This window comes from Nostoc sp. KVJ20 (assembly GCF_001712795.1).
Lineage (GTDB): Bacteria > Cyanobacteriota > Cyanobacteriia > Cyanobacteriales > Nostocaceae > Nostoc.
This window is the reverse complement of record NZ_KV757747.1, coordinates 1-47,955: the sequence shown is the minus strand read 5'-3', so window position 1 is coordinate 47,955 and position 47,955 is coordinate 1. Positions and strand designations below refer to the sequence as shown.

General features: G+C 41.7%; 21 protein-coding genes and 1 pseudogene. 11 read left to right on the top strand and 11 right to left on the bottom strand.

Annotated elements, in window-relative coordinates; genetic code table 11:
• Positions 1-181: pseudogene (locus A4S05_RS39680) on the top strand (RNA-guided endonuclease TnpB family protein); the annotation flags it as partial.
• Positions 182-216: 35 nt separating this feature from the next.
• Here A4S05_RS39680 and A4S05_RS34250 read toward each other — a convergent pair.
• From A4S05_RS34250 to A4S05_RS34220, 8 genes are all read right to left on the bottom strand, one after another.
• A complete protein-coding gene (locus tag A4S05_RS34250) occupies positions 217-2,235 on the bottom strand; it encodes an ABC transporter ATP-binding protein/permease (RefSeq protein ID WP_069074223.1) in 2,019 nt (672 codons plus the stop codon).
• Between the two features lie 236 nt (positions 2,236-2,471).
• Positions 2,472-2,876 carry a hypothetical protein gene (locus tag A4S05_RS34245; RefSeq protein WP_069074222.1) on the bottom strand — a complete coding sequence of 135 codons (405 nt, stop codon included), beginning with the start codon at positions 2,874-2,876 and terminating at the stop codon, positions 2,472-2,474.
• Positions 2,877-3,004: 128 nt separating this feature from the next.
• Positions 3,005-3,238: a patatin-like phospholipase domain-containing protein gene (locus A4S05_RS34240; RefSeq protein WP_069074221.1), complete on the bottom strand. Its 234-nt coding sequence runs from the start codon at positions 3,236-3,238 to the stop codon at positions 3,005-3,007.
• A gap of 49 nt (positions 3,239-3,287) precedes the next feature.
• Complete coding sequence (locus A4S05_RS34235) at positions 3,288-4,265, bottom strand: MvdD family ATP-grasp ribosomal peptide maturase (protein ID WP_069074220.1); 978 nt, start codon at positions 4,263-4,265, stop codon at positions 3,288-3,290.
• Between the two features lie 45 nt (positions 4,266-4,310).
• Entirely contained in the window at positions 4,311-5,303 is a 993-nt protein-coding gene (locus tag A4S05_RS34230; RefSeq protein WP_069074219.1) for an MvdC family ATP-grasp ribosomal peptide maturase, read from the bottom strand.
• Between the two features lie 288 nt (positions 5,304-5,591).
• Complete coding sequence (locus A4S05_RS39675; RefSeq protein ID WP_084227369.1) at positions 5,592-5,732, bottom strand: microviridin/marinostatin family tricyclic proteinase inhibitor; 141 nt, start codon at positions 5,730-5,732, stop codon at positions 5,592-5,594.
• A gap of 471 nt (positions 5,733-6,203) precedes the next feature.
• Entirely contained in the window at positions 6,204-7,808 is a 1,605-nt protein-coding gene (locus A4S05_RS34225) for a serine hydrolase domain-containing protein (RefSeq protein ID WP_069074218.1), read from the bottom strand.
• Positions 7,809-7,906: 98 nt separating this feature from the next.
• On the bottom strand, positions 7,907-9,925 hold the full coding sequence (locus A4S05_RS34220) for an ABC transporter ATP-binding protein/permease (RefSeq protein ID WP_069074217.1): 2,019 nt from the start codon (positions 9,923-9,925) through the stop codon (positions 7,907-7,909).
• A gap of 724 nt (positions 9,926-10,649) precedes the next feature.
• Here A4S05_RS34220 and A4S05_RS34215 point away from each other — a divergent pair.
• The 6 genes from A4S05_RS34215 (at position 10,650) to A4S05_RS42315 (ending at position 39,548) form a co-directional block, all read left to right on the top strand.
• Positions 10,650-22,097, top strand: coding sequence for a non-ribosomal peptide synthetase (locus A4S05_RS34215; protein WP_069074216.1), 11,448 nt, complete (start codon positions 10,650-10,652; stop codon positions 22,095-22,097).
• The gene (locus A4S05_RS34210) at positions 22,094-36,367 is read left to right on the top strand and encodes a non-ribosomal peptide synthetase (protein WP_069074215.1); all 14,274 of its coding nucleotides are present in this window, start codon (positions 22,094-22,096) and stop codon (positions 36,365-36,367) included. The genes A4S05_RS34215 and A4S05_RS34210 overlap by 4 nt, the downstream gene beginning before the upstream one ends.
• 221 nt (positions 36,368-36,588) lie before the next feature.
• Positions 36,589-37,383 carry a 2OG-Fe(II)-dependent halogenase WelO5 family protein gene (locus A4S05_RS34205; protein ID WP_069074214.1) on the top strand — a complete coding sequence of 265 codons (795 nt, stop codon included), beginning with the start codon at positions 36,589-36,591 and terminating at the stop codon, positions 37,381-37,383.
• Between the two features lie 48 nt (positions 37,384-37,431).
• Complete coding sequence (locus A4S05_RS34200; protein WP_069074213.1) at positions 37,432-38,538, top strand: zinc-binding dehydrogenase; 1,107 nt, start codon at positions 37,432-37,434, stop codon at positions 38,536-38,538.
• A gap of 39 nt (positions 38,539-38,577) precedes the next feature.
• On the top strand, positions 38,578-39,399 hold the full coding sequence (gene proC / locus A4S05_RS34195) for a pyrroline-5-carboxylate reductase (RefSeq protein WP_069074212.1): 822 nt from the start codon (positions 38,578-38,580) through the stop codon (positions 39,397-39,399).
• Entirely contained in the window at positions 39,396-39,548 is a 153-nt protein-coding gene (locus A4S05_RS42315; protein ID WP_176727191.1) for a hypothetical protein, read from the top strand. Before proC ends, A4S05_RS42315 begins: the two co-directional genes overlap by 4 nt.
• 492 nt (positions 39,549-40,040) lie before the next feature.
• Here the strand turns inward: A4S05_RS42315 and ilvB are convergent, their stop codons facing one another.
• The 3 genes from ilvB to A4S05_RS34180 form a co-directional block, all read right to left on the bottom strand.
• On the bottom strand, positions 40,041-41,930 hold the full coding sequence (ilvB, locus tag A4S05_RS34190; protein ID WP_084227368.1) for a biosynthetic-type acetolactate synthase large subunit: 1,890 nt from the start codon (positions 41,928-41,930) through the stop codon (positions 40,041-40,043).
• 132 nt (positions 41,931-42,062) lie between these two features.
• Positions 42,063-43,325 (bottom strand): MFS transporter, encoded by a 1,263-nt coding sequence (locus A4S05_RS34185; RefSeq protein ID WP_069074210.1) that lies wholly within the window; start codon positions 43,323-43,325, stop codon positions 42,063-42,065.
• Between the two features lie 157 nt (positions 43,326-43,482).
• Positions 43,483-44,100 (bottom strand): hypothetical protein, encoded by a 618-nt coding sequence (locus A4S05_RS34180; RefSeq protein ID WP_069074209.1) that lies wholly within the window; start codon positions 44,098-44,100, stop codon positions 43,483-43,485.
• A gap of 285 nt (positions 44,101-44,385) precedes the next feature.
• Here A4S05_RS34180 and A4S05_RS40945 point away from each other — a divergent pair, with 285 nt between their 5' ends.
• The 4 genes from A4S05_RS40945 (at position 44,386) to A4S05_RS34165 (ending at position 47,733) form a co-directional block, all read left to right on the top strand.
• Positions 44,386-44,721: a hypothetical protein gene (locus A4S05_RS40945; RefSeq protein ID WP_141699889.1), complete on the top strand. Its 336-nt coding sequence runs from the start codon at positions 44,386-44,388 to the stop codon at positions 44,719-44,721.
• 116 nt (positions 44,722-44,837) lie between these two features.
• A complete protein-coding gene (locus A4S05_RS34175) occupies positions 44,838-45,953 on the top strand; it encodes a ferrochelatase (protein WP_069074208.1) in 1,116 nt (371 codons plus the stop codon).
• Positions 45,954-46,165: 212 nt separating this feature from the next.
• Positions 46,166-46,417, top strand: a complete 252-nt coding sequence (locus A4S05_RS34170; RefSeq protein WP_069074207.1) for a hypothetical protein — start codon at positions 46,166-46,168, stop codon at positions 46,415-46,417.
• 206 nt (positions 46,418-46,623) lie between these two features.
• Positions 46,624-47,733 carry a hypothetical protein gene (locus A4S05_RS34165; protein ID WP_256091357.1) on the top strand — a complete coding sequence of 370 codons (1,110 nt, stop codon included), beginning with the start codon at positions 46,624-46,626 and terminating at the stop codon, positions 47,731-47,733.
• Positions 47,734-47,955: the final 222 nt, after the last annotated feature.

Below are 47,955 nucleotides of genomic sequence, written 5' to 3'. Positions count from 1 at the left end.
GCACGTATGTTCATGTGGCTGTTTAATGGATAGAGATGAAAACGCAGCTAGAATTATCCTTAGTCGAGGATTGAGTACCGTAGGGCATACGGGAACTTTTGCGCTAGACGCAAGCAACGCTTGGGGAGATGAAACCGCTACTCATGTTGGTGAAAACCTGCATGAGCAAGTTATGTCTTAGATTCAAGAATCCCCGTCTCTTTAGAGCGGCGAGTGTCAATAAACTCTTACCCATTTTAATACCTCTGGGTTTTTGTTATAGCGGTAGGTTACACCATCCTTAGTAGTCACAGACTTTTCTTGACTAGCCTTGCTTCTGATCGTAGTAACAGAATAGTCTGTTAATGTCTGAAGCTCTTTATGAGAAAGTCCTATAATTGTAGAACTTACTGCTGATTCTAGCTTTATTTTAAGTTCATTTTTCGGGTAAATATTTATTTTAATTTGCTCCTTTTCAACTGGTTTAATAATTCCTTTTTGCAATTGATAATCTGGCATAGAAACAAGTTGCCAATTAGATTCTTGTGAAAGTTCTAACACCCATTGATGATAATTAAATAAGCTTTCTCTATGACCAACGCTGATAAAAGTTGTTTTCGTTGATTGTAACTGTTGATATAGATTACCTTCGTTATTTAAATCTAAAGCACTCGTTGCTTCATCTAAGATGGTGAAACTAGGATGTGTAATTAATAGCCGTGCAAAAGCGAGGCGTTGTTGTTCTCCTAACGACAATATATTTTCCCAAGGAACTTCTGTATCAAGGCCATCGACGCGGGTAAGTAAGTGTTGCAGGTTAACTTGTTGCAAAATGTGTTCAAGTTCGCGATCGCTCATTTTCCTGTCTGTGTGAGGATAGAGCAACTGTTCGCGCAAAGACCCTAAAATGATATAAGGGCGCTGGGGTAAGAATAATACTTCTTTTAAGGGAGGACGCACTAGACGACCAGTTCCCGCATTCCACAAACCTGCGATCGCTCTCAATAAAGAACTTTTACCCCTACCACTTGGCCCAACAATCAATAACCCTTCGCCTGGCCCAACAGTAAATGACAAATTTTCAACAATCACCTGTTCATAATTTGGTGTTTGTAAAGTGACATTCTCAAAAGCTAAACGTTCTTCTTCTAGAATTTGAATAGTACTGACGTTCTCTGGTTGTTTACTAGCAGCCTGTAGTGCATCTGAAAACTCTGCTAAACGCTTTACATAGCTAGAAAATCGTCCAGAAATCCCAAATTCTGATATTAGTTCTCCTAGAGCATTAGAAAACATAAAGCAAGCAAAACTAGCTTGGTTTATTTGTCCATAATCAATTTGATCCTGAAGAAATAAAGGTGTAAGAATAAACATCGAGAATACGCTAATGGCAGACTGATATGCTCTACCAAAAGCGTCTTGTCCCCTCTCTAAATTCAACCTGCGTTCAGCAGTGATTAAAACATTATTAAATCGGCGCTTAATTATATTGAATTCTTCATCTTCTCCCTGAAAAAAAGCGATTGATTCAGCGTGATTACGAACATGAGTTAAGCAATATGCAAAATCTGCTTTAAATACAAGTTCTTCTTGGTTAACTTTATTTATTCCTTGATTCAAGTAAACAGCTATTAAATTACCTACAATTGTATAAATAACTAAATAAAGTGCGATTTGTGAAGAAACTATCCATATAATTATCAAAGCGCTTCCCATTTCTAAAGATTTTTCTAGTAAAGAAGAAGAGAATCTCAAGCCAATACTAGTAATGGGTTCTATTTCTTGGGATAAGCGTTGGTCTGGATTATCTATATCAGATTTAAAATTGATTTTATAATAAGCTTGATTGCTTAAATATTTTTCTAAAATATGAAGATTGAGCCATTTATACCAATCAAGAATTACTTTTTTTTTGACATATCTCAAAAGAGTTACTAACAAAACCATCCCAACAATAATGAAACTGGACAGCCATAAAGTACTATTATATTTATCAATGTCTCTTTGTTCAATAACGATATCAATTACATAACGATTCCAGTAACTATTTGCAGCATTTGCACCTACAATTATGACTATTAATAATACTAAGAGAATGAGCATTACCCATGAGCGAATCACATCTGAAAATGCTCTTCCTTCTGCTTTTGTTGGATACCAATAAGGCCCGGCAACTACTTTCACATCCTGCCAAAATTGAATTAAGGCTGAAAAAGGATTTGTTGTATTTTGCTCACGCACAGATGGAGTTTGCATATTCTAAAAATGTAGACCTTACTAATTACACTAGGAATTTTGAAATGGCCTTTGAAAATCAAGTTAGACTCAGAGACCATTTTTTCTTTTAGAGAATATCTGAAAAGTTTTATGGTGTTGTATTCGAGATTTGTAGATCCCCCTAAATTCCTCCTTTTTAAAGGGGAGCCTGCTTTAACGCTGTCAGCGTTAAGGCAGGTTAGCGACATGAGCTAGGGGGGATCAAATCGAATGCACTAGGTCAATGGTTCCTCATCAACAATTTCAACTGTTCTCGGAAAAGGGCCTTGGTCAGGTTCAGTAACGACTACTGGGCTAATATGATGTTTCAGTTTGAGTTTTAACTCATCTGAAATGGGCAATTCTTGAATTTCTTTGAGAAGAAATCTGACAGATTCAGTTTTGCTACGTTCTGTATAGACAAGCTTGAGAATGTTTTCAATTCCAAATCCCGCTATATATTCCCCTAGAATGGCTGTCAGCCCAAGCAAGCCTAAACCTCCTAAGAGACCGAAAGGCCCGCCCAGCGTTGAAAGCATAGCGACAACGGCAGCGACATTACCCCCTGATGCACCCGTTGCGATCACGAAAAGTATGCCAGGAAGGCCTAAACCAGAAATTTTTTTGACGAGTTCATCCATTGTACTTACCTACAATCCTTATAAAGTGAAAACATGACTAAGAGAGTCATTACTAATTTCTTTTGGGAAGAAATTAAAAATCTTACATCTTGCACCAGTTAGTTGGTGCAAGATATAAGAAATCTGATTTAGCTCAACAAAAAACTACACAGTTCATCGATTTGTTGACTTTTGTTAGATATTAGTCGATGGGCTATAGCTTGTAGCTGACGAGTATTTTGGAGTTTGGTATTATCTATTTCTTCTAGTTCACTATCTAACAATGTTTGAAAGCGATAATAAAAACTTTGAGCTTCTTTATCAGTAGGTTCAAACAACTGTTCTAATTTTCCAGCTACCACTTCACTACTACCGTCAAACATAATATTTAAAAGTGGTCTTCCCCATTAAAAATCTATAAGGCTCAATACCTTAATCTTTATTAGTCAGTAATACTTCTGCGATCGCCTGCGAAATGGGATAGTGTGGTGAATATATCTCCAGCCAAAAAAATTCCCCGACTGGGTTAACTTCGAGGAATACATGGCGACCATCGGGTGTGACAATAATATCAATTGCTCCATAGTTTAAGCCAAAATAAGCCATCAGTTTAAGCAGTTTTTTCTCAATATCTTCTGGCAAGTCGTAGGGTTGCCAATTTTTAACTAAGGCTCTCCCCTCTTTGCGCCAGTCATAAGTAGATCCTTCTAAGCTTTGGGAATCTACTGCGGCAGTAAATACGCGGTGTCCGACAATCGTTGTCCGCAACTCTAGCGCCTTGGGCACATTTTCTTGAAAGGTCATCGGACAAAAACGCAGTCCTTCCATATTCTCCAGATCATCACTTGTAACTGGAGTGGTAAATACAACGTTTTCTCGCCCCTGCTGATCGTAAATAGCAAAGGAAGAAAGCATCTTGGTAACTATACCTTGGCTACACTCTTGAGCAAATTGCTTGACTGCTTCTGGATTGTTTGAAGTCAGAGTGCGTGGAGTTACAAGACCAACTTTGCGTGCAACTTGCAATTGTAGTTGCTTATTATTAGCCCGATCTACATTGGACATTTTATCAAAGTGAAATCCCTGAAGACTGGCGATCATACCCCTGACTGTGGCGCGACATTCGTTAATAGATGCATCTCTGTATTGCTTGTCCATTGAGTCGGGGATTTTTTGTCCGTAGCGCATCCGCCGATACCAAACTGAGGAGACTTCACTCAAATCTAGCTTCTGTTCGCCATCAGTAATAAGTACGCGTTCAGTATCGCCCCAGTAAATATCTAGCTTGACTTCGGTAGGATATCTGTCTGTATCAAACCGAAATGCTTTTTCTCCTCTAGCCTCAATTTCTTTGATGACTAGAGGAATGCTTTCGTTATCTTTGCTAAACGTGACTATTAATACAGTCATAATTGAGTTGCGCCTAAGATACCCTACAGTAATTGACTTTCTTAATTACGAATTACGAATTGGTACAAGAGCATCTGCGATCGCACTCGCAATAGGCAACTCTAAATCCTTTTCTAGCATTCCCCACTCCCCCACAGGGTTGATTTCCAAAAAGACGTATTCGCCTGATGGTGTGACAATGAAATCTAACGCTCCAAATAACAGCCCAAATTTCCCCATAAAGGCTTTGAGACGACTAACTACTTCATCAGGAAGCTGGTGATGTTGCCATGCGCCAACCTCAACACCAGGTTTGCGCCAATCAACTTTGTCTGCTGCATACACATCTGCATTTAGCGCCCCCACAAATACATTACCATTCACATACACCACTCGTAATTCCTGTTGCTTTGGAATTTGCTCTTGAAAAACCATTGGGCAATAGCGCAGTGACTCGGCATCTTTTAAGTCTTCTTCTTTGACGATGCTGGTGTACAGAAAAAACGAAGAGTTAGCTTCCATACTGCGAGAAAGAGCAGTTAAAAGCTTACTGACCATTTTGCCGTTGACTTGCTCAAAAAATTCTCGTGCTGCTTGGGCTTTGTTGGTGACAAGAGTCTGGGGAATAACAAAACCTACTTCAGACGCAATCCGTAGTTGGCGCAACTTGTTACTTGCATAATCTATCCGCTCTAAATTATCTACCCACGTAGCCTCCTTTAGGCTGTCCCAAAAACCATCTAAAGTTGCAAGTGATTCTCTAAAGCAAGCTTCTCTGAACTTTGGCGCTAATTCTTGACTTAGTTGTGGTTCCCAAATCCGACGCATCCATACAGCTTGCACCTGCTCTGTGCTAATAGAGTGGTTGTTACATTCTATAGTGTGGTAGCTTTTAAACTTATCAAAATGTGCTGTTAATTGCACTTCTAGAGGAAATTTATCAGTATCTAGACGAAATGGTTGCACCCCTTTTTTTGATAAGGCTTCTGCCACTCTATCTATTGTGAAGAAATCACCACTGTGGGTGATTAATAAAATAACATCACGAGATAGATGCATAAATATTTTTTATGATAATTTCATGAGGTAGCTATTAAGTATTAGCAAACAAATTGCTTTTTAGAAGCCAAAATATTTAAAAAACTTAGGTATCTATAAAAAGTAATCACCTCTATCTTATGGAAAAGGTAATATGAGAGCGATCACCTACGGCGGGTGCTCTGTGCCATCGCGTTTCTATAGAGTAGCTTTCAGTTATTTGATAACTGCTACTCTATGAAATTATGATTCAGCCAACTACAAGGTATTTTTCTGAGTAGAAAAGTACTTTCAGATGCAGGGACTAAATTATTTATCTTCTAAGTCTGAAGGAAACTTGTAAGTCCAAGGAACATCTGTTCCTTCACCTTCAGTAGCTTGCTCTTCCAAAAAACGCGCAAAGAATGGTAATGCTCCAACATCCACTGTTTTGGCTGTGTTTGTAGACATGGTATTTTTTTGAGGTAAATTATTTTGACAATCAAAAATATATCAGCAATTAAATATATGTGCAAGGACAGTTAAGACAGTTAAGCAAAAATTAGTTAATCTTTATTAAGATTAAACTATATAGTATTTTCAATACTATATAGCTTTAAAAAATGGTAAGCGTTCAGGGGGTATAAAGAAGACGAAAAACCACCCCAAAATCAAGGAATAAAATTAGGCAGCAGTCAACAAGTCAGAATCATCAGAACAAGTAGTGGCTTCAGGAAGCAAAGAAGGAGTGGCTGTACCACTACGAGTAGCAACAACAGGGATAAAGTACTATTTTTTAGTGATCGCAAAACTTTTCGGTCTACTGAAAAATTGTTCTGGTGCGAATAAGCCTAACATCACTACATAAACAACTAAGTCTTCCATTTTTACTACGTTCTCCATAAATGGCTTTGAGAATGGCTTCTTACTGCTCCTGATTATTTACTGTTTACTAAAATACACTCTTCGTACCCTGTCACAACAACGATATAAACCGATAACTCGACCTTCTCGATCTCGCACCAATTCAAACTTATCTACATATATAAGATATCTCAGAAAAAGATTTTGTCCAGCAACTATGAGATGAGATGGTGGATAGCCTTTGCTCTTATAATATAATTTATTATCTACTAGATTTATTTTAAAGTCATACTCTAATTCAGCAGAATAATAAGTACCAGGATAATCGGCTAATATATCTTTTGGAGAATCTAGTATTTTTTCAAAGGTATAGGTTTTAATAACATTACCAATATCTAATTTTCCTATCAGGCGAATAATATCTTCAGAAAACTCAATATCATAGTCAATTTGATTATCGGCAGATTGAAAATAATTGGTGTCAATTGGAATAAGTTGAAAATACATCCACGCTAGTTTAGCCATTAATTTTCCATTTTTTATCTCTAACTCCAATATGCTTCCAGTCGTGGGGTTATGATAAAATCCAGCTTTAAGCTGTAGCTCCACTACAGGTAAATTAATAGAGCTAATAGAACGCGAAATAGGTTTAGCGATATTTTCAATATAATCATTTTCTAAATATATATCAGCAACTTGAAAAGCTAATTTAGTCGGGTTAAGCGTACTTAAATTAGCCAGACAGATAACAGAAAACTGGCGTTCGGGAAATCGAATAAAATCACTCCGATAACCCGTCCAAGAACCTCCATGACTAATTGTTTTTAAGCCGCCGCGATCGCCAATCCGCAACCCAAATGCACCTGATATGATTTCGCCATTATTGAGTTTGCGTGGAGTAGTTACTTCTTCAATTAAATCTTGTCCATATTCACCTAAGATATTGTGATAGAAATTTCGATCCCAAAGTAGTAAATCTTCAATAGTTGTATAAAGCTGTCCGTCTCCACAGAAATCGTGAAAAGACATATCGATCTGGAAACCCCCTCCATCTTTTGGAGCGTATCCATCGGCTCTATTTTTCACGATTTCTCTGAAGTTATCGTGAAAATGGGTATTTTTCATTCCTAGCGGGGCAAAAATATGTTCTTGGGCAAATACACGTAAAGATTTGCCAGAGACACGTCTCACAATTTCTGCTAGTAAAATATAGCTAGAATTACAGTATAATTGCTCAGTTCCAGGCTCGAAATTTAAGCTTTGTTGTCGAGCAATTAAGGCAATAATTTCTTCGTTTGAATACTTATTTTCAAACCTCATTCCAGCAAATAACATTAAATGTAAATAGTCACGCAAACCACTGGTGTGTTCGATTAAATTGCGGATAGTAATAGAGTGACTGTATTGAGGAATTTCTGGAATATATTTTTGTAATTCATCATCTAAGTTAAGCAATTTTTGTCTGGCTAGTAAGACAATACACATTGCTGTAAATTGCTTGGAGTTAGAAGCGATATCAAAGACAGAATTAGAGGTTATGGGAATGTTGTATTCCAAGTTAGCCATCCCATAACCCCGTTGGTAAATTATCTCCTCATTCTGAATAACAGCAATAGCACAGCCAGGGGAATTAGGTTTATCCCACCGGATGAATAATTCATCTACTTTGGTAATTAGCAACATGATTTCTTGCTGATTGATATATTTCTATCTCACAATATCTTCTACATCACACTGTTACTTTTACCTTTTATAGGAAAAAACTAAATTACCTCCAGCTGCTAAACTCTCACCCATTTCAATATTTTGGGGTCTTTATCATATCCATAGGTAAGGCCATCTCTAGTAGTGATAAACTCCCCTTTGCTTGCCTTACTTCTAATAGTGGAAACAGAATAGTAGGTTAATTCATTCATTTCCTTATGACTGAGCTTTTTAGTTGTGCTGCTCTCTGAATCATTTAGGGACTTATCTTGAGATGAATCATCTATTATTATTTGGACATTTGCGGTGGGTTTAGTAATATTTACTTTTTGACCTTTCTGCTCCCGGTAATCTTGTACTCTCATAAGTTTCCAACTGGAATCTTCTACAAGTTCCAGAACCCATTGATGATAATCAAATAGACTTTCTCGATGCCCAACACTAATAAACGTTGTTTTCGTGGATTGTAACTGTTGGTATAAACCTCCTTCATTTTTTAAATCTAAGGCACTTGTTGCTTCATCTAATATCGTGAACCTTGGATGAGTAACTAATAATCGTGCGAAAGCCAGACGTTGTTGTTCTCCTAGCGATAGTATGTTCTCCCAAGGAACTTCCGTATCGAAGTTATCGACTCGACTTAGCAAGTTTTGTAAGTTGACTTGTTGCAAAACTTTTTTAAGTTCTGCGTCAGTAATGTGACTATTTGTAGTAGGATAAAGCAACTGTTCGCGCAAGGTTCCTAAAATTATGTAAGGACGTTGAGGTAAAAATAAAACTTCTTCTAATGGAGGTCGCACCAAACGACCAGTCCCCGCATTCCACAAACCAGCGATCGCTCTCAGTAGAGAACTTTTACCTCGGCCACTTGGCCCAACAATCAATAAACCTTCTCCTGCTTTGACAGACAGTGACAAATCTTCAACAATTACCTGTTCATAGTTGGGCGTTTGTAAAGTGACATTCTCAAAAGCGATCTGGTTTTCTTCTATTGTTTTAATAGTACTGACATTCTCTGGTTCTCTAATTACTTCTTCTAACGCATCTGAAAATTCAGATAACCGTTCAACATAGCTAGAAAATCTTCCAGAATTCCCAAATTCATTGATTAACTCACCCAAAGCATTAGCGAAAAAATAGCAACATACAGACGCTTGGATAATTTCTCCAAACTCCATTTCACCTCTAATCTGTAAAGGCCCAAATACTATATATGGAAATATTTGAATTACAGATTGATAACCTCTATTAAAAATCTCATTGTTCTTCTCCCAATCAATTTTGCGTTTAGCATTTTTTATCAAATTGCTAAATCGGCGGTTAATAATATTTAATTCTTGGTTCTCTCCTTGAAAGAAAGCTACTGATTCAGCATGAGTGCGAAAATGAGTTAGGCAATAGGTGTAGTCAGCTTTCGCTTCGAGTTCTTGTCGATTAATTTTATTTAATTCTTGGGTCAAGTAGACAGCAATAAAATTGCCTATAACCGTATAACTAACTAAAATCAGTGCAACAGACTGAGAGATTGACCAAAGAACTAATAAAAAAGCTGTCATCTCCAGGATTTTTTCCAGGAAAGTAGCTGAAAAACTTAAAGCATTACTTGCAATGGGTTCGATTTCTTGAGATAAACGTTGATCTGGATTATCAATATTAGATGTAAAGTTAATTTTATAATAAGCTCGACTGTTTAAATATTTTGATAAAATCTGATTATTCAGCCATTGATACCAATCTAGAGCAATTTTTTTTCTCACTAGTCTGGAGAACCCGGCTAAGAGAGTTCCCAATGCTAGGGCTGAACCATAAAGCAGTAAAGCATCATAAAATTTAGCTATTTCCTTCTCTTGAATGATGATATCCGCCAAATAGCGATTAATAAAGCTATTAAAAACATTTGCACCAACAAGGACAATTATTAATAATATTAGGAGAATAAGCATCCCCCATGAGCGAATCACTTCTGAGAATGCTCTATCTCCTGGCTCGTTTGGATACCAGTAAGGTTGGGCGACTGCTTTTACGTCTTTCCAAAATTGAAGAAAACCGAAAAGAGCATTTGTTGAAGGTTGAGCTTGAACAACTTGGGTTGGCATATTCTGAAACTAAACTAAGACTTTAGCTAATAATTAAGCTAGTTATATGAAAGTAGTGTTAAGGCTCAATTCCTTACTAAATAAGCATTATAGCCATAAATAAAAAATCAAGTTGACCTAGTGTAATTGTTGGGCTTTTTGGAGAATTATAGGCTTTTTATCACAAATCGCTAAATATGCTTGTGAAGGTATTATTTAGCCCAATATTTCTACAAACTGACGCATTCATTAAATCTGCTGCAAGCTCCTTGGTGTCAAGAGTTGGCAGCAGTTAATAAGTTTTCAGCAAATAATTTTTGCACCATGTTTAATATTCTATAACGCAGTATAAACCAATTTACATTTTATTTTTTGTTTTTACCCCAATTTACCGAGTGGATATCTCTTAACTGTCTTAACTGTCTTAACTGTCTTAACTGTCTTAACTGTCCGCTTAACTGTCCGCTTAACTGTCTTAATTGGTATTGTATTTTTTTGAATAAGGTGAGATGATTCATAAATTCAATTAAAAAGTACAGCTTTAAACAAACTCCGCTTATTTAAAAGTAAATTTTTATTGAAAACTAGTTAAGATGTATCGGTAGAAAAGCAAATTTCTGATACTAACTAGTCTCACAAATTATAGTTAATATTAATTTTTCTATTGGCTAAGACTGTAAGAATTTAAGGTAGCTTGAGAGGAAAATATTAGTTTATTAAAATTAGCATCGATTAGAGTAAAACTATGAATTTAACAGGGCTTCTAGAAAATCTTTCAGCAAAGAATGTTGAATTGTGGGTTGATGGAGACAACCTGCGCTATAGATCGCCTGAAAACTCCCTAACCCCTGAGTTATTGCAGGAAATTAAGCAATATGAACCAGAAATTATCCGAATTTTATCCCAGAGTAGCAATCAGGCTGCAAATTATCCCCTATCTCACGGTCAAAAGGCACTCTGGTTCTTATATCAATTAGCACCCAGCAGTACCGCCTACAACGCCACGTATGCAGGAAAATTAGTCACAAATTTAGATATTCCCGCCCTGAAGCAGGCAGCACAAGCTCTAGTTGCAAGGCATCCACTTTTGAGGACTACCTTTGCAACCATTAACGGCGAACCTGTGCAAACAGTTCACGAAAATCAGCAAGTTGACTTTAGCATCGAAGAAGCTTTCGATTTTGACCAAGATGATCTAAACAAGTGGCTTTCAGAAAAAAGCGATCGCCTTTTCAACTTAGAACAGGGGCCAATATTGCGCTTTGATTTATTAATTAACCATATTAAAACTGATACATTAGCAACAAAAGAACATATTCTCTTAATCACGCTACATCAGATAGTCGGGGATTTCTGTTCTTTAGAAATCATAATTGGTGAACTCCGAGCTTTGTATAAAGCGATGTCTACGACGGTCACTGAGCGCAGCCGAAGTGCGGGCTACGCCTACGCCACAGGTGAAGCAGCCCAACTATCACCACAAAACTATCAATATCAAGATTACATCAAGTGGTCAGAGCAAATGCTCGCTAGTTTACAGGGAGAAAGTTTGTGGACTTACTGGCAGCAACAACTATCAGGTGAATTGCCATTGCTAGATTTGCCCACAGATCGACCAAGACCTCAGAGCCAAACCTATAATGGTGCTTCCCGCTTTTTTACTGTTGAAAAAGAACTACGGCAATCACTCACAGAATTGGCGAAGAGAGAGGGTGCGTCTCTTTATATCGTTTTATTAACAGCATTACAAATACTATTACGACGTTATACCAATCAAGAAGATATTTTAATTGGCTCTCCAATGGAGAATCGGAGCCGTTCAGAGTTTGAAAATATTGTCGGTCACTTTGCTAATCCTGTGGTCTTGCGAGGAGACCTTTCAGGAAATCCCACCTTTGAAGAGTTGCTGGAGCGATCGCACTCTTGTGTGTTAAATGCCCAAAACCATCAGGATTATCCCTTTCCCCTGCTGGTGGAGCAACTGCAACCTGTCCGCAACCCCAGTTTTTCGCCGCTCTATCAGGTAGCTTTAGTCTGCGATCGCTCCCGCCAGAGTATGGATATCGATAGTTTGATCTTGGAATCAATGATTGCAGAGTCTAGAGGAGCCGCCTTTGATTTAACCTTAACTATTCTTGAGGAACCTGGCTCACTCAAAGGTACATGGAATTACAACACAGACTTATTTGATGATAGTGCGATCGCTCGGATGATGGGGCATTTTGTAACTTTGCTTGAAGCAATTGTGGCAAATCCCCAGCAACGAATTGACCAATTACCAATACTCACACAATTTGAGGAACAGCAGTTATTAGTTGAGTGGAATGATACTCAAGTAGACTACCCCATCGATAAATGTATCCATCAGTTATTTGAGGAGCAGGTAGAGCGTACACCCAATGCAGTGGCGGTGGTGTTTGAAAATCAACAATTGACGTATCACGAGTTAAATTGTCGTGCTAACCAATTGGCGCATTATTTGCAATCTTTGGGTGTAAAACCAGATGTGCTAGTGGGGATTTGTGTCGAGCGTTCCTTAGAAATGGTGGTCGGATTACTTGGTATTCTCAAGGCGGGTGGGGCTTACGTACCGCTTGACTCAGAATATCCCAAAGACCGTCTGAGCTTCATGCTTGAAGACGCTCAAGTTGCAGTATTACTAACTCAACAGCGACTCCTCGATCGCCTACCTGAGTATCAGGCAAAACTGATTTGTTTAGATGAAGTCTGGTCAGAGATTCTGCAAAACAAACAGAACAACCCGATTCAGGTAGTAACGAGTACCGATCTAGCGAATGTGATTTACACATCCGGCTCCACAGGCAAACCTAAAGGGGTAATGGTTGAGCATAGTGGATTGTGCAATCTAGCTCAAGCTCAAATTCAGGCTTTCGGCGTGCATTCTGATAGTCGAGTTCTCCAGTTTGCCTCCTTCAGTTTTGATGCTTGCATATCAGAAATCTTGATGGCTTTGGGATCAGGGGCAAGACTGTATTTGGGAACAAAAGACTCGATAATGCCGGGTATGCCTTTAATTGAGCGATTAAGGGATGATGGCATAACCCATGTCACCCTACCACCATCAGCCTTGGTAGTTCTGCCAACAGAAGAACTGTCAACATTGCAAGCGATCGTTGTCGCCGGAGAAGCCTGTCCTCTGGAATTGATGCGACAATGGTCAAAAGGCAGAAACTTCTTCAACGCCTACGGCCCGACAGAAGCGAGTGTTTGTGCAACAGTGGCAAAATGCACTCCAGGGGACGAGAAAGTTACCATTGGTCATCCAATTGCCAACAAAACAATCTACATCTTAGACTCGGACTTACAACTAGTTCCCATTGGTGTAGCAGGAGAACTGCACATTGGTGGTGTGGGATTAGCACGAGGTTATCTGAATCGACCAGAATTAACACAAGAAAAATTCATCCCCAATCCCTTTAGTAGAAGCAGGGGAGCAGGGGAGCAGGGGAGCAGGGGGAGAGAACGTCTCTACAAAACTGGGGATTTAGCTCGTTATCTGCCAGATGGCAATATCGAATACTTGGGACGTATTGACCATCAGGTGAAAATCCGGGGATTCCGCATTGAGTTGGGAGAAATCGAAGCAGTACTAAGCCAACATCCTCATGTGCAAGCATCATGTGTCATAGCCCGTGAAGATACTCCTGGTGAGAAGCGCCTAATAGCCTATATCGTACTGCAACTAGAGCAGACAGCCACAGTTAAAGAACTGCGTAGCTTCCTTAAAGAAAAGCTACCAGAATACATGGTACCAAGTGCGATCGCCATCTTAGAATCTTTACCCCTAACCCCCAACGGCAAAATAGATCGTCGCGCTCTACCAGAGCCAAGTAGTGAATTATCAGAGAAATATGTAGCCCCGCGCACTCCTATTGAAGAAATCCTCGCAGTAATTTGGCAACAAGTTCTGAGAGTAGAGCTTGTTGGCAGACATGACAACTTCTTTGAACTAGGGGGACACTCCCTACTAGCAACGCAATTCATCTCCCGTCTGCGTACCAGATTGAAAGTAGAAATACCATTGCGTGAGTTATTTGCTACGCCAACAATTGCCGAGTTAGCACCATCGATTCAGCAGTTACAGCAGCAAGCTATAGAACTCTCAGCACCACCCATCTTAAGGCGGGTAGGGAATACAGAAATACCACTGTCTTATGCTCAACAGCGTTTATGGTTTTTAGACCAGTTAGAGTCGAACAGTGTCTTATACAGCCTACCCATAGGTTTGCGTCTAGTAGGAACTCTTAATGTTGCCGCCTTAGAACAAAGTTTACAAGAACTTATCGATCGCCATGAAGTCCTACGCACTAACTTTGTTACTGTTGATGAAAAGCCAACACAAATAATTCAAACTCAAACAAATTGGACAGTTGCAGTTGTTGACTTGCAGCATTTACCCGTACTTGTACTGAGCGAAGCCGAAGTAACAGAACAACAAACTGCTGCACAGAAATTACTGGAACAAAAAGCAATTGAGCCTTTTGACTTAGCTCATGATGCCTTAATCAGAGCGACATTAATAGTGCTGTCTCCTACAGAACATTGGTTATTAGTATGTATGCACCACGTTGTCAGTGATGGCTGGTCAATAGGTGTATTTGTTCAGGAGTTACAAGCACTCTACAATGCTTATTCAATTAGTCAGCCGTCACCCTTGTTACCACTGCCAATTCAGTACGCGGATTTCGCCTTATGGCAAAGACAATGGTTGCAAGGGGAAGTATTACAAAACCATTTGAGTTACTGGGAAAAACAGTTGGCAAATGCACCCACATTCTTGCCACTACCCACAGATAGACCCAGACCTGCTGTGCAGACTTTCAATGGCTCATATCATGTGCTTACTCTGTCTGTTGAGTTAACTCAACGGTTGTTGGAGCTAAGTCAACAGCAAGGTTGTACCCTGTTCATGACTTTGTTGGCAGCATATAATACCCTGCTTTATCGCTACACCGGACAAGAAGATATTTTGGTGGGGACACCAATTGCCAACCGCGATCGCACCGAGCTAGAAGGGTTAATTGGCTTTTTTGTCAACACTTTAGTGATGCGGACTGATTTAGTAGGGAACCCCAGTTTTAATGAATTACTCCTGCGACTGAGAGAAACGGCTTTCGGAGCCTACGCTCATCAAGATTTGCCCTTTGAAATGTTGGTGGAAGCATTGCAGCCAGAACGGGACTTGAGCCATACACCATTATTCCAGGTGATGTTCGTTCTCCTGAACGCTCCCATGTCTGAAATAGAGTTGACTGAGTTAAGTGTCAGTGGCTTGCCAATAGAAATCACCACATCAAAGTTTGATTTAACTTTATCAATGGAAAATACTCCCAATGGACTCTTTGGGTGGTGGGAGTACAACGCTGACTTGTTTGATAGCAGCACTATCGAACGGATGACTGGTCATTTTCTGACTCTACTTGAAGCGATCGTGGCAAATCCCAGCGAGCGGATTTCCCAATTGCCAATGCTCACGGCATCTGAGCAGCAACAGTTATTAGTGGAGTGGAATGATACAAGCGTAGATTATCCCCAGGATAAATGTATCCATCAGTTATTTGAGGAGCAAGTAGAGCGTACACCCGATGCCGTGGCAGTGGTGTTTGAGAATCAACAATTGACTTACCACGAGTTGAATAGTCGTGCTAACCAGTTGGCGCATTACTTGCGGTCTTTGGGAGTGGGAGCCGACGTATTGGTGGGGATATGTGTAGAGCGTTCTTTAGAGATGCTGGTGGGATTACTTGGTATTCTCAAGGCGGGTGGAGCTTACGTACCACTTGACCCAGAGTATCCCCAAGAGCGTTTGCGCTTTATCTTAGAAGATGCTCAAGTTTCAGTGCTGCTAACCCAACAGCATTTAGTTGAGAAATTACCTGAGTGTCAGGCGCAGCTTGTAAGCTTGGATACTAACTGGCAGTTTATTTCTCAGTTGGCTCAAGAAAATCCCATCACTGATGTCCAAGCTAATAACTTAGCTTATGTGATTTATACTTCCGGTTCTACAGGCAAGCCCAAAGGTGTGCAAATCTCACATAAATCTGTGAGCAATTTCCTATCTGCCATGCAGCAGCGCCCAGGAATAACAGAACAAGATACACTGCTTGCAGTCACTACTATTTCCTTTGATATTGCTGCCTTAGAAATTTTTCTGCCTATAAGTGTAGGTGCATGTCTGGTCATAGCCCGTCGTGATGTAACCCTTGATGGAAAAGAATTATTTGATTTGCTAGTTAAGTCTAAGGCAACAATTATGCAAGCAACTCCAGCTACTTGGAGATTGCTTTTAGACTCCAACTTCCAATTTAGCGATCTAAAAATACTTTGCGGTGGTGAAGCTTTACCTGGGGATCTAGTTAATGAACTGCTTGCTAGGAGTGCTTCTGTCTGGAACCTTTATGGCCCAACAGAAACTACTATTTGGTCATCAGTATGTCAACTCGAATCAAGTGAGAGCTTGATTTCTATTGGTCGCCCAATTGACAATACTCAGATATATATACTCGACCAAAACTTACAACCAGTACCCGTAGGTGTACCAGGAGAGTTACATATCGGTGGTGCAGGATTAGCAAAAGGTTACTTGAACCGACCAGATTTAACACAAGAAAAATTCATTCCCAATCCCTTTTGTAGAAGCAGGGGGGCAGGGGAGCAGGGGAACAGGGGAGCAGGGGAGCAGGGGAACAGGGGAGCAGGGGAGCAGGGGAGCAGGGGGGCAGAAGTTCTTCCCAATTCCCAGTCCCCAATCCTCAGTCCCCGACTTTACAAAACTGGGGACTTGGCTCGTTATTTAGCAGATGGAAATATAGAATACCTGGGACGTATCGATAACCAAGTAAAAATCCGGGGATTCCGCATTGAGTTGGGAGAAATAGAAGCAGCACTGAGCCAACATCCCCATGTGCAAGCATCATGTGTCATAGCCCGTGAAGATACTCCGGGTGATAAGCGCCTAGTAGCATACATTGTGCCGCAGCTACAAGTAACACTCACAATTAGCGAACTGCGTAGCGACCTTAAGAAAAAGTTACCAGACTACATGGTTCCTTCGGCAATAGTCATCCTGGAGTCTTTACCGCTTACCCCCAACGGCAAAATAGACCGTCGCGCTCTACCAGCACCAGAGCCAAGTAGTGAATTATTAGAGAAATATGTCGCCCCACGCAACCCCATCGAAGAAATACTGTCACTGATTTGGCAACAAGTTCTAAAAGTAGACCTTGTAGGCAGACATGATAACTTTTTTGAACTAGGAGGACACTCTTTATTAGCAACGCAACTTATTTCCCGTGTGCGTAGCAGCTTGAAAGTAGAACTGCCATTGCGATCGCTATTTGCTGCACCAACGATCGCTGAATTATCGCATAACATTCAGCAGTTGCAGCAACAAAACTTAGAACTAGCTGCACCACCCATCTTAAGGCGGGCAAACAATGCAGAAATACCACTGTCTTATGCTCAAAAGCGTTTGTGGTTTTTAGACCAGTTCGAGCCGAACAGTGCCTCATACAACATCCCTTTTGGGTTGCGTTTAGTTGGAACTCTGAATGTTGTCGCCTTAGAACAAAGCTTAATTGAAATTATTCATCGCCACGAAGCATTACGCACTAACTTCATCACAGTTGATGGACAAGCTACTCAAATCATTCACAATTGGAGGGAACAGGGAACAGGGAATAGGGAACAGGAAAATATACCTTGGACACTATCAGTTGTTGACTTAAAGCATTTACCTTTAACAGAACAAAAAACTGCTGCACAGAAATTAGTCCAAGAACAAGCGTTTCTTCCTTTTGACTTAGCTGATGATGCATTAATCAGAGCGACATTAATAGTGCTGTCTTCTACAGAGCAGTGGTTATTAGTGTGTATGCACCACGTTGTCTCTGATGGCTGGTCAATAGGTGTGTTTGTCCAGGAGTTACAAGCACTGTACAATGCTTATTCTCAAGGTCAACCGTCACCTTTGTTACCACTGCCGATTCAGTATGCAGATTTCGCCTTATGGCAAAGACAATGGTTGCAAGGGGAGATGCTACAAAGCCAATTAAGTTACTGGAAAGAACAATTGGCAAATGCACCTACGTTCTTACCATTACCCACAGACAGACCTAGACCTGCTGTACAGACTTTCAATGGCGCATATCTTGAGTTTGCCCTGTCTGTTGAGTTAACTCAAAAGTTGATAAAACTGAGTCAACAGCAAGGGGTGACTTTGTTTATGACTTTGTTGGCGGCATATAATACCCTGCTTTATCGCTACACCGGACAAACAGATATTTTGGTGGGGACACCAATTGCTAACCGCGATCGCACCGAAATAGAAGGGTTAATTGGCTTTTTTGTCAACACTTTAGTGATGCGGACTGATTTATCTGAGAATCCCACCTTTAACGAATTACTCCCGCGCCTAAGAGAAATGGCTTTCGGAGCCTATGCTCATCAAGATTTGCCCTTTGAAATGCTAGTAGAAGCATTGCAGCCAGAACGGGATCTCAGCTATACACCACTATTTCAGGTGATGTTTGTTCTCAATAATGCGCCCAAATCTGAAATAGAGTTGACTGGATTAACTGTCAGTGAATTGCCAATAGAAAGTGCGATCGCTAAGTTTGATCTTATCTTATCAATGGAAAACACTAGCACCGGACTAGTGGGAGGGTGGGAATATAACACTAACTTGTTTGATAGCAGCACCGTTGAGCGAATGACTGGTCATTTTGTGACACTGCTGGAAAGTATCGTCGCCAATCCCAGCGAGAGGATTTCGCAATTACCAATACTCACAGCATCGGAGCAGCAACAGTTATTAGTTGAGTGGAATGATACAAGCGTAGATTATCCCCAAGACAAATGTATTCATCAGTTGTTTGAGGAGCAAGTTCAACGTACACCTGATGCAGTGGCGGTGGTGTTTGAGAATCAACAATTGACCTACCAGGAGTTGAATACTCGTGCTAACCAGTTGGCGCATTATTTGCGGTCTTTGGGAGTGTCCGCAGATGTCCTGGTGGGGATATGTGTAGAGCGTTCTTTAGAGATGGTGGTTGGGCTGTTGGGCATTCTCAAGGCGGGTGGGGCTTATGTACCACTTGACCCTGAGTATCCCCAAGACCGTCTGAATTTTATGCTGGCAGACGCTCAAGTTTCTGTGCTACTTACTCAACAGCATCTAGTTGAGAAATTACCTGGACATCAAGCGCGTGTAGTCCATTTAGATAAAGACTGGCTCCTAATCAGTAAGTCTAGCCAAGAGAATCCAATTGCCCAAGTGCAAGCTAGTAACATAGCTTATGTGATTTATACTTCTGGCTCTACTGGTCAACCGAAGGGAGTAATGCTATCTCACAGTAACCTTTGCAACCACATGTTTTGGATGCAAGCAACATTCCCCCTGACTGAAAAAGACAAAGTACTGCAAAAAACTCCCTTTGGCTTTGATGCCTCAGTTTGGGAATTCTATGCTCCATTGTTAGCAGGTGGACAGTTGTTAATAGCTGAACCAAGAGGTCATACTGACAGTGCTTATCTCTTAAGGTTAATTGCCCAACAGCAGGTCACTACTGTTCAACTTGTTCCATCTTTACTGCAAATGCTTTTAGAACAGGGAGGAATCGAAACTTGTCACTCCCTCAAACACTTATTCTGTGGCGGTGAAGTCTTACCCGTTACTCTGCAAGAAGGCTTGTTAAGTAAGCTAGATGTAAATTTACATAATCTCTACGGCCCAACAGAGGCTTGTATTGATGCAACTTTCTGGAATTGTCAGCGTGAGATTTATCCACAAGTTGTCCCTATTGGTCGTCCAATTTCCAATACCCAGATATACATACTCGACCAAAACTTACAACCACTACCTATAGGTGTACCAGGAGAACTGCACATTGGTGGTGCAGGATTAGCAAAAGGATACCTCAACCGCCCAGAATTAACACAAGAAAGATTTATCCCCAACCCCTTTGATAGAAGCAGAGGAGCAGGGGAGCAGGGGGGCAAGGGAGCAGAAATTCTTCCCAATTCCCAGTACCCAATCCCCAGTACCCAATCCCCAGTACCCAGTCCCCGACTTTACAAAACTGGGGATTTGGCTCGTTATCTTCCAGATGGAAACATAGAATACTTGGGTCGCATCGATAACCAAGTAAAAATCCGGGGTTTCCGCATTGAGTTGGGAGAAATCGAAGCAGCACTAAGCCAACATCAAGATGTGCAAACATCTGTAGTCATTGTCCGCGAAGACATTCCCGGAAATACTTGTACTGAGCGGAGCCGAAGTAAACGCCTAGTCGCCTATATAGTACCGCAGCCACAGCAGACTTGTACTGAGCGAAGTCGAAGTACACCCACAGTAAGCGTTCTGCGTAGCTTCCTCAAAGAAAAGCTACCAGAATACATGGTACCAAGTGCGATCGTCATCCTAAAATCCCTACCCCTAACCCCCAACGGCAAAATAGACCGCCGCGCCCTACCAGAACCAGAAGCACGCACAGGAATAGAAAACGAGATAGTGCTACCGTGCACCCCCATTGAAGAAAAATTAACCCAAATTTGGGAGCAAGTATTAAGGGTAGAGCAAATAGGCATACACGATAACTTTTTTGAACTAGGAGGAGATTCTATCCTCAGCATTCAAATCATCAGCAGAGCAAAAGTTGCTGGAATAGAACTGACAATCAAACAACTATTTGCCAATCAAACTATCGCCCAATTAGCCACAGTTGCAGGTACAACAAAAGCCCTCTCAATCGAACAAGGATTAGTCACAGGAACATTACCCCTAACACCAATTCAACACTGGTTTTTCGAGCAAAAGTTCCCAGAAAAACACCACTTTAATCAATCATTCCTCCTCACAATACCATCAGACCTCAACCTAGAAATATTAGAGCAAGTATGGCAGCAATTACTAAAACATCACGATGCTCTTAGGCTAAGATTCACTCAAGCAGACACAATATGGCAGCAGATTCATGCTAACCCAACCGATAATATTACTATCCGCCATTTTGACTTATCGACAGTTCCAGAAATTGAGATAGAAACTGTCATTGAAACCACAGCCAATGAATTACAGGCGAGTTTAAATCTTTCAGAAAATCTCGTGCAAGTAGCATTTTTCTGGCTGGGTATTAACAAAAAAGCGCGATTGCTGATATTAATTCACCACCTCGTAGTAGACGGTGTTTCTTGGCGGATATTGTTAGAAGATTTGCAGACAGCTTACCAGCAACTAAGTCAAGGCAAAACCATTCAGTTACCTGCAAAAACTACATCTTTCAAAGATTGGGCGCAAAAGATAACAGCTTATGCCCAATCAGAAGTCTTAAAATCAGAACTAGATTATTGGTTGAGTCCATCTTACGATGCAGTTGACTCTATTCCAGTGGACTATGCACAAGGAATAAACACTACTGCATCGGCTAGGACAGTAACAGTATCATTAGATGAAGCCGAAACTCTTTCTCTCCTGCAAGATGTTCCGAAAGCTTACAAAACACAAATTAACGATGTCTTGTTAACTGCCTTAGTGCTGGTATTAAGCGAATGGACTAACTCTGATTCAGTGTTATTCAACTTAGAAGGTCATGGGCGGGAAGAAATCGTAGATGGTGTAGACTTATCACGCACTGTTGGTTGGTTTACAACGATTTTTCCAGTAGTTGTGGAACTGGGAATCACAGATGATCTGGGTACTGCTTTAAAATCCGTCAAGGAACAATTACGTGTAATTCCTAATAAAGGCATTGGCTATGGCTTATTGCGTTATCTGAATGTTGATGCAGAAATTAATGCCCAACTAGAGAAAATTCCCCAAGCAGAAGTTAGCTTCAATTATTTGGGGCAATTTGCTCAGGTTGTGAATACATCTTCTCTGATACAAATAGCTAATGAATCTAGTGGAAACAGTCAGAGTTTACAAGGTCAGCGCCATTATTTGCTAGATATTAATGCCATCATTATCAATGAAAAACTGCAAATAGATTGGACATACAGCAGCAATATTCATCAGCACGAAACGATTGAGAATATTGCTCAAGAATTTGTCGAAACTTTGCAAGAGTTAATTGCTCATTGTTTGTCAACAGAAAATGCAGGTTATACGCCTACAGATTTTCCATTAATTCAACTTGACCAACTAGAAATAGATCAGATATTACAAAATTTATGAAATTAGAACTTAGCAAAACTAATCGCCAAAATATTGAAGATATTTATCCTTTATCTCCCATGCAAGAGGGGATGCTGTTTGAAAGTTTGTATGCTCCAGATTCAGGCGTATATTTTGAGCAGATAAGTTGCATTTTGACGGGAAATCTAGATGTAAAAACCTTCGAGCAAGCTTGGCAGCAAGTCGTAGCTCGGCATCCCGTCTTCCGCACAGCGTTTCTATGGGAGTCTTTGAGCCAGCCAGTTCAAGTGGTGTATCGACAAGTAAATGTGACGGTCGAAACTTATGACTGGCGGGAGTTATCTACACAAGAGCAGCAACAGCAATTAGAAACTTTTCTGGATTCTGAGCGACAACAGGGTTTCCAAGTGTCGCAAGCGCCATTGATGCGTCTACATCTAATCCAGTTGGATGGGAATACTTATCAGTTTGTTTGGTGTCATCATCATTTATTACTTGATGGCTGGTCGTCACCTTTGGTTTTCCAAGACCTGTTGGAGTTTTATCAAGCTATTTCTCAGGGTAAAAGTTTATCTAACATCGGAACTGTCAGTTACCGCAACTATATTGCTTGGTTACAGCAACAGGATCGAGATTTAGCTCAAGAATTTTGGCGACAAAAACTCCAAGGTTTTACCACACCAACTCCTTTGACTGTGGATAAACCATTGTCAATGCGGGAGCAGCATTCGAGCTACAGTGAACAACAAATTGACTTAACTGTGTCAGCAACAACAGCAGTAATGTCTTTTGTCAGACAGCATCAATTGACGATGAGTAATTTGGTGCAGGCGACTTGGGGATTGTTACTGTCTCGTTATAGCCAAGAAACAGATGTGGTTTTTGGTGCAACTGTGTCTGGTCGTCCGCCTGAACTTGTTGGTGTAGAGTCGATAGTGGGTTTATTTATCAATACTCTGCCAGTGCGGGTACAAATCTCCGAGAAGACTGAATTGCTGGGTTTGTTGAAGGATTTACAGGCACAACAGATTGAGTCTGAGCAATTTTCCTATAGCTCATTAGCAGAGATTCAGGGGCTAAGTGATGTTCCCAAGGGTACTTCTTTGTTTGAGAGTATTGTTGTTTTTGAGAATTATCCTGTTGATACTGCTGTTCTAAAAGGCGATCGCAATTTTTCCCTCTCGAATTTTAGATGGATTGAACAAACAACTTATCCTCTGGCGGTTGTAGTTTCCCCTGGTGAGCAATTATCGCTGAGGGTGATGTACGATGCTAGTCGATTTGAAGATGGAACGATTAGCCGGATGCTGGGTCATTTTGTCACAATGCTTGAGGGAATCGCTACTAATCCTCAGCAACGAATTTCTCAGTTGCCAATACTAACAAAATCTGAGCAACAACAGTTATTAGTTGACTGGAATGATACCCAATCTAATTATCCCCAGGATAAATCTATTCATCAATTGTTTGAGGAGCAGGTAGAGCTTACACCCGATGCTGTAGCAGTGGTGTACGTAGACGAGCGCAGCGAGGCTTCTCGCAGAGTAAATCAATATCTCACATACCGCGAATTGAACAGCCGTGCTAACCAGTTGGCGCACTACCTGAAGTCTTTGGGTGTGAAAGCAGATGTGCTGGTGGGGATATGTGTGGAGCGTTCCTTAGAAATGATTGTGGGACTATTGGGGATTCTCAAAGCAGGTGGTGCTTATGTGCCACTTAACCCAGAATATCCTCAAGAGCGATTGACCTTCATGCTTGAAGATACTCAGTTATCAGTTGTATTGACTCAAGAAAAACTAGTTAATAAATTAGGCAACGGCAAAGCTAATGTAATTTGCTTAGACTCAAACTGGGATATCATCAGTCAACACACACAACAAAACCCAACTACGAGTGTCAAAGCTGATAACTTAGCTTATGTAATGTACACCTCCGGTTCTACAGGTCAACCCAAAGGTGTAAGCATTGTCCATCGAAGTGTAGTTCGACTCGTCAAAGAAACCAACTATATCAGCATTTCTCCTCAAGACGTAATTGCCCAAGCCTCAAATCACGCCTTCGATGCTGCTACTTTTGAAATTTGGGGAGCGTTACTAAACGGAGCACGGTTGGTAGGGGTAAGCAAAGATTTGGCACTTTCGCCCAAAGATTTCGCAGTCTTTATGCGATCGCAAAATATCAGTGTGTTATTTTTGACAACTGCATTGTTCAATCAAATTGCTCAAGAAGTCCCCTCTGCTTTCAATTCACTACGGCATCTTCTATTTGGCGGCGAGGCTGTCGATCCTAAATGGGTTAAAGAAGTACTCAACAATGGTGCGCCGCAGCGATTGCTCCATGTTTATGGGCCAACAGAGAATACAACATTTAGTTCTTGGTACTTAGTGCAAGATGTACCAGAAGGCGCGACAACTATTCCCATCGGGCAGCCAATTTCTAACACACAAATCTATTTGTTAGATTCCCAACTACAACCAGTGGGTATTGGTGTACCCGGAGAAATTTATATTGGCGGAGATGGTCTAGCTAGAGAATACCTTAACCGCACCGATTTAACACAAGAAAAATTCATCCCCAATCCCTTTGGTGGAAGCAGGGGAGCAGGGGAGCAGGGGAGCAGGGGAGCAGAAGAAAAATTACACCCGTCTTTCCCCTCTGCCCCTCCGCACCTCTGCCCCTCTGCCTCTTCCGAGCGCCTCTACAAAACCGGGGATAAAGCACGTTATTTAAGCGATGGCAATATTGAATACTTAGGACGCATCGACGACCAAGTAAAAATACGTGGTTTACGGATTGAGTTGGGCGAAATTGAAGCAGTCCTGAGCCAACACAGCGATGTGCAGATATCTTGTGTCATTGTCCGCGAAGATACCCCTGGAGATAAACGTTTAATCGCCTACGTCGTAACGCATCAGAACTGTCAACCTACGATGGGTGAAATACGTCAATTCCTCAAAGCAAAGCTGCCAGATTACATGATACCTTCGGCAATAGTAATCTTGGAATCTTTCCCCTTGACTCCCAACGGCAAAGTAGACCGCCGCGCCCTGCCAAAACCAGAATTAGACACCGCACTCCGAGAAAAATATGTCGCCCCGCGTACACCCGTTGAGGAAATGCTTGCACTCCTCTGGGCGCAAGTTTTGAAAGTAGAGCAAGTGGGTATTTACGATAATTTCTTTGAACTTGGGGGACACTCACTACTAGCAACACAACTGGTTTCACGCATCCGCACTAGCTTCAAAATAGAACTACCATTACGTGAGTTATTTGCTGCATCAACAATTACGGAATTAGCGCCATTCATTCAGCAGTTACAGCAACAGGACTTACAACTTGCTGCACCACCCATTTTAAGGCGGGCAGAGAATGCAAACTTACCACTGTCTTATGCTCAACAGCGTTTGTGGTTTTTAGACCAGTTAGAGCCAAACAGTGCTTCATACAACATTCCCTTCGGGTTGCGTTTAGTCGGAACTCTTAATGTTGCCGCGCTACAACAAAGCTTAATTGAAATTATTCATCGCCACGAAGCATTACGCACTAACTTTGTTACTGTTGATGGACAAGCTACTCAAATCATTCAAACACAACAAAATTGGTCATTAACAGTAGTTGATTTGCAGCATTTAGCTTTAACAGAACAAGAAATCGCTGCACAGCAATTAGTCCAAGAACAAGCAATTGAGCCTTTTGACTTAGCTCATGATGCATTAATCAGAGCAACATTACTGGTGTTGTCTCCTACAGAACAGTGGTTATCAGTGTGTATGCACCACGTTGTCTCTGATGGCTGGTCAATAGGTGTGTTTGCCCTGGAGTTACAAGCACTGTACAATGCTTATTCTCAAGGTCAAACGTCACCTTTATTGCCACTGCCAATTCAGTACGCAGATTTTGCAATTTGGCAAAGACAATGGTTAGTCGGGGAAGTACTCAATAGCCAATTGAGTTACTGGAAACAACAATTGGCAAATGCACCTACGTTCTTGCCACTACCCACAGACAGACCCAGACCTGCTGTGCAGACTTTCAATGGTGCATATCTTGAGTTTACTCTGTCTGGTGAACTAACTCAACGGTTATTACAACTGAGTCAAAAGCAAGGTGTGACTTTGTTTATGACTTTGTTGGCGGCATATAATACTTTGCTTTATCGCTACACCGGACAAGAAGATATATTGGTGGGTTCGCCAATTGCTAACCGCGATCGCACCGAAATAGAAGGGTTAATTGGCTTTTTTGTCAACACTTTAGTGATGCGGACAGAGATATCAGGCGATCGCAGTTTTAACGAATTACTCCCACGTATCCGGGAAATGGCACTGTCCGCTTATGCTCATCAAGATTTGCCCTTTGAAATGCTAGTGGAAGCATTGCAACCAGAACGGGACTTGAGCCATACACCACTATTTCAGGTGATGTTCGTTCTTAATAATGCGCCCACATCTGAAGTAGAGTTGACTGGGTTAAGTGTCAGTTCTTTGCCTATAGAAAGTGCGATCGCTAAGTTTGACCTTACCTTATCAATGGAAAACACTAGCACCGGACTAGTGGGAGGGTGGGATTACAACACCGACTTGTTTGATAGCAGCACTATCGAACGCATGACTGGTCATTTTGTGACACTGCTGGAAAGTATTGTCGCCAATCCCAGTGAGCGGATTTCTCAATTACCAATGCTTACAGCATTTGAGCAACAGCAGTTATTAGTTGAGTGGAATGATACACGGGTAGATTATCCCCAAGATAAATGTATTCATCAGTTGTTTGAGGAGCAAGTAGAGCGTACACCAGATGCAGTCGCGGTGGTGTTTGAAAATCAACAATTGACGTATCACGAATTAAATTGTCGTGCTAACCAGTTGGCGCACTACTTACGTTCTTTGGGAGTGTCCACAGATGTGCTGGTGGGGATATGTGTGGAGCGTTCTTTAGAGATGGTCATTGGACTGTTGGGTATTCTCAAGGCGGGTGGGGCTTACTTACCGCTTGACCCTGAGTATCCCCAAGACCGTTTGAGTTTTATGCTCGAAGACGCTCAAGTTTCAGTATTACTGAGTCAGCAGCAATTAGTTGAGAAATTACCAGAACATCAAGCGCGTGTTGTTTGTTTAGATACCGACTGGGGAATGATTTCCCAGTCGAATCAACAAAATCCAATCGCTGGTGTACAAGCGACTAACTTGGCTTATGTAATTTACACTTCGGGTTCCACCGGAAAGCCTAAAGGAGCGATAAATACGCATCTAGGGATTTGCAATCGCCTTCTGTGGATGCAGCAAGCATATCAATTAACAGAAATAGACTGCGTTTTACAGAAAACTCCTTTCAGCTTCGATGTCTCCGTTTGGGAATTTTTCTGGCCATTATTGACTGGAGCGCGTTTAGTTGTAGCTAAACCAGGTGGACATAAAGATAGTGGTTACTTGGTCAACCTAATACTAGAACAGCAAATTACTACACTGCATTTTGTTCCTTCGATGCTCCAGATTTTTTTAGAAGAACAAGGTTTAAAAGATTGCAGTAGCTTGAAGCGAGTTATTTGTAGTGGTGAAGCACTGCCTTTAGAACTTCAGGAACGCTTTTTTGCCTGTTTAGGGTGTCAATTGCATAATCTCTACGGCCCGACAGAAGCGGCAATTGATGTCACCTTCTGGGAATGTCAACCAGAGAGCAACTTGAAGACTGTACCTATTGGTCGCCCAATTTCCAATACGCAAATTTATATACTTGACCAAAACTTACAACCAGTACCTGTGGGTGTACCAGGAGAGTTACACATCGGTGGTGCAGGATTAGCAAGAGGATACCTCAACCGTCCAGAGTTAACAGAAAAAAAGTTTATCCCCAACCCTTTCAGTGGAAGCAGGGGAGCAGGGGAGCAGAGGAGCAGAGGGGTAAGGGAGCGGAGGAGAAAAATAGTGCAATCTCCAGTTGCCAGTCCCCGCCTGTATAAAACCGGAGATTTGGCTCGTTATTTACCAGATGGCAATATCGAATATCTGGGACGTATCGACAACCAAGTAAAAATCCGTGGATTTCGTATCGAATTGGGAGAAATCGAAGCAGCATTAAGTCAACATCAAGATGTGCAAACATCTGTGGTCATCGTCCGCGAAGATACTCCTGGTGACAAGCGCCTAGTAGGCTATATAGTACCGCAGCCACAGATAACACCTACAGTAAGCGTTCTGCGTAGCTTCCTCAAAGAAAAGCTACCAGAATACATGATACCAAGTGCGATCGTCATCTTAGAATCTTTACCCCTAACCTCCAACGGCAAAATAGACCGTCGCGCCCTACCAGCACCAGAGCCAAGTGGTACATTATCAGATAAATATGTAGCTCCACGTACACCCCTAGAAGAAATCCTTGCACTGATTTGGCAAGAAGTCCTAAAAATAGAGCTTGTAGGCAGACATGATAACTTTTTTACCTTGGGAGGACACTCCTTATTAGCAACGCAACTCGTTTCTCGTGTGCGTAGCAGCTTGAAAGTAGAACTGCCATTGCGTTCGTTATTTGCTGCACCGACCATTGCAGAGTTAGCACAATTAATTCAGCAATTACAGCAACAAGATATAGAACTTGCTGCACCACCAATTTTAAGGCGGGCAGAAAACGCAGAAATACCACTGTCTTATGCTCAACAGCGTTTGTGGTTTTTAGACCAGTTCGAGCCGGACAGTCCCTTCTACAACATCCCAATGGGATTGCGCTTTGTCGGAAATGTGAATGTTGTCGCTTTGGAACAAAGCTTCAGGGAAATTATTCATCGCCACGAAGCATTACGCACTAATTTTGTTTCCGTTGATGGAAAACCAACTCAAATCATTCACAATTGGAGGGAACAGGGAACAGGGAACAGGGAACAGGAAAATATACCTTGGACACTATCAGTTGTTGAGTTAAAGCATTTACCCGTACTTGTACTGAGCGAAGCCGAAGTAACAGAACAAGAAACTGCTGCACAGAAATTAGTCCAACAACAAGCAATTGAGCCTTTTGACTTAGCTCATGATGCATTAATCAGAGCGACATTAGTGGTGTTGTCTCCTACAGAACAGTGGTTATCAGTGTCTATCCACCACGTTGTTAGTGATGGCTGGTCAATAGGTGTATTTATCGAGGAATTACAAGCACTGTACAATGCTTATTCTCAAGGTCAACCGTCACCCTTGTTACCACTGCCAATACAGTATGCAGATTTCGCATTATGGCAAAGACAATGGTTGCAAGGGGAAGTACTTAACAGCCAATTGAGTTACTGGAAACAACAATTGGCTAATGCACCCACATTCTTGTCACTACCCACAGACAGACCCAGACCTGCTGTGCAGACTTTCAATGGTGCATATCTTGAGTTTGCTTTGTCTGTTGAGTTAACTCAACAACTAACCAAACTGAGTCAACAGCAAGGGGTGACTTTATTTATGACTCTGTTAGCGGCATATAATACCCTGCTTTATCGCTACACAGGACAAGAAGATATCCTGGTGGGTTCGCCAATTGCTAACCGCGATCGCTCCGAAATAGAAGGGTTAATAGGCTTTTTTGTCAATACTTTGGTGATGCGGACTCAAGTTTCAGGCGATCGCAGTTTTAGCGAATTACTGACTCGCGTCCGTGACATGGCAATGGAGGCATACGCTCATCAGAACTTACCTTTTGAAATGCTGGTAGAAGCATTACAGGCAGAACGGAATCTTAGCCATACACCACTGTTTCAGGTAATGTTTGTCCTCCAAAATGCGCCCACTGCATCTGGATTAGACCTAACTGGGCTAAATGTCAGTTCATTGCCAGTAAAACTGACAACTTCCAGGTTTGATTTAACCTTAATCATGCAGAATAGTCCTACTGGGCTGATAGGATTGTGGGAGTACAGCACTGACTTGTTTGATGCTAGTACTATCGAGCGCATGACAAGTCATTTTGTCACCTTGCTTGAAGGCATTGTTGCTAACCCTCAACAGCAAATCTCACAATTGCCCCTGCTGAGTGAAGTTGAGCAACAAAAATTACTTTTTGAGTGGAACGATACTCAAGTTGATTATCCTCTTCATAAGTGCATACATCAGTTGTTTGAGGAGCAGGTAGAACTGACACCCGATGAGGTGGCAGTGGAGTTTGAGGAGCAACAACTTACTTACAACCAATTAAACTGTCGCGCTAACCAATTAGCTCATCACTTGCGCTCTTTGGGTGTAGGTGCAGATATTCTAGTCGGGTTGTGTGTCGAGCGTTCTTTGGAGATGGTCATTGGACTGTTGGGAATTCTCAAAGCAGGGGGAGCGTATGTACCACTCGATCCAGAGTATCCAACTGAGCGTTTGAGCTATATTTTAGAAGATACTCAAGCTAAAGTGTTGCTAACCCAGCGATCGCTTCTTGACCGACTGCCCCCAAATCAAACACAGCTTGTTTGCCTAGATACTGACGCTGAATTAATTTCTCAGTGCAGCCAAGATAATCTCATCACTGGCGTACAAGCCAATAACTTGGGTTACATAATTTACACTTCTGGTTCTACAGGTCAACCAAAGGGTATAGCCATGAATCAGCTTGCCCTTTGCAATATGATTTTGTGGCATCCAAACAATCTGAAAATTGCTCGTGGAGCAAAAACCCTACAATTTGCTTCGATTAACTTTGATGTCTCCTTTCAAGAAATCTTCACTACTTGGTGTTCTGGCGGTACATTGTTCTTAATAACTGAGGAATTACGCCACGATACCTCAAATTTGTTAAAAGTAATCCAAGAAAAAGCAATTCAAAGAATGTTTCTCCCCGTTGTGGGATTACAACAACTAGCAGAATTCGCTGTTGGTAGTGAGTTAGTAAATACTCATTTGCGGGAAATCATTACTGCTGGGGAACAGTTGCAGATTACTCCTGCCATTTCCAAGTGGCTGAGTAAGCTAAGTGACTGTACTGTGCACAATCATTACGGGCCATCCGAGAGCCATGTAGCCACCAGTTTTACTTTGCCTAATTTAGTAGATACTTGGCCGCCACTACCTCCAATTGGGCGACCTATTTCTAATACTCAAATCTACATCCTAGATAAATATTTACAGCCTGTACCCATTGGTGTACAAGGGGAATTGTACATTGCTGGTGTGCTTTTAGCCAAAGGCTACTTGAACCGCCCAGAGTTAACACAAGAAAAATTCATCCCAAATCCGTTTAAGGAGGCAGGAGGCAGGAGGCAGAAGGCAGGAGGGAGCAAATTATATAAAACTGGGGATTTAGCACGTTATTTGCCAGATGGTAACATCGAATCTTTAGGACGCATCGATAATCAAGTTAAAATTCGCGGTTTCCGCATCGAGTTGGGCGAAGTTGAAGCAGTACTGAGCCAACATACTAATGTACAAGCATCTTGTGCGATTGTGCGAGAAGATACCCCAGGTGATAAACGCTTAGTCGCTTACATTGTGCCACAGCCAGAGCAGAGAGTCTCTGTAAACGTTGTGCGTAGCTTCCTGAAGGAGAAGTTACCAGAGTATATGCTGCCAAGTGCAATAGTTATCTTGGAAGCTCTACCAATTACCTCCAATGGAAAATTAGACCGTCGCGCATTGAGGGCACCTGATTTACACAGTCAATTATTAGATCAGTATGTTGCTCCACGTAACCCAATTGAAGAAATTTTGTCACTAATTTGGGCGCAAGTGCTGAAAGTAGACCTTGTGGGCATACATGATAACTTCTTTGAACTTGGAGGACATTCGCTACTAGCAACCCAACTGGTTTCCCGCGTCCGTACCAACTTGAAAGTAGAACTACCATTGCGTAGCTTATTTGCTGCACCAACAATTGCTCAATTGTCCCAAAACATTCAACAGTTGCAGCAACAAGACTTAGAAATTATTGCACCACCCATTTTAAAGCGGGCAGAGAATGCAGAAATACCACTGTCTTATGCTCAACAGCGTTTGTGGTTTTTAGACAAGTTAAGCTCGAACAGTGCCTCATACAACATCCCCGTTGGTTTGCGCTTAGTCGGAACTCTTAATGTTGCCGCGCTACAACAAAGCTTAATTGAAATTATTCATCGCCACGAAGCATTACGCACCAATTTTGTTGTCGTTGATGGAAAGCCTTTACAAATCATTCAAACCCAGATTAATTGGACAGTTGCAGTTGTTGACTTGCAGCATTTACCCGTAACAGAACAAAAAACGGCTGCACAAAAATTACTGCAACAACAAGCAATTGAGCCTTTTGAATTAGAGTCAGAAGCATTAATCAGAGCAACATTACTGGTGCTGTCTCATACAGAACAGTGGTTATTAGTGTGTATGCACCACGTTGTCTCTGATGGCTGGTCAATAGGTGTGTTTGCCCTGGAGTTACAAGCACTGTACAATGCTTATTCTCAAGGTCAACCGTCACCTTTATTGCCACTGCCAATTCAGTACGCAGATTTTGCAATTTGGCAAAGACAATGGTTAGTCGGGGAAGTACTCAATAGCCAATTGAGTTACTGGAAACAACAATTGGCAAATGCACCTACGTTTTTGCCATTACCCACAGATAGACCCAGACCTGCTGTGCAGACTTTCAATGGTGCATATCTTGAGTTTGCTTTGTCGAGTGAACTAACTCAACGGTTGGTGCAGCTGAGTCAAAAGCAAGGTGTGACTTTGTTTATGACTTTGTTGGCGGCATATAATACCCTGCTCTATCGCTACACAGGACAGACAGATATTTTAGTGGGGACACCAATTGCTAACCGCGATCGCACCGAAATAGAAGGGTTAATTGGCTTTTTTGTCAATACTTTGGTGATGCGGACTGATTTATCTCTTAATCCTAGTTTTAACGAATTACTCCCACGTATCCGAGAAATGGCACTATCCGCCTACGCACATCAAGATTTGCCCTTTGAAATGTTGGTGGAAACTCTGCAACCAGAAAGAGACATGAGTCATACACCACTATTTCAGGTGATGTTTGGTCTCCAGAACGCTCCCATGTCTGAAATAGATTTGACTGGGTTAACTGTCAGTTCTTTACCAATAGAAAGTTCCACGGCAAAGTTTGATCTTACCCTATCAATGGAAAACACTAGTACTGGACTAGTGGGAGGGTGGGAATACAACACTGACTTGTTTGATAGCAGCACTATCGAACGAATGACGGGTCATTTTGCTTGTCTGCTAGAAGGTATTGTTGCTAATCCCAGCGAGCGCATTTCTCAATTGCCAATCTTAACAGCATCCGAGCAACAGCAATTATTAGTTGAGTGGAATGATACTCAGGTAGATTATCCCCAAGATAAATGTATTCATCAGTTGTTTGAAGAACAGGTGGAACGCACGCCCGATGCCGTGGCAGTGGTATTTGAGAATCAACAATTGACGTACCACGAATTGAATTGTCGTGCTAACCAGTTGGCGCATTACTTGCAATCCTTGGGAGTGTCCGCCGATGTGCTGGTGGGGATTTGTGTGGAGCGCTCTTTAGAGATGGTCGTTGGACTGTTGGGTATTCTCAAGGCGGGTGGGGCTTACGTACCACTTGACCCAGAATATCCCCAAGAGCGTCTGAGCTTTATGCTTGAAAATGCTCAAGTTTCTGTGCTGCTAACCCAACATAAATTAGTTGAGAAATTACAAAAGCATCAGACGCAGGTTGTGTGTTTAGATACTGATTGGCACTTTATTGCTCAGTTGCCTCAAGAAAATGCGATCGCTGAAGTACAAGCAACTAATTTAGCTTATGTGATTTACACTTCAGGATCTACAGGTAGACCTAAAGGTGTCATGGTTGAGCATAGGGGACTATGCAACTTAACTCACGCTCAGATTCAAATTTTTGGCTTGCATTCTGATAGTCGCGTTCTCCAGTTTGCCTCCTTCAGTTTTGATGCTTCTATCTGGGAAATTGTATTGGCTCTGGGGTCAGGTGCAACGCTGTACCTGGGAACAAAAGACTCTCTATTGCCAGGGAAGCCATTAATTGAGCAATTACGCAATCATTGCATTACCAATATCACGCTACCACCATCGGCTTTAGCAGTTATGCCTATGGAGGAACTTCCGGCACTGCAAACAATAATTGTAGGTGGAGAAGCTTGTTCTGCTGAACTAATCAGACAATGGTCTGCTGGCAGAAACTTCTTCAACGCTTACGGGCCAACGGAAGCTACTGTCTGTGCCACGCTCGTAAAATGCACTGAAGATGACGAGAAAATATCTATTGGTAAGGCGATCGCCAATACACAAGTTTACATTTTAGACGAAAATTTGCAACTAGTGCCTGTGGGTGTGCCAGGAGAATTGCACATCGGTGGTGCAGGATTAGCACGCGGTTATCTCAACCGACCAGAATTAACACAAGAAAAATTCATCCCTAACCCCTTTGATAGAAGCAGGGGAGCAGAGGAGCAGGGGAGCAGGGGGGCAGAAGTTCTTCCCAATCCCCAATTCCCAATCCCCAGTCCCCGACTATACAAAACTGGTGACTTAGCCCGTTATTTACCAGATGGAAACATAGAATACCTGGGACGCATTGACAATCAAATAAAAATCCGAGGTTTCCGAATTGAGGTAGGGGAAATTGAGGCAATACTGAGTCAGCATCCAGGAGTTAGGGAAAATGTGGTAGTAGCGAGAGAAGATATCCCAGGAGAGAAACGCTTAGTAGCTTATTTTGTGCCGGAGTTGGAGCAAACACCAACTATCAATGATTTACGCATTTTCTTGAAAGAAAAATTACCACAGTACATGGTTCCTTCGGCTTTTGTCACGTTAGAGTTTTTACCTTTAACTCCCAATGGCAAGGTAGACCGCAAAGCCTTACCTGCTCCTGATTTCCATAATACTCAAGCAGTAAATTTTGTGGCACCACGTACCCCTATAGAGGAAGTATTGGCAGGTATTTGGGCTAATGTACTGCATCTAGAGAAAGTGGGTGTTCTGGATAATTTCTTTGATTTAGGAGGCCATTCACTGACAACGATTCGGGTGATGTCCCAGGTAAATGAGACTTTCCAGATGAAGTTACCGTTGCGCCACTTATTTACTGCGCCAACTATTGCTGAACTTGCTCAAACCATTGAATCTACTTGTGGAACAGATTCTACTGTCAGTACCAATGAAATTACTTCCTTAAACTTACAGGCTGAAGTCGTCCTTGATGAGACAATCAAGCCTCTTAACCTAGTTTATCAACCTGTAAGTGAACCAAAGGCTATTCTGCTCACGGGTGCAACAGGCTTTGTTGGCGCTTTCTTGCTGGCGGAATTATTACAACAAACTCAAGCAGATATTTATTGTTTGGTACGTGCTGCTGATTTTACCGCAGGGAAACAACGACTTCAAGAAAGTCTGAAAGCTTATTTACTTTGGGAAGAGTCTTTTAACTCGCGGATTATTCCTGTATTAGGAGATTTATCTCAACCGCTTTTCGGTCTTGGTGATGAGCAATTTCACCACATGGCTGGCAAAATTGACTTAATTTACCATAATGGCGCTTTGGTGAATCATGTTTATCCCTACGCCTTGTTGAAAGCAGCAAATGTTCGTGGAACTGAGGAAGTCTTGCGATTAGCTAGTCAAATCAAAATCAAACCTGTGCATTTCATTTCTACTGTTAGCGTTTTCGCCTCAGATGAGTATTTCAAATTAGGGGTTGTTCAAGAAAATGATCCTCTGGAACACTCTCAAGGACTTGTTGGCGGCTATACCCAAAGTAAATGGGTTGCAGAAAAGATTGTCATGATGGCACGCGATCGCGGGTTGCCTTGCAGTATCTACAGGCTTGGTAGAATAACATGGCACAGTAAAACTGGCATTTGGAATTCAAATGATATGTTTTACAGATTCATCAAAAGCTGCATTCAACTAAAAAGTGCGCCAGAGATGAACAGTTTGATAGAAATTACACCTGTTGACTATCTCGCCAAAGCCTTAATCAACCTGTCGCAGCAGCCAGAATCTTTGGGCAAAGCCTTTCATCTAATTAGTTCTCATTCTGCTCCTTGGAGTCAATTTATAAACTGCATCCGCTCTTTGGGCTACCCACTGCAAGAGCTTTCCGATGAGGATTGGCAAGCTGAACTAGTTCGTAGTAACCAAATTTCTACTGATAACGCTTTATATTCAGCTATATCGCTGGCTGAAGACAATACATCTTCAGAGTCCAATGCAACATCTAGCTTAAAATTTGATTGCCAAAATACCCTCAATGGACTTGCAGATACCACCATTCGCTGGCCGGAAGTAGACGATAAATTACTCCAAGCTTTCTTTACCAACTTTAGCAATTCGACTTCGGACAAAAAAAAGTAATTGGAGTTTTTTGCATAAATGTGGCTTTGAACATAAGCCTGGTAGAGTCGATAGCGGTATTGGGGTAAGGTTTGAGCGTCACTGCTTTCCCCTAGCACATTTTTATGAGATTTCTTTCTCAAAGCCTTGCTGTATCACGGTTATAAAATGTGCAAGTTAAGAATTTAGCAGAATTGAAAAGGTTTCAGTTGAGTTGAAATTTAAATGTAAGGAACTGCATTATGACTACTTCTAACCAGATTAAATCCAAAGTATGGGAAAACAAGCAAGAGTATCCCTTAAGTAGAGAATCTTTAAGAATGCTCTTGGAAAACCGAATTCCTCTGATTAGGCTAAAAGAATTTGCCACATCCCAAGAGTGTGAGATGTTAGTTGATCAAGCTCAATTATTCAACTTTGATTGCTATCAAGATGTGAATCCCAAGATTGAACGAATTGGCATCACAGTGTTTGAATATAACCGCATTAATAAAGCAGCTTATTTTCAAGCAGTAGAACGCACAACTAAATTAAGAGACTGCATTATGGCAGCGTCTTTCAATCCATTAGAACGTTTAATGGTGAAAATCCGAGAGTGTACAGGCGCGATTGTGCGAATTGCTTCAGAACCATTCTATGGTAGTTATTATGCAGGACTGATCAGAAAAATAGAGCGAGGTACTCAACTTCATATTGATTATGCCCCGTTAGAACAATCGGAATGGGAAATTGGTACAGTTATTTATCAACTTTCCTGGAATTTATATTTGAAATTTTCTGCTAATAATTATGGCAAAACACGTATTTACGATCGCCAGTGGCAACCAGGAGATGACCAATATAAACTCGATTCCTACGGCTATAGTGATACAGTAATTGCAGATGCAGACATGATCAGCTTCCAACCTTATGTAGGAGATGTATTCATTTTCAATACAGGCAACTATCACACTGTTGAGCCGATGGATGGACAACGTGTGACTTTCACTTCTGCCATCGGGTTACTACCTAACGGTGAAATTATTTTGTGGTCTTGAATGTGACAAGTAGGAAGCAATTTGGTAAACATAGTGAGGAAGTAATTCATGCCCTTAGCAGCTGTGATGACTGCACCTAATCAACCAGTTGAAGTCCAACAATTACCAGACCCGATTCTAGAAAAGGGTGGAATCATTCTTGAAACCTTATATAGTGAAGTTTGTGGAACTGATGTACATTTGCTACATGGGCGTTTAGAGGGAGTACCGTATCCCATCATCCCTGGACACTTCTCAGTTGGTCGTGTGGTGGAAACAGGTGGAGCAGTTAGTGATGTCAATGGTAAATTAATTACTACTGGAGCGATCGCCACCTTTCTCGATGTCCACGAAACCTGTTACAACTGCTGGTATTGTCTAGTAGCCAAAGCATCCACTCGCTGTCCACAACGCAAAGTTTATGGTGTCACCTACTCAGCCAAAGATGGGTTGTTGGGGGGTTGGTCTGAACTAATTTACCTCAAACCAGGGGTTAAAGTTCTAACTTTACCTGAAGAAGTCTCACCAAAGGAATTCATTGCTGGGGGGTGTGCTTTACCAACTGCACTACACGCTATTGATCGAGCGCAAATTCAAATTGGTGATGTTGTAGTGGTGCAGGGTTGCGGGCCCGTGGGTTTGAGTGCGGCAATTCTAGCTTTGCTCTCAGGTGCGGGCAAAGTGATTGTCATTGATAAATTTGAGAGTCGATTATTAGTTGCCAAATCCTTCGGTGTAGACGAAACTCTTGTAATTAAGGCTGATGAGCCACAACAACATATTGAGCGGGTTTTGGAATTGACGCACGGTCACGGTGCTGATGTCACTATTGAAGCCACAGGCATTCCCATTGCTGTCAAAGAAGGCTTGAATATGACGAGAAATGGAGGTCGCTATGTTATTGTCGGGCATTACACTAACACGGGTGAGATTCTCATCAATCCACACTTAGAAATTAATCTAAAACATATTGATATTCGCGGGACTTGGGGAATTGATTTCAGCCATTTTTACAGAATGATTGAATTACTAAAACGTCATAGTGATTCCAGTAAAAATATTGCTTGGTCAAGTATGATTAGTCGTTCATATACACTACAAGAAATTAATCAAGCCCTGGCAGATGTAGAACAAGGAACTGTATTAAAGGCTGTGATTCAACCTAATCTATCTTGATGCCAATATATCAAAAGACTTAGATAATAGGGAGAAGATATGCTCGGAGATTTACAAATTGCCTTTATCGGCGGCGGCACGATGGGCGAAATTATAATTAGTAGATTGTTATCGACGAAAACTGTTCAAAAACCTGAGCTAATTATTGTCAGTGATCCACTTTCTAGTCAATGCCTTCATTTAGAAAAGGAATATGGAATACGTACTACAAAGAGCAATATAGAAGCAGTACAAGGCGCATCTATTGTGATATTGGCGGTGAAACCGCAGGTTTTGGCAGAGGTTATGGCTATGCTTAAGGATAAAATTTCACCTGATGCTTTAGTAATTAGTATTGTGGCTGGAGCAAGTATTCCATCTCTGTGCCAAGGGTTGGATCATGCTGCTGTTGTTCGTACAATGCCGAATATTGCAGTACAAGTTGGTCATGGAACTACGGTGTGGAGTGCATCATCAAGTGTGACAGAGATACAGCGATCGCATACCCAAGTCATTTTACAAGCATTAGGCAAGGAATTTGCTACCCAAAATGAACATTACCTTGATATGGCAACGGCGCTGAGTAGTGCGGGGACTGGATTTGCGTTTCTGTATATCGAAGCGATGATTGATGCTGGTGTTCAGATAGGTTTAACTCGCACACAAGCTCAAGAACTAACATTGCATACGATTGCTGGCAGTGTAGAACTTATATTTCAGACTGATCAACATCCAGCAGTCTTACGAAACAAGGTGACTAGTCCTGGGGGAGTGACTGCTGCTGGTCTTTACGAGTTAGAAAAAGGTGGTATGCGAACTGTCATTTCTAATGCAGTGTTTGCTGCTTTGAGCCGCACTCAACAATTAGGTAATATGAGATGAAAAAGTATGTTCGACTAATTGCAGAAAAAAGACAAGAAATAGATAAACTTGGTGGCCTTTTTCGCAAACCTGATAACAATAAAGAAGTGTTTGCTCCGGGGGAGTTCGCTGATTTCAGTAAACCAAACGATACCGCAAAACAATCTTGACTTACATTCATGAGGAAAGAAGCGATCGCTTAATATTTGCATCTGTGCAACAGATTATGCTGGGGCATCTACCCGAAAAAGATATTTATGTCCAATTAATAAATTCTTCAGCAAGGGACTCGTATTTTCCATCGATTTGGTGTACCTTGTTAATTCTGTGCAATTATTAATACCTATCTTCTCCCAACTTTACTCAGACAAATTTTAAACCAATGCCTTCGAGGGCTTCAGCCGCGTTGTCACCCCTTCAGATTGTTTGGTTAAAGCAAGAGACACGATGAATCGCCGTCCCTACTTTTGTAGAGACGGCGATTTATCGCGTCTTTGTGATGATTTATCGCATCACCGAGTAATTCGTTTATCGAAGGAAGATCCCGCACTATTGCTAGTTCCTACGCAATAAGAAAGGGGGCAGGAAGTTGGGGAAATTCCAGAATCTTTCTCCCCTTCTCCTTGCTCCCTTACCTCTTTGATCTGAATTATCAAAAAGCGTTACAGCTTCGTCCCACACTCAGCACAGAAGTTATGAGTAGGCGCATTTTTAGCATTGCAATGACTACAATACACTGGCTCTGCTGCCGCTTTGGGCAGTTGCTTCTGCAAGCCGACCATTTGAGCGTTGCTCTTACCTGGGGCTACCATTGGATAGCAGTTTTCTTCTCTGGTGACGTAGGCATTTAAGATTACTGGGCCTTTGTGTGCTAGCATTTCGGCGATCGCATCTTTTAATTGACTGCGATCGCTAATTACCATACCCTTAATCCCATAAGCTTTTGCCAATAATTCTACGTCTGGCATCCCTACTTCCATATCTGAGGATGAGTAACGCTCACCATAGAAGGCTTGCTGCCACTGGCGCACCATCCCTAACCAGCCGTTATTGATTATTATTGTCTTGACATTTATTCCATACTGTGCAAGTGTTCCTAGTTCCTGCAAACACATTTGGAAACTAGCATCACCGCTAATACAGATGACTTCTTCATCAGGAAACGCTACTTTCGCACCCATTGCCGCAGGTAAGCCAAAACCCATCGTTCCCAAACCAGCGCTAGAAATCCAGCGTCTTGGGCCATTCTTCAGGAATTGCGCTGCCCACATTTGATGTTGTCCTACATCTGTGGTATAGAAAGCCTGCGGTGCTTGGCGACTGACTTCTACAATCACTTCTTGGGGTGAAATGCTGTCGGGATGCTGCGGCACGATTAGAGGATACTCTTCGCGCCAGCGGTTGACTAAATTTAACCACTCTTGGTTTTGATTCGGTGTAGCCTTAATCCCTGTTTCTTTGCAGCGACGCAACAAGTCTACTAACACGTTCCGCACATCACCAACGATGGGCACTTCAGGAATGCGATTTTTGCCGACTTCTGCCGGATCGATGTCGATGTGAATGACTTTGGCGCGGGAGGCGAATTCGTCTAACTTGCCTGTAACGCGATCGTCAAATCTAGCGCCAACGCAAATCAGCAAGTCACAATCACTAACGGCGAAGTTAGCGTAAGCAGTGCCGTGCATTCCCAACATTCCCAAAGCTAGGGGATGATGTTCATCAAATGCACCGATCCCCATTAAGGTTGTGGTGACAGGGATGTTGAATAATTCAGCCAGTTCTTTTACTTCTTCATGAGCACCAGCTGCGATCGCACCACCACCGACATACAATAGCGGACGGCGACTTTCAGTAATCAACTGGATTGCGGCATGAATTTGCCGGGGATTACCCTTCACCGTGGGACGATAACCGCGTAACTTCACTGAACCTGGTTTTACAGGTACATAGTCAAATTCTTCTAAAGCGACATCTTTGGGGACATCAATCAAAACAGGCCCCGGACGTCCAGTACTAGCAATGTGGAAAGCTTCAGCGACAATTCGCGCCATATCTTTGGGGTCACGCACTACATAAGAGTGCTTCACAATCGGTAGGGTAATCCCGTAGATATCGGTTTCTTGAAACGCATCTGTACCAATGGACGGACGTGCTACCTGTCCCGTGACTACAATCATCGGGATCGAATCCATGTAGGCTGTGGCGATGCCTGTCACCAAGTTAGTTGCTCCTGGGCCAGAAGTACCAAAGCATACTCCTACTTTCCCTGTAGCACGGGCGTAACCGTCAGCAGCGTGGGCTGCGCCTTGTTCGTGTCTCACGAGAATGTGCTTCATAGCACCAGTTGCTTCCACCTTATACAGGTCGTCGTAAATTGGTAGAATTGCCCCACCAGGATAACCAAAAATATAATCAACGCCGTGGCGATGAAGGCTGTCAAGTAGAGCAAAACCGCCAGATGCACGTTTGGGCACGACTGGCTGGCTAGAAGCACGAGACTGTTTGTGATTCTCGGTTTGTGGGAGACTAATTTGGGAAAGCGATCGCACGGTCAAACCTCAGACTATAGCTAAAGTTAATGCTGAATTCTGTAGTTAAGATTTCATTTTAATTGAAAACTTCAATCAAAATCTTATTAATTTTTATATTAAATATAAAGTTAGATTATTAGCCTACATTAATTAAATTACGTCTTGCAATACTTTGCGAGTATTTTGCCAAGCCCAAACACCCACAACCACGACAATAATACTCATTGCTACAAGCACAGTTCGCAAGCCCAGAACATCAGTTAATGGCCCAGTAATAGCCAAAGGTAAGGCCAGAGCGATGTTGACGGCATGATTTTGAAAGCCAAATACCTTACCGTGCATAGTAGATGGTGTTTGTTGTTGAATTAAAGTTTGCATGGGCACACCAATGAAGGCAGCACCTACACCCAAAAATGCACACAATCCCAGCGCCACCAACAAGTTGTGCGTAAAAGTGAACACTCCTAAAACTAGTGCCATCATCAAAAATCCAATTAAAGGTAGGGGTTTGTGATGCAACTTATCACCCCAGTGACCTAAAATCGCCGCACCAAATACCATACCCACCCCGGCTGCTGCTAGGAAAAAGCCAAACTGTTTTTCTTTAAGACCAAACTCCTCGGCTAATTGAATTGTCAGCACTGTTAACGCTGCAAACACACAATATAAAGTTGTCAGTTGCAGCATGGCATTCAAGATCAAACGGTTTTTCTTAAGATAGCGCAAGCTCTCAGTGAATTCAGTCCAAGGGTGATTTGATCCTTGGTGTTCTTGGTGGGGTTTGTGTTCTTTAAACTTAATTGGCTGCATGATCGCAGCCGATAATAGATATAATCCACCAACCACAAGTTCTTGACCGTATTCTGCTCCCATCAGGCTTTTCGACAAACTCAAAATCGGCTCACCGATCGCAAAGCCAACAATTAAAGCTCCCATCATCGTGCTGCTAAACAGCGCATTAGCTGCCAACAAATTTTCTCGCTTCACCAACAGGGGAATAGCTGCTTGCTCGGCTGGTGCAAAAAACTGCGTCACTGAGGAAATGGCAAAAGTTAAAATTAACAGAATTAGGAACTCCCTTGGCAAAAAGGGAAGACACAGCGTTAACAACCCACGCACGACATCTGAGCCAACCATAATCAGCTTTTTTGGCAAGCGGTCAACAAAGATACCACCAGCCGAGCCGAACAAAATTGCTGGTATTGTAAAGGACAGCATCAAGGTTGAGTACATCGAGTTTTGTGCCAACCCTGGAAGCGGTGAGTAGTTCTCCAGTAGAGCAATCATCAAAACGAAGAAGACTTTATCTGCTAACTGGGACACCAATTGCCCAATCCACAGGAGCATAAAACCACGGTTTTTTAGCAGTGCGCCAAACCCGTTATTAACAGCAGCCGGTTCAGTTGGAAACATTAGATACTTTGGGTAGATGGGGCATGGGGGATAGGGGATAGGGGATAGGGTATAGGGTATAGGGTATAGTTTTTCTTCACTGTCCCCTGTTACCTGTAACCTTTTCCCTTCATCACTCCTACCTCCTCACTCCTGTTTACTTACTCCATTGTCCGGATTAATTTGCTTCATAGTGCTTTAACAGCATAAGCAAAAACTCAGCTGCTGTCAGACGACCTTTGGGTGGAGAAATTCCAATGGATGAATCTACCCACCAGCCTTGTACATTTTGGGGAGATTTCCAAATGGACAAATGATCAACTGCTGGCTCTGCATAAAAGTTATTTTGCCCACAACCTAGCAAACAAGAACTCCAATGGGTGAAATAATCATGACTTATTCGATGAATAGGGAAATTCCCCTTTAGTGGTACTCCCCATCCATCTATAGCAATAAACCCTTTGACACGACCACCCAAGAGTTGCCACAAATGCGCTGCGCCTATTGCCCCGACTACCCCAGCACTAAAGCTAATGAAGATGATTGATGATTCTGGAGAGTTGGTCAAGCAATCCCGCAAAAACTGCAAAATGTGCAAGGCTGATAAAACCAAAACATCTTTACCCGGATAAATCAGTATATTTGCGTAATTCGGTGCGATCGCGTAGCTCACCCCAGGTATCGCGTTATTAGAAACTAAATCTAACAATCCGACTCTAAAGCTTTCAGTTAATTCTGGCTCATGAATTCCAGGGCAAATAATTATACTCGTTTGTCTATTCTGAAAATTTGGCATTGTGTAAGATAAATCTTTGTGCCTGAACGTTGGTGGACATATATCGTGTTAGCAAATTTTAGTATTGTATTAATCACTTAAATCTGCTATCGAGGGTCTATTAGCTATTTACCCAACAATCAATAATAAGGATATAAATCAGAACTTACGTCAGTATGTGATCCAATAGGGTTCGGTTAAAGAAGAAAGGGAAAAGGGAAAAGGTTTTGAATACATCCTTTACCAAATGGCACTAAGAAAAGCCCAAAAGCTTGTGTCGTCTCGTTCCCAGCCTAGAGGCTGGGAATGTATTTAAAAGAGGCTCTGCCTCAATTCAAGCTACCGGAGGCGGAGCCTCCCAGAATAGATTCCCAGCCTGGAGGCTGGGAACCAGTCAGAATAAGGGCTGTATCTTTTCTTAGTGCCATTCCATCCTTTACCCAATACCTGCAACCCCATTCCCCAGACCACAAGGAAGGTGAAAAATGCTTATCCGAATCGTATTGTGATGTGATCCGTTTAAGACTCGTCAAACAGCGTATAGCAGATGATGCATTGGTTCGATTTTCCATGCCCCATTCCCAATGCCCAATGCCCAATGCCCCACGTAAGTCTTGTATGTCTTTTGATGTATTATCTTGATTTACCCACCCATCCTATCCCCCTGGATGGGATAATAAGTTACAAGTAGGGAAAATGTGCAAACTATTCCCTAACTTTATATTTCTCTGCACTCTGGTTATATTGAGGAACTCATTGTGGTTGCCACGCCGGAAAAAGTACAACACACCCACGAGCATCTATCAGGTAAAGACCGTGTAGCCGTATTGCTTATGGGCTACGGCGAAGTCGAAAGCTACGAAGATTTCGCCAACTATAACGAACAGGCTTTAAATCTACTGACAGCAAAATTTGCACCAGTACCAACCTGGATTTATCCCCCCCTAGCAAAGCTTTTGGCGCTATTTGACCGCCATGAGTGGGGACATACACACCACGATTTTATCTCCCCACACAACGCCATCTTTGAACAGCAGCGGGCTGGAATTGAGAAGAATTTACAAGAAAAATGGGGCGATAAGGTTCAAGTTTTCAAAGCTTTTAACTTTTGCGCCCCTTTTCTGCCCAACCAAGTTTTAGCAGAAATCAAAAACCAAGGCTTTGAGAAGCTACTAATTTACCCACTGCTGGTTGTTGATTCTATCTTTACTAGTGGGATTGCGATCGAGCAAGTTAACAATGCTCTTGTTGAGTTGACTGATGGTGAAGAACACTGGGTTAAAGCACAGCGTTACATTCCTTCTTTCTTCAACGAACCAGCCTATATCGATTTAATGGCTCATCTGGTTGAGGAGAAAATTGCTGAGTTAGCCTCAGCTTATCTACCTTCTCAAATCGGTATTGTGTTAATGAATCACGGCTGTCCTCACAAAGCCAAAGGCTTTACTTCTGGGATTGCTGAAAGTGAAGCAATGTACGATTTAGTTCGAGATAAGTTGATTAACCGTTATCCCTTAATCTCCGTGGGTTGGCTCAATCATGACACGCCGTTAATTGATTGGACACAGCCAAATGCAGAGCAAGCTGCAAATAACTTGATCCAATTGGGTGCAAAAGTAGTGATATTTATGCCAATTGGCTTTGCGACAGAAAATCACGAAACTCTATTGGATGTACACCACATCATCCATGCTTTGGAAAAACAGCATCCTGGTACGAACTACGTACAAATGGCTTGCGTCAACGACCATCCAGAATTCTTGGCGATGGCGGCGCAATGGGCTGATGCTCATATTGCACAACTCTTGTCAGAGCAAACTGTGGCAGTTAATCCCCAACTAGCGGGGCATCATCACCACCACCATCATCATTAAGTTTTGTAGGCTGCAAATAGACCTAACCCCCTAACCCCAAACTCGTCGCGGGAAGGGGGAACAATTAAAAGCCTCTCTCCTTTTAGGCTACGGNNAGTCTCTGACTCAATATCTGACTAGAGGCTCTGCCTAGGCTGTTGACTTTGTTGGTTTTAAGGCAAAATTATTTCATGCAATAATGATGTTGCTAGAGTCGAGAAAAGCCAAAGTAAATGCAAGAGTTTAAAAGCCCAGTCAGTAGATTAGCACGGTTGTTTCATAAAGGTCGAGATAGCTGGAGAGAAAAAGCCTTAGAAAAACAAAAGAAAGTCAGGACGTTAGAAATAAAAGTCCGAGATTTAACTGCATCACGAGAGCATTGGAAACAGCGTGCGCTGGCAGCAGAATCACAGATAAAAGAGCAGAAAATGGGAGGAGAAGTCGGTGAAAAAAAGAAGAAATTGCTAGTGAGGAGAACAACTTAGACGAGAAAAAATATAGTGAGGAATTAAGTATTAAGGGACATACTTATGATGCTCAGACAATTCAACAAGCTTTAGAACTTTTAATTGACTGTGGTATCAGTTTTAGAGCGACAGAAAAAGTATTCGAGTTATTTAAATCTGAGTCAAATATAACCCCAAGCTTTACTTGTATAAGAAAATGGTTAGGAAGGATGGGGATATATGAATTGACAAGAAAAAAAGAGTATCGGGATGATTGGATATTTATTGTTGATTTTACACTGGAATTAGGAAAGCAAAAAGCTTTAGTTATACTAGGAATCTCACAAAAGTATTTTAGTGAACAAGTAGTTGCAAAAGGACGAGCATTATCACTTGAGGATGTCGAATTATTAGGATTAGAAATTATGGGTTCGACAAAAGGAGAAATGATTCTTCATCAGCTAAATAAAATCACAGAAAGAGTTGGCGTACCAGTACAAATAGTTGCAGATCATAGTAATGACCTGGCTCGTGGAATCAAGCTATATAAAGAAAATTATCCAGGAATCATTTACACTCATGATGTCACTCATGCAATGGCTTTACTTTTAAAATACAGGTTAGATGCAGATGATAGATATCAGTCATTTATGCAAAAATGCAATACATGCAGGCAAAGACTCCAGCAAACAGAATTATCTTTTTTGTCTCCTCCATCTCAACGTTCTCAATGTCGTTACTTCAATGTTGAAAGATTAACTAATTGGGCGATTAAGCTATTAAACTCTCCAGCAGAAACTCTGATTAAATTAATGTCAGATATTGAACATAAGCTGATTTATCCAAAAATAATAGAGAAATTGGGATGGTTAGCTGATTATGAAGCAGACCTGATTCACTGGAATCAAATGGTAGCAATGACGCGCAGTCTAGAAACCCAATTAAAACAATTAGGACTTAATTCTCAATCCCTGGAATATTTTCAGCAAAATAAATTTGAATTTGTTAACAGTTCGCTCCAAGATTTCCAACAGCAAATATTTGATTACGTGACTAATCAGTGTTTGCAAATCAAGGATAAAGAAACTTTTTTAGCTACTTCTGATGTAATTGAATCGTTGTTTGGAAAATATAAGCAATTTTCTGCACGTTGTCCAATTAAAGAGATGGGGCAGATGTTATTAACTATTTGTTTATCTACCATGAATTTAACAACCTCCGTTATTAAAAATGCACTGGAAAACATTAGTTTTACAGATGTTGAAGAATGGCTCTCTGAAGTTTTTGGACAATCTATGCTCTCAAAGAGAAAAACTTTATTTTCAGCCAACACTAACGACACAGAAACTGCATGAACTTTTACCCTCCAAAAAGGCACAAAGTCAACAGCCTAGGCAGAGCCTCTAATCAGGCATTCCTATGCAGAGCATAGGAACGAGATAAAAGAGAGAACAACGAGAAATTGATCTACTTTTGACTTGTGTGTACACCGTAGCCTTTGCAAGGGGAGGGCTAGGGTGGGGTGAAACCTTTGAATTTTACTCTACAACTCTAGTAGGGAAGGGGCTGGGGGTTAG

Coding starts and splice junctions, on each gene's coding strand:
- A4S05_RS34220 (WP_069074217.1), bottom strand. CDS start 9,925: ATGCCAACCCAAGTTGTTCAAGCTCAACCTTCAACAAATGCTCTTTTC.
- A4S05_RS34205 (WP_069074214.1), top strand. CDS start 36,589: ATGACTACTTCTAACCAGATTAAATCCAAAGTATGGGAAAACAAGCAA.
- A4S05_RS42315 (WP_176727191.1), top strand. CDS start 39,396: ATGAAAAAGTATGTTCGACTAATTGCAGAAAAAAGACAAGAAATAGAT.
- A4S05_RS34170 (WP_069074207.1), top strand. CDS start 46,166: ATGCAAGAGTTTAAAAGCCCAGTCAGTAGATTAGCACGGTTGTTTCAT.
- proC (WP_069074212.1), top strand. CDS start 38,578: ATGCTCGGAGATTTACAAATTGCCTTTATCGGCGGCGGCACGATGGGC.
- A4S05_RS34245 (WP_069074222.1), bottom strand. CDS start 2,876: ATGGATGAACTCGTCAAAAAAATTTCTGGTTTAGGCCTTCCTGGCATA.
- A4S05_RS34240 (WP_069074221.1), bottom strand. CDS start 3,238: ATGTTTGACGGTAGTAGTGAAGTGGTAGCTGGAAAATTAGAACAGTTG.
- A4S05_RS39675 (WP_084227369.1), bottom strand. CDS start 5,732: ATGTCTACAAACACAGCCAAAACAGTGGATGTTGGAGCATTACCATTC.
- A4S05_RS34230 (WP_069074219.1), bottom strand. CDS start 5,303: ATGCATCTATCTCGTGATGTTATTTTATTAATCACCCACAGTGGTGAT.
- A4S05_RS34225 (WP_069074218.1), bottom strand. CDS start 7,808: ATGTTGCTAATTACCAAAGTAGATGAATTATTCATCCGGTGGGATAAA.
- A4S05_RS34185 (WP_069074210.1), bottom strand. CDS start 43,325: ATGTTTCCAACTGAACCGGCTGCTGTTAATAACGGGTTTGGCGCACTG.
- A4S05_RS34200 (WP_069074213.1), top strand. CDS start 37,432: ATGCCCTTAGCAGCTGTGATGACTGCACCTAATCAACCAGTTGAAGTC.
- A4S05_RS40945 (WP_141699889.1), top strand. CDS start 44,386: ATGTATTTAAAAGAGGCTCTGCCTCAATTCAAGCTACCGGAGGCGGAG.
- A4S05_RS34235 (WP_069074220.1), bottom strand. CDS start 4,265: ATGACTGTATTAATAGTCACGTTTAGCAAAGATAACGAAAGCATTCCT.
- A4S05_RS34250 (WP_069074223.1), bottom strand. CDS start 2,235: ATGCAAACTCCATCTGTGCGTGAGCAAAATACAACAAATCCTTTTTCA.
- A4S05_RS34210 (WP_069074215.1), top strand. CDS start 22,094: ATGAAATTAGAACTTAGCAAAACTAATCGCCAAAATATTGAAGATATT.
- A4S05_RS34215 (WP_069074216.1), top strand. CDS start 10,650: ATGAATTTAACAGGGCTTCTAGAAAATCTTTCAGCAAAGAATGTTGAA.
- A4S05_RS34180 (WP_069074209.1), bottom strand. CDS start 44,100: ATGCCAAATTTTCAGAATAGACAAACGAGTATAATTATTTGCCCTGGA.